Annotated in this window: 52 protein-coding genes and 1 pseudogene (1 of these 53 running past the window's edge); 29 read left to right on the top strand and 24 right to left on the bottom strand. The window is 36.8% G+C overall.

Features of this window, described 5'->3' with window-relative positions; all coding sequences use genetic code 11:
- Positions 1 to 956: the 3' portion of a hypothetical protein gene (locus HEQ36_RS21000; protein ID WP_168636058.1), read on the top strand. It extends 10 nt beyond the left edge of the window; only the last 956 of its 966 coding nucleotides appear in the window; its start codon lies off the left edge, out of view; the stop codon is at positions 954 to 956.
- 3 nt (positions 957 to 959) lie between these two features.
- Here the strand turns inward: HEQ36_RS21000 and HEQ36_RS20995 are convergent, their stop codons facing one another.
- Both HEQ36_RS20995 and HEQ36_RS20990 read right to left on the bottom strand, forming a co-directional pair.
- On the bottom strand, positions 960 to 1,229 hold the full coding sequence (locus HEQ36_RS20995; RefSeq protein WP_168636059.1) for a BrnA antitoxin family protein: 270 nt from the start codon (positions 1,227 to 1,229) through the stop codon (positions 960 to 962).
- A 188-nt stretch (positions 1,230 to 1,417) separates the two neighbouring features.
- Positions 1,418 to 2,062 (bottom strand): DUF3386 domain-containing protein, encoded by a 645-nt coding sequence (locus HEQ36_RS20990; protein WP_053538971.1) that lies wholly within the window; start codon positions 2,060 to 2,062, stop codon positions 1,418 to 1,420.
- 103 nt (positions 2,063 to 2,165) lie between these two features.
- Here HEQ36_RS20990 and HEQ36_RS20985 point away from each other — a divergent pair, with 103 nt between their 5' ends.
- The 3 genes from HEQ36_RS20985 to rlmN all read left to right on the top strand — a co-directional run bounded on the left by HEQ36_RS20985 (position 2,166) and on the right by rlmN (position 5,260).
- Positions 2,166 to 2,831, top strand: coding sequence for a LuxR C-terminal-related transcriptional regulator (locus tag HEQ36_RS20985; protein WP_168636060.1), 666 nt, complete (start codon positions 2,166 to 2,168; stop codon positions 2,829 to 2,831).
- A 228-nt stretch (positions 2,832 to 3,059) separates the two neighbouring features.
- The gene (locus HEQ36_RS20980; RefSeq protein WP_168636061.1) at positions 3,060 to 3,893 is read left to right on the top strand and encodes a metallophosphoesterase; all 834 of its coding nucleotides are present in this window, start codon (positions 3,060 to 3,062) and stop codon (positions 3,891 to 3,893) included.
- Positions 3,894 to 4,189: 296 nt separating this feature from the next.
- Entirely contained in the window at positions 4,190 to 5,260 is a 1,071-nt protein-coding gene (gene rlmN / locus HEQ36_RS20975; protein WP_168636062.1) for a 23S rRNA (adenine(2503)-C(2))-methyltransferase RlmN, read from the top strand.
- A gap of 20 nt (positions 5,261 to 5,280) precedes the next feature.
- On the opposite strand, the gene HEQ36_RS20970 is transcribed toward rlmN, so the two are convergent.
- From HEQ36_RS20970 to HEQ36_RS20925, 10 genes and pseudogenes are all read right to left on the bottom strand, one after another.
- The gene (locus HEQ36_RS20970; RefSeq protein WP_053541249.1) at positions 5,281 to 5,460 is read right to left on the bottom strand and encodes a hypothetical protein; all 180 of its coding nucleotides are present in this window, start codon (positions 5,458 to 5,460) and stop codon (positions 5,281 to 5,283) included.
- Positions 5,461 to 5,990: 530 nt separating this feature from the next.
- Positions 5,991 to 6,200 (bottom strand): hypothetical protein, encoded by a 210-nt coding sequence (locus HEQ36_RS20965; protein ID WP_199924421.1) that lies wholly within the window; start codon positions 6,198 to 6,200, stop codon positions 5,991 to 5,993.
- A gap of 288 nt (positions 6,201 to 6,488) precedes the next feature.
- Complete coding sequence (locus HEQ36_RS20960; RefSeq protein ID WP_168636063.1) at positions 6,489 to 7,265, bottom strand: sulfite exporter TauE/SafE family protein; 777 nt, start codon at positions 7,263 to 7,265, stop codon at positions 6,489 to 6,491.
- A gap of 223 nt (positions 7,266 to 7,488) precedes the next feature.
- Positions 7,489 to 8,061, bottom strand: a pseudogene (locus HEQ36_RS20955) (DUF4351 domain-containing protein); the annotation flags it as partial.
- 279 nt (positions 8,062 to 8,340) lie between these two features.
- Entirely contained in the window at positions 8,341 to 9,249 is a 909-nt protein-coding gene (locus HEQ36_RS20950; RefSeq protein ID WP_168636064.1) for a MoxR family ATPase, read from the bottom strand.
- 209 nt (positions 9,250 to 9,458) lie between these two features.
- Positions 9,459 to 10,064 carry a hypothetical protein gene (locus tag HEQ36_RS20945; RefSeq protein ID WP_168636065.1) on the bottom strand — a complete coding sequence of 202 codons (606 nt, stop codon included), beginning with the start codon at positions 10,062 to 10,064 and terminating at the stop codon, positions 9,459 to 9,461.
- Positions 10,061 to 11,476, bottom strand: coding sequence for an AAA family ATPase (locus HEQ36_RS20940; RefSeq protein ID WP_168636066.1), 1,416 nt, complete (start codon positions 11,474 to 11,476; stop codon positions 10,061 to 10,063). Before HEQ36_RS20940 ends, HEQ36_RS20945 begins: the two co-directional genes overlap by 4 nt.
- A 286-nt stretch (positions 11,477 to 11,762) precedes the next feature.
- Positions 11,763 to 12,758 (bottom strand): bifunctional riboflavin kinase/FAD synthetase, encoded by a 996-nt coding sequence (locus HEQ36_RS20935; RefSeq protein ID WP_168636067.1) that lies wholly within the window; start codon positions 12,756 to 12,758, stop codon positions 11,763 to 11,765.
- Between the two features lie 146 nt (positions 12,759 to 12,904).
- Positions 12,905 to 13,639 (bottom strand): 16S rRNA (guanine(527)-N(7))-methyltransferase RsmG, encoded by a 735-nt coding sequence (gene rsmG, locus HEQ36_RS20930; protein WP_053541247.1) that lies wholly within the window; start codon positions 13,637 to 13,639, stop codon positions 12,905 to 12,907.
- A 143-nt stretch (positions 13,640 to 13,782) separates the two neighbouring features.
- A complete protein-coding gene (locus HEQ36_RS20925; RefSeq protein ID WP_053538965.1) occupies positions 13,783 to 14,442 on the bottom strand; it encodes an ABC transporter ATP-binding protein in 660 nt (219 codons plus the stop codon).
- 216 nt (positions 14,443 to 14,658) lie between these two features.
- Here HEQ36_RS20925 and HEQ36_RS20920 point away from each other — a divergent pair, with 216 nt between their 5' ends.
- From HEQ36_RS20920 to HEQ36_RS20910, 3 genes are read left to right on the top strand one after another with little or no spacing between them, the layout of a single operon-like run.
- A complete protein-coding gene (locus HEQ36_RS20920) occupies positions 14,659 to 15,582 on the top strand; it encodes a Sll0314/Alr1548 family TPR repeat-containing protein (RefSeq protein ID WP_053538964.1) in 924 nt (307 codons plus the stop codon).
- Positions 15,583 to 15,641: 59 nt separating this feature from the next.
- Complete coding sequence (locus tag HEQ36_RS20915) at positions 15,642 to 16,094, top strand: DUF3531 family protein (protein WP_027400912.1); 453 nt, start codon at positions 15,642 to 15,644, stop codon at positions 16,092 to 16,094.
- Between the two features lie 8 nt (positions 16,095 to 16,102).
- Complete coding sequence (locus HEQ36_RS20910; protein WP_053538962.1) at positions 16,103 to 16,534, top strand: NUDIX domain-containing protein; 432 nt, start codon at positions 16,103 to 16,105, stop codon at positions 16,532 to 16,534.
- 164 nt (positions 16,535 to 16,698) lie between these two features.
- Here the strand turns inward: HEQ36_RS20910 and HEQ36_RS20905 are convergent, their stop codons facing one another.
- The 3 genes from HEQ36_RS20905 to HEQ36_RS20895 all read right to left on the bottom strand — a co-directional run bounded on the left by HEQ36_RS20905 (position 16,699) and on the right by HEQ36_RS20895 (position 18,639).
- On the bottom strand, positions 16,699 to 16,977 hold the full coding sequence (locus HEQ36_RS20905; protein WP_168636068.1) for a cupin domain-containing protein: 279 nt from the start codon (positions 16,975 to 16,977) through the stop codon (positions 16,699 to 16,701).
- Positions 16,978 to 16,986: 9 nt separating this feature from the next.
- Complete coding sequence (locus HEQ36_RS20900) at positions 16,987 to 17,325, bottom strand: Mo-dependent nitrogenase C-terminal domain-containing protein (RefSeq protein WP_053538960.1); 339 nt, start codon at positions 17,323 to 17,325, stop codon at positions 16,987 to 16,989.
- A 501-nt stretch (positions 17,326 to 17,826) separates the two neighbouring features.
- A complete protein-coding gene (locus HEQ36_RS20895; protein ID WP_168636069.1) occupies positions 17,827 to 18,639 on the bottom strand; it encodes an HAD family hydrolase in 813 nt (270 codons plus the stop codon).
- A gap of 105 nt (positions 18,640 to 18,744) precedes the next feature.
- Between HEQ36_RS20895 and HEQ36_RS20890 the strand changes: the two genes are divergently transcribed.
- Positions 18,745 to 19,533, top strand: a complete 789-nt coding sequence (locus HEQ36_RS20890; RefSeq protein ID WP_168636070.1) for a hypothetical protein — start codon at positions 18,745 to 18,747, stop codon at positions 19,531 to 19,533.
- A 130-nt stretch (positions 19,534 to 19,663) separates the two neighbouring features.
- On the opposite strand, the gene HEQ36_RS20885 is transcribed toward HEQ36_RS20890, so the two are convergent.
- The 3 genes from HEQ36_RS20885 to HEQ36_RS20875 all read right to left on the bottom strand — a co-directional run bounded on the left by HEQ36_RS20885 (position 19,664) and on the right by HEQ36_RS20875 (position 23,237).
- Entirely contained in the window at positions 19,664 to 20,380 is a 717-nt protein-coding gene (locus tag HEQ36_RS20885; protein ID WP_027400919.1) for a DevA family ABC transporter ATP-binding protein, read from the bottom strand.
- Positions 20,381 to 20,594: 214 nt separating this feature from the next.
- On the bottom strand, positions 20,595 to 21,749 hold the full coding sequence (gene devC, locus HEQ36_RS20880; protein ID WP_039203688.1) for an ABC transporter permease DevC: 1,155 nt from the start codon (positions 21,747 to 21,749) through the stop codon (positions 20,595 to 20,597).
- A gap of 69 nt (positions 21,750 to 21,818) precedes the next feature.
- A complete protein-coding gene (locus HEQ36_RS20875; RefSeq protein ID WP_053538958.1) occupies positions 21,819 to 23,237 on the bottom strand; it encodes an HlyD family efflux transporter periplasmic adaptor subunit in 1,419 nt (472 codons plus the stop codon).
- Positions 23,238 to 24,102: 865 nt separating this feature from the next.
- Here HEQ36_RS20875 and HEQ36_RS20870 point away from each other — a divergent pair.
- From HEQ36_RS20870 to HEQ36_RS20855, 4 genes are all read left to right on the top strand, one after another.
- Positions 24,103 to 24,792, top strand: a complete 690-nt coding sequence (locus tag HEQ36_RS20870; protein ID WP_039202028.1) for an ATP-dependent Clp protease proteolytic subunit — start codon at positions 24,103 to 24,105, stop codon at positions 24,790 to 24,792.
- Between the two features lie 39 nt (positions 24,793 to 24,831).
- Entirely contained in the window at positions 24,832 to 25,485 is a 654-nt protein-coding gene (locus HEQ36_RS20865) for an ATP-dependent Clp protease proteolytic subunit (RefSeq protein ID WP_168636071.1), read from the top strand.
- A gap of 86 nt (positions 25,486 to 25,571) precedes the next feature.
- Entirely contained in the window at positions 25,572 to 26,165 is a 594-nt protein-coding gene (locus HEQ36_RS20860) for an ATP-dependent Clp protease proteolytic subunit (protein WP_027400925.1), read from the top strand.
- Between the two features lie 104 nt (positions 26,166 to 26,269).
- A complete protein-coding gene (locus tag HEQ36_RS20855) occupies positions 26,270 to 26,875 on the top strand; it encodes a J domain-containing protein (RefSeq protein WP_168636072.1) in 606 nt (201 codons plus the stop codon).
- A gap of 75 nt (positions 26,876 to 26,950) precedes the next feature.
- On the opposite strand, the gene HEQ36_RS20850 is transcribed toward HEQ36_RS20855, so the two are convergent.
- Positions 26,951 to 28,282 carry a Rieske 2Fe-2S domain-containing protein gene (locus HEQ36_RS20850; RefSeq protein ID WP_168636073.1) on the bottom strand — a complete coding sequence of 444 codons (1,332 nt, stop codon included), beginning with the start codon at positions 28,280 to 28,282 and terminating at the stop codon, positions 26,951 to 26,953.
- Between the two features lie 84 nt (positions 28,283 to 28,366).
- Between HEQ36_RS20850 and HEQ36_RS20845 the strand changes: the two genes are divergently transcribed.
- From HEQ36_RS20845 to HEQ36_RS20780, 14 genes are all read left to right on the top strand, one after another.
- A complete protein-coding gene (locus tag HEQ36_RS20845) occupies positions 28,367 to 29,629 on the top strand; it encodes an ATP-binding protein (protein WP_168636074.1) in 1,263 nt (420 codons plus the stop codon).
- 86 nt (positions 29,630 to 29,715) lie between these two features.
- Positions 29,716 to 32,859 (top strand): ABC transporter substrate-binding protein, encoded by a 3,144-nt coding sequence (locus tag HEQ36_RS20840; RefSeq protein WP_290708384.1) that lies wholly within the window; start codon positions 29,716 to 29,718, stop codon positions 32,857 to 32,859.
- Between the two features lie 42 nt (positions 32,860 to 32,901).
- Positions 32,902 to 35,589, top strand: a complete 2,688-nt coding sequence (locus tag HEQ36_RS20835; protein WP_168636076.1) for an ABC transporter substrate-binding protein — start codon at positions 32,902 to 32,904, stop codon at positions 35,587 to 35,589.
- A gap of 23 nt (positions 35,590 to 35,612) precedes the next feature.
- Positions 35,613 to 35,870, top strand: coding sequence for a MoaD/ThiS family protein (locus HEQ36_RS20830; RefSeq protein WP_168636077.1), 258 nt, complete (start codon positions 35,613 to 35,615; stop codon positions 35,868 to 35,870).
- Positions 35,871 to 35,907: 37 nt separating this feature from the next.
- A complete protein-coding gene (locus HEQ36_RS20825) occupies positions 35,908 to 36,315 on the top strand; it encodes a hypothetical protein (protein WP_168636078.1) in 408 nt (135 codons plus the stop codon).
- 997 nt (positions 36,316 to 37,312) lie between these two features.
- The gene (locus tag HEQ36_RS20820) at positions 37,313 to 37,618 is read left to right on the top strand and encodes a hypothetical protein (RefSeq protein ID WP_027400932.1); all 306 of its coding nucleotides are present in this window, start codon (positions 37,313 to 37,315) and stop codon (positions 37,616 to 37,618) included.
- A gap of 182 nt (positions 37,619 to 37,800) precedes the next feature.
- A complete protein-coding gene (locus tag HEQ36_RS20815; RefSeq protein ID WP_168636079.1) occupies positions 37,801 to 38,292 on the top strand; it encodes a hypothetical protein in 492 nt (163 codons plus the stop codon).
- A gap of 614 nt (positions 38,293 to 38,906) precedes the next feature.
- Positions 38,907 to 39,470, top strand: a complete 564-nt coding sequence (locus HEQ36_RS20810; protein WP_168636080.1) for a hypothetical protein — start codon at positions 38,907 to 38,909, stop codon at positions 39,468 to 39,470.
- 15 nt (positions 39,471 to 39,485) lie between these two features.
- A complete protein-coding gene (locus HEQ36_RS20805) occupies positions 39,486 to 40,325 on the top strand; it encodes a hypothetical protein (protein ID WP_168636081.1) in 840 nt (279 codons plus the stop codon).
- Positions 40,326 to 40,355: 30 nt separating this feature from the next.
- Positions 40,356 to 41,390 carry a hypothetical protein gene (locus HEQ36_RS20800; RefSeq protein WP_168636082.1) on the top strand — a complete coding sequence of 345 codons (1,035 nt, stop codon included), beginning with the start codon at positions 40,356 to 40,358 and terminating at the stop codon, positions 41,388 to 41,390.
- 9 nt (positions 41,391 to 41,399) lie between these two features.
- Positions 41,400 to 42,428 carry a MoxR family ATPase gene (locus HEQ36_RS20795; protein WP_168636083.1) on the top strand — a complete coding sequence of 343 codons (1,029 nt, stop codon included), beginning with the start codon at positions 41,400 to 41,402 and terminating at the stop codon, positions 42,426 to 42,428.
- A gap of 11 nt (positions 42,429 to 42,439) precedes the next feature.
- Positions 42,440 to 43,588 carry a hypothetical protein gene (locus HEQ36_RS20790; RefSeq protein WP_168636084.1) on the top strand — a complete coding sequence of 383 codons (1,149 nt, stop codon included), beginning with the start codon at positions 42,440 to 42,442 and terminating at the stop codon, positions 43,586 to 43,588.
- A complete protein-coding gene (locus HEQ36_RS20785; RefSeq protein ID WP_233455473.1) occupies positions 43,564 to 45,384 on the top strand; it encodes a formylglycine-generating enzyme family protein in 1,821 nt (606 codons plus the stop codon). The genes HEQ36_RS20790 and HEQ36_RS20785 overlap by 25 nt, the downstream gene beginning before the upstream one ends.
- Positions 45,385 to 45,606: 222 nt before the next feature.
- Positions 45,607 to 46,422 carry a formylglycine-generating enzyme family protein gene (locus HEQ36_RS20780; RefSeq protein WP_168636085.1) on the top strand — a complete coding sequence of 272 codons (816 nt, stop codon included), beginning with the start codon at positions 45,607 to 45,609 and terminating at the stop codon, positions 46,420 to 46,422.
- A gap of 973 nt (positions 46,423 to 47,395) precedes the next feature.
- On the opposite strand, the gene aroC is transcribed toward HEQ36_RS20780, so the two are convergent.
- A complete protein-coding gene (aroC, locus tag HEQ36_RS20775; RefSeq protein WP_027400936.1) occupies positions 47,396 to 48,484 on the bottom strand; it encodes a chorismate synthase in 1,089 nt (362 codons plus the stop codon).
- Between the two features lie 242 nt (positions 48,485 to 48,726).
- On the opposite strand from aroC, the gene ftsH reads away from it, so the two are divergent.
- Positions 48,727 to 50,634: an ATP-dependent zinc metalloprotease FtsH gene (gene ftsH, locus HEQ36_RS20770; RefSeq protein ID WP_168636086.1), complete on the top strand. Its 1,908-nt coding sequence runs from the start codon at positions 48,727 to 48,729 to the stop codon at positions 50,632 to 50,634.
- Between the two features lie 290 nt (positions 50,635 to 50,924).
- Here the strand turns inward: ftsH and HEQ36_RS20765 are convergent, their stop codons facing one another.
- Both HEQ36_RS20765 and HEQ36_RS20760 read right to left on the bottom strand, forming a co-directional pair.
- The gene (locus HEQ36_RS20765; RefSeq protein WP_168636087.1) at positions 50,925 to 51,512 is read right to left on the bottom strand and encodes a hypothetical protein; all 588 of its coding nucleotides are present in this window, start codon (positions 51,510 to 51,512) and stop codon (positions 50,925 to 50,927) included.
- Positions 51,509 to 51,886, bottom strand: a complete 378-nt coding sequence (locus tag HEQ36_RS20760) for a hypothetical protein (protein WP_233455474.1) — start codon at positions 51,884 to 51,886, stop codon at positions 51,509 to 51,511. The genes HEQ36_RS20765 and HEQ36_RS20760 overlap by 4 nt, the downstream gene beginning before the upstream one ends.
- Before the next feature lie 168 nt (positions 51,887 to 52,054).
- Between HEQ36_RS20760 and HEQ36_RS20755 the strand changes: the two genes are divergently transcribed.
- Positions 52,055 to 52,432 carry a hypothetical protein gene (locus tag HEQ36_RS20755; protein ID WP_168636088.1) on the top strand — a complete coding sequence of 126 codons (378 nt, stop codon included), beginning with the start codon at positions 52,055 to 52,057 and terminating at the stop codon, positions 52,430 to 52,432.
- Between the two features lie 2 nt (positions 52,433 to 52,434).
- Here HEQ36_RS20755 and HEQ36_RS20750 read toward each other — a convergent pair whose 3' ends face one another.
- Together HEQ36_RS20750 and HEQ36_RS20745 are read right to left on the bottom strand one after the other, a co-directional pair.
- The gene (locus tag HEQ36_RS20750; protein ID WP_290708376.1) at positions 52,435 to 55,479 is read right to left on the bottom strand and encodes an N-6 DNA methylase; all 3,045 of its coding nucleotides are present in this window, start codon (positions 55,477 to 55,479) and stop codon (positions 52,435 to 52,437) included.
- A gap of 125 nt (positions 55,480 to 55,604) precedes the next feature.
- Entirely contained in the window at positions 55,605 to 56,861 is a 1,257-nt protein-coding gene (locus HEQ36_RS20745; RefSeq protein WP_168636089.1) for a lipid-A-disaccharide synthase, read from the bottom strand.
- 406 nt (positions 56,862 to 57,267) lie between these two features.
- Between HEQ36_RS20745 and HEQ36_RS20740 the strand changes: the two genes are divergently transcribed.
- Positions 57,268 to 57,414 (top strand): hypothetical protein, encoded by a 147-nt coding sequence (locus HEQ36_RS20740; protein WP_157749952.1) that lies wholly within the window; start codon positions 57,268 to 57,270, stop codon positions 57,412 to 57,414.
- Positions 57,415 to 57,671 lie beyond the last annotated feature (257 nt).

Here is a 57,671-nt window from a genome sequence, read left to right as displayed (position 1 = left end):
TGGATGATACTTTATACATATTAATTGAAGGTGAACCTACAAGTCCCGAAGTTCCATTTATTAATAGAGTGATTGGCAACCTAATAAATCAAGGGTTATTATCAACAATCAAGTATAAAGTACAGGAAATAGGTGGTAGTGGGAACTTTAATTCTATAGGTAAATTAATCTACTCAAATAGTAAATTACATCAAAATATACCAATAATTGGGATTTCCGATAGAGATTTTCGTACACAAGAAAAAATTGATGAAATGGTTTTAAGGCCAGATAGTTATTTTCTACAAAAGAACTCTAAATCTGTAAAAATAATTTATTGGTCAAGACAAGAATGGGAAAATTTTTTACTTGAAGAGACAGAAACTATAGCTAATCTGTTAAATCTAATACCTACAAAAGAATCACAGTCTAAGACATATAGAAGCAACACTACAAATAGTGTAACTAAAGCAGAACTAGATCAATGGCTAATACAATATTTTCAGAATGCAATTATGGAAGAGTTATTAGAATGTTTAAGGTTTAGATTTAGACAAAGAGCCAATCTCAGGTTAAGTTTAGATAAACTAAAGGCCTTATCTTTACTAAATATGGAAAGTTGGTTTAAAAATCAGATAGTTAGTAAAGCTAGAGAATCTAGAAGAAATATATTTAGTTTAAAATCGCTGTTTCAAGATATGGTGCGAGAAAACTTCTGGCAATCTTGTATTAATGATCCTAGTCAATTGGATTTTCAACAAGCAAAAATATTTTTTAGAGGCAAGGAAGCACTAGATCATTTACTGACAACTGACGCTAAAGAATATCTGTCCATCCAAAATTTAGGTAAAGAAATTTTTAAAGAAGCAATTTTAAAAGAATTAGATCAAAATACAAATTCTCTGATTGTTCAAGAACTGGGTGAAATGCTACAACCTTATTTTCAACAAGCTGCCAATTTGACAGGAATAGAATAAATTTTATATCGCTCTTTTCATTTCAATATGACGGCGTAAAATCTCATTAATAGCTGTTTGATAGTCTTTGTTTTCAGCTTTAAACCAAGCTATTACATCAGGTTCTAGTTGAATAACATTCTTTGCTTGTGCTGCGGGAATTCGCAAAGTTGCTTTTTTAAAAAACTCATCAGTCAATGGGGGAATATCAGAATAGTCAATATCCTCATCTGACATTGAATCTAAAGCTTGCCAATTAGTCCGTGATATATTATTCAAATCTTTTGCGTTCATAACGATTTGCCTTTCGTTATCACATATTTTACAGTATTTTTCATCCTGTAAATCCTTAAATCCTGGAAATCCTGATTCAGACAAAATAAATCAAAAAGTCCCTATCAACTAGAACCCGTGTATGTAATCATTGTGGGTTCATTGAAGATAGAGACTTAAAACTGAGATTGTCAAAAACTACTCAAAATCTAACCTAACAACTCAATGTTAGAAAAGATGAAATCTTGAATAGAAATACGTTCTGCGATTTCCGTGCGAATTTCCCGACGGTTGAGAATGTAGTAATTACCTACCTTTTCATATTCATCAGTAAAATCGCTTTTACCGCCCTTTTGAGCGCCAGTTTCGGGGTCATGATAAACAGAATTGTAGGTGTGAGAAAGATATCCTTCTCCAGTATCGTGACTGCTGAAAGTGTCAATAGTCACAAAAGTACCGTGAATTAAACGGTGAACGTGGCAAACTTCATTGTTACGCACTTTGTACTTATCTCCTTCCGACTTTCCACCAACAAAAAGTTCTACTGCACCGGTTGCGTCAGTGCTACCATATCTAAAAGTATTTGCGCCGTGAGTTTGTTCAAACGCCCGACGGACGCGGTGAACGGCGATTTCCCAAGCTTGTCCGTGAATGGCTTTTTTAGCAGCTTCGTCTTCCACATTCAGAACTTCTGCCTTCATATTGGCATCAATCCGCACTTGACCTTTGATCACTTGGTCATCATACTTATAAGTAATATCTGCGGTATAGCCAGGGAAATTTTCATCCCAAGTATAACGGTTTTGATAGGCAGCCTGAAAAAGTTCTTGGGCTGAGATTTGAGTAACTGTCATCGTGCTTGTCCTCTGGTTACAAGTTAAAATAGCTTTTTATCGTTGCTGGTATTAGCATAGAGGTAATTATCGAGGTTCGCATAGACCCCAAATGGGTACACTTATGGCTAAAACTCTCCACGCCATTTTCCAAGCGATCGCCAATGTCCAAAATGAGCAAGAATTAAAACTAGCTCTCATGGATACCATTGGCGACCATTTTGCAGTACAACATTGGGGTATTGATCTCCTAGATGACCAATTAGATACTCAAATTGAAATTCCCGAAATTCCCGCTGTCTGCTTAGAAGCTAACCCTATTGGGCGCTATGTTGTTGAACGTCACGCCCCCACCCATGAGCAATTAATTTTATCCCCGGAAGACTGGAAAAACTATTGCACTCGTCACGAACACGTAATGACTGGTCCCATAGTTTGTAATGGTCAATTAGTGGGGACTTTAAATTTTGCTCGTGACCCCGGAAGTCAGCCCTTTGATAGTAATGATTTAGCTGATTTAAGTGCAGTTTGTTTACATTTATCAGCGAAAATGGCGACACTCCAAGCAAAACCAAAAACCTTCGCATCTGCTGGTAATTGTCCCCTGACAGCGCGGGAATTAGAAATTGCCAGATTAGTAGCTCAAGGTTTAACTAATGGAGAAATTGCCGTTAAATTATGGATTACTCAAAATTCTGTCAAGCAAGCTTTGAAAAGGATGTTCCGTAAATTAGACGTTTCTACTCGTGCAGAAATGGTATCCAAACTACAAGAGCGATTAGTTTCCTAATAGCTATAAAAGAATGATAGAGCATAGATCCCCGACTTCTTGAAGAAGTCGGGGATCTGAGTATTCAAATATATTACTCTTTGGATACAGTTAATATCAAAATCTTTTGTTAATGTATAAACAAATACGATTATATTCTGATAATTGTCGGTTGGTTTCAGCGACAGCAACCCAACCAAGGTTTAAAATGTTGGGTTTCCCGGCATTAACCCAAACTACGGAATTATTATGCACAAATTATTAACTGGAGCTTTGAGTACAGAAAAATTGACAGTAAAAATCCCCAACTTACCTCTATCATTAGCAGGATTAAAGCTGGTACAAATGTCAGATTTTCACTATGATAATGGTCTATTATCAGAAAAAATGTTAACAGAAGCAATTGCCGTTAGTAATGCCGCAAAACCAGATTTAGTTATTTTAACTGGCGACTACGTTAACACAATCGCTAAACCAATTCACCAACTAGCACCACGACTAAAAAATCTAGAAAGTCGCTATGGTGTCTACGCTATCCTTGGCAATCATGATATTTATTATCCCAGTTCAAAATTAGAAATTACAAATGCTTTAACAAATGTGGGAATTAATGTACTTTGGAATCAAATTGCTTACCCCTTGGGAGAAAAATTACCTTTAGTGGGATTAGCGGATTTTTATTCACGAGAATTTAATCCAGAAGCAATTATGAATCAACTCGATTCGACTACACCTCGGATTGTCTTATCTCATCACCCAGATACAGCCGAAATCCTCAAAAAATGGCGAGTAGATTTACAATTATCCGGTCATAGTCACGGTGGACAAATTGTAATTCCTGGTCGGGGACCCGCTATGATTTACTATGCAAAAATAATCAAAAAAATCCCCAAAAAAATTCTTCGTAAATTACCATTTTTACGGAAAACCCATTCTATATTACGCCACTGGCAATGGTCACAGGGTTTACATCAAGTGGGAAATAATCAATTATATGTAAATCGAGGCTTAGGAACTTATTTCCCCGGACGGTTATTTTGTCCACCAGAGGTTACTATTATTACCTTGGAAGTCTCCCCGTAAATATAGAATATTTAACCGCAGATAAACGCAGATAAACGCAGATAAACGCAGATGAAGACGGATGAATAATTTCTTCCTTTGCTTCTTTGCCCCTACCCTGTGGGATCTCTCAGCGAGATTGCGCGAAACAAAAACAGGCGTTGGTGAATGAAAGTATGAGTTAGTCTCACGCAAAGGCGCAAAGGCGCAAAGATTAAGAGTTTCAGAAAGGGAATTTTTGATTTTCATACCTCAATTCAGCAATACCCAAAAACAATATAGTAGAATAGAAAATTAGCATCAAATTGTGATTTCTTATGTCTGCTACGCCGTTTGTATCTCAGCTAGATTCTCCTAACTCCACTAAATCTGAACTTCTTCCCCCTCTCCTTGGTGCTTCCGTGACGGAGTTAACTGCTTGGGTACAGCAGCAGGGACAACCCGGTTATCGGGGTAAGCAATTGCATGATTGGATCTATAATAAGAGTGTGCGATCGCTCGCTGATATTTCTGTATTTCCGAAAAATTGGCGTTTGGAAGTTGCAGATATTCCCATAGGTCGTTCTTCTCTACATTACCGTTCTGTTGCCCCCGATGATACCGTCAAATATCTCCTCAAATTAGCTGACGGGGAAATTGTGGAAACAGTGGGTATTCCCAGCGATAAACGGTTAACAGTCTGCGTTTCTACTCAAGTCGGCTGTCCAATGGCTTGTGATTTCTGTGCGACTGGGAAAGGTGGCTATAAGCGTAATCTTACCCGTGCGGAAATTGTTGATCAAGTCCTGACTGTCCAAGAAGATTTTCAAGAACGGGTGAGTAATGTGGTATTCATGGGCATGGGTGAACCATTGTTGAATACGGAAAATGTGCTTTTAGCGATTAAATCCATTAATCAAGATATGGGAATTGGTGCGCGATCGCTTACACTATCTACTGTAGGCATCCGCGATCGCATTTTGCAAGTCGCTGCACACCAACTGCAAATTACCCTCGCTGTCAGCCTCCACGCACCCAACCAAGGATTACGGGAACAACTCATTCCCAGTGCTAAACCCTACCCCATAGAAGACTTACTTGCAGAATGTCGAGAATACGTAGAAATAACTGGACGCAGAGTTACCTTTGAATACATACTTCTCGCTGGAGTCAACGACTTACCCGAACACGCCTTAGAACTATCAAAACGTCTGCGAGGATTTCAAAGTCACGTTAACTTAATCCCCTACAATCCCATAGAAGAAGTAGATTACAAAAGACCAACCCGCGACCGAATCGAAGCCTTTGTCAACGTTCTTCAACAACAAAATACCGCCGTCAGTGTCCGTTATTCTCGCGGTTTAGAAGCCGATGCTGCTTGTGGACAATTAAGAACAACAAAAAGGTAATTTGTCAATAAAATTGTCAATTATTTCCTAGCATAAATTCCTGGTGCATAAGCCTCAATCACCTTACCCGTGCGAGTGCAAGTGATCATCAAATAATCGCAACTAGGACATTGTGTTCTGGTAACTTGACTATCAGCAATATAGTGACGTTCAGCCGCACTACCGCAATTTGGGCAATGAATCTTTTGTGATGCTTGCATTTTAAAACCCCTGAAATTAATAACTTTTGAGAAAAAGCGAAAAAACCTGTTTAATTATTGTGAATGTAAAAAAGTTGATATCTTTGGTCATTATCTTAAACTTGATAGTTTTTATCATCATGCCTCAGATATATAAATTTACTTTAGATCTAACTTTTCTTAGATTAGCCGTGATCCCTATGGTGTAATCCTTGAGACAGTCCTGTTTATTTTTTGGGAAAAAATAGGTTATTTTTCCATTCAAGCGTTACTAGATAGGAAAAACTGTAATCAAAGTCACAAAATCAATAGTTTTATATTTAATTAATATTTGCATAAACAAGACACCCCTCCCACAGTCATACAATTATTGTGAGCTAAGTTTCTAGCCCGTCCATTTAGTATTTATAGTGACATACTAGGAAAATAGGCGTTGCTGAACTCAGGTATGAAATTCCCAAATTAAACCTTTAAAACTCTGAACTTTGCGTCTTTGCGCCTTTGCGTGAGACTAAAATTCATACCCTTAATCAGCAACACCGGAAAATATATTAAGTAGGTGGGCGGAGGAAAATCAAAATATATAAATCGCTCAATTTTCCAGACTTGATATTACTTCTAACTTCTTCTAAATCCTCCTGATAGCGCAGCGTGGCGTTAGCCATACTCCTGAATGGGCGCAGGCCCTGCGCCCCTACCTCCTGATAGCGTTTACGTAGTGTGCCGAAGGCATAGCCGTTAGCCATACTTCTAGCCCTCACAGATAACTTTTATGGCTTACGCTACGCTATCAGCAAACCTTAACGGAACACCAAAAAACAAATTACCCAATTTTGTGGGATGGGCAGGATGCCCATCCTTGATGATTAGCGGGCAATTCGTCCCGCACCACAAGAAATTTTTGGGTATTTTTTTAATTGGAAGTCCCTTGTTGTGTTCACCTACTTAGTCCGTTTCAACGGACTTGAGCTATGAGACAGGGAATTTATTCCCTGGCGGTTGTGGAAGGCAAAAGATAAGCCGTTTTGAGTATAATTGTATCCACCTGCTTAACCATGAATAAAAAAGTAAGTAGTCATCCCAAAAGCCACCACTATCACAAATTTCCTCACCAAATTAGGTTCTAGTCTGCGGGCAAAATGAGCGCATAAATAACCACCCAGAGAACCACCAACCGCCATTATAATAACTTGATGCCAAGCAATCAAATTAGCGAACATAAAGGGAATAATAGCCACACCATTAATGCAACTACCTAATAAAGTTTTAAAAGCATTAATAGAGTGAATATTTTTAATCCCTAAAAAGGTTAAAGTTGCCAACATTAAAATGCCTACACCCGCACCAAAAAAACCACCATATATAGAGATTGCTAATTGAGAAATTAGGAGAATCAATAAAGGTGGCGGTGCAGAAATATCATTTTTACTCTGAAGTTGCAGCCAGTTTTTTAGAGATTCACTGAATGTAAATATTAATGTTGCTGATAGTAATAAATAGGGCAGCATCTTTTTAAACACATCCGGTGATGTATATAACAAAGCCACTGAACCAATCACACCACCAACTAAACTTGTGCCGGCTAGTAATAATAATTGTCTTTTTTCAATATTCAAGTCTTGACGATATGCCCTTGCACTAGCGATCGCTGCTATCCACAAAGCAGTATTATTTGTAGCATTAGCGGTAATTGGTGCGACACCCGTAAATATTAGGGTAGGAAATGTAATGAAACTACCACCACCCGCGACAGCATTAAGTCCACCCGCAATGAACGCGGTACTAAAGAGAAGCAAACTATGAATCAAAGTTAAATCTTGCGGCATTTTTTGTAATTAATAAACCTAATTATACTGTTATACGGTAAATACTGTAAGTTTATCGAATTATCGTTGATTTAACTAACACTAAAACCAAATGCAATATTAAAAATAATAAGATAATATTGTTTTTTTGCCTCAACCCAAGGGACAAAAATAAGTTGTACTGGATTTAATTCGGATTATTTTGTATATTTTTTCGCGGGCAAGATGCCCGCACCACATATTTTTACTGATGAGATTCTAACCAGTTGAATAAATCCTCAATAGCTGTAAAATCTAGTAACGCCTCACCGAGTGATTCCAACTGATTTAAAGAAAGAGTTTGAATTTTTTTCCTAACTTCTTCCGGTAAATTTCCTACCCGTTTTTGTAGTAGTCGAACCACAAGATTTTGCTCACCTTCTTGTTTACCTTCTTGTTTACCTTCTGCTATTCCTCGCTCATAGCCAATGCGCTCACCTGTAGTAATATAGGTCATAGTTCGCTCCTGTTCAAATTGTTTAAAATCTTGCCAAAACTCTGCTTCTAATGCCTTTGGTAACATCATAACCCAGTCTATAAAGCGGTAAAGGTTACGAATATCCTTTTCTTGCAATCCTTGTTCATACAATCGGCGAATTAAACTAAATTTCCAGGCTTTGCGTTCTTGTGGTTTTTTACTGGTTTGTTGTGTTTTTAAATGTGCCATTACCACCGTTGCAAAAGGATTATCGCTGGCTTCTAATTCTGTCCAACGGTTTTGGTAATCTAGCAATTTGACTGTACCAAATTCAAAGTTTAACTTGGTATCAGGATAATGGTTCTACCGCTTTTCTTGTGATCAAACATCCTGATTAGGCATCCATAACCATTGCTGTATATGGGTTTGATGCAAATTAATCTGCGATCGCAAAACACTCCGCCTATTTTGCAAAAATTAAAACCTCAAATCCAATCATAGCAATAGTTTCAGCCATATTTTACCGAAAATATTGGGAGCAATAGAAGCAATTTTTTAATCTAAAATCTAAAATCCAAAATCTAAAATTCCCAGTCAAAATAGGTTTTTGGGAGGTTGTACCCCCCGTAATATTTTATATTAAGGAATAGGCACAGATCGTAATAATCGTTCAACTATAGTTTTTGTATTGCGTCCCCCTCTAGGAATCAGACGATGACAAAGAACGTGCGGTGCGAGAAACTTAACATCATCAGGAAGAGCATATTCCCTACCTAAAATAAAAGCCAAGGCTTGAGCGGCTTTTTGTAAAGCTACAGTACCACGAGGACTAACACCAAGAGTGATTTCTTCATCCTGTCTAGTAGTCCGCACCAATTCTAAAATGTATTGTTGCAAAGATGCTTCTACCTTGACTTGGGAACAAGCTTGGCGTAATGCTTGGACTTCTTCTAAAGTAATACAAGGCTGTAAATCAGCAACCTTTAAACCAGCTTGCAGATTTTGCAGCATTTGCATTTCTTCAGATTCCGAAGGATAACCCAAACTTAAAGACAGCATAAATCGGTCCATTTGCGCTTCTGGGAGGGGAAACGTCCCTTGGTACTCAATGGGGTTTTGGGTAGCAATTACAAAGAATGGCTGAGGAACTAGACGAGAAACACCATCAACTGTGACTTGATGTTCTTCCATTACTTCCAGTAAAGCTGACTGGGTACGGGGTGTAGCGCGGTTAATTTCATCCGCTAATAGGACGTTAGCAAATACAGGACCTTGTAGAAATGTAAATTCTCCAGTTTTAGGATTCCAAATATTTGTACCAGTGATATCTGTAGGGAGTAAGTCAGGGGTACATTGTAACCGTTGAAATTTACCATCTACAGAACGAGCCAGAGATTTGGCTAAAAGGGTTTTACCGACACCGGGGACATCTTCTAATAAAGCATGACCACCACCCAGTACAGCTACTATCACTAAGCGTATAGCTTTATGTTTACCAACGATGGTACGAGCCAAATTTTGTGTTAAAGCGTCAATTTTTTCTCTCATGCAGTACCTGGGGGGAAATGGAGAAGGCTTACTTCTGAGTTTTGACTAAAAACTTGTTTAATAGTTTAGCCTTTTCTACAGTATTCCCACGTAATAATCCTAATCCAGTATAAGAATTAAAAATTTCTGGAGTTGCTAAACCACCGACGCAAGGAGAAAAAAATCAAAAAACAGTTTTTTGGAACTGGTTTTACTTTTAAATATATTATTTATTTACAAATTTTATTCTTTATTTGAAAAAGATCAGTTTGATAGTCTTCTAAAAATTCGGTCATCAATCCTCCCCAAGTTGCGCTAAATTTTGGATAAAATTCAGGAGTACAAACATAAGCTTCTTTATTTAAACCTGCGTAGTTTTTTGATAATTTATAATTAAACCAACTAATAGTAGCTTTTAATTGGTCAGTAGCACCTTTAGTGTTACTTCTTATAGCTCTTTCTTGTTCACTTATTGCATCCAATTTAAACTCTACAAAACAAAAATCATTTTCATCAAACAACACAAAATCGCAACGTTGAGCAACCTTTCTTAAAAGTCCTTTTTTTCCATCAATAGGGATAAAGCCAACCATTTTCGCATTACTTATATTAAATAATTTAGTGCTATCAAAATCGGTTATAACAGTCTCATTACCATTGAAATTAATAGTAAATGTATTATCATCAAACTGAATATTGATAATAATAAAAGATTGTCGTCCGTAGTCTTTCAAATCTATCACTGAGAACTCTGATCTCATTTCAATTTCCAGAACATCGGAAAATTTATCAAAAGCATTTGCTAGAAGTTCTTTAATATCCTCAAATTTACTCATTTTCTTTTGAAAGTTTTAGCGTGAATACTGTACAAAGCTTGAAAATCACCACCCAAAATTTCGGAAACCGTATCTAAATAATTTTGTTGAATAGTACCTTTTTCTTGATTAAAAATAGGTTCGCAGTAATTAGTATCTTCACCAACAGATTGATTTCCCAAAGAATAAGCAGAAAAATCTTTAGCACTTAACCAGGAATCTTGGGGAATTATTTGTGCTACTTCTGATTCTGTTGACGGATTTTTTTCAACTACTCTATTTGCGAAGAGTAAATTATTAAAAACTGTGAGAACATAGGGACTATGGGTTGTTATAATTAGTTGGTTATCATCATTTTGATTTATCATTAAAGCTAATAACTCAATCAATTGCTTTTGAGCAATAGGGAATAAATGAGCTTCTGGCTCTTCCAAGATTCTTAATACTTTTGTATTATCAAGAATATTTAGAAAGATATCTTGTAAAATTCTTATAGATTCTTGTTGTCCTGATGAAGTATTAGAAAGCTTAACATATTCTTCTGTTTCCCTGTTAAATACTATTTTCTCTCCCCAATTATCAATTCTGTATTCACCTTTGAGTATTTCATCTATTCGTTTTTTAATATCATATAATTTTTGTTTGAGATTTTCATCATCTTCATAACTTTCAATTACCCCTTCAAAATTACCATTGCCAATTTTTTTAAATTTACCTTTAATTATATCAACTTTTTCCATAAATTTTAGCATTAATGTTTCATCTATTGTTTGTTGCTTACCTGCAAATTTCTTCTTGCTATTTTTCTCTAAAAGACTGCTAACATCTGCAAACAATAATTTTTCAAATAAGTCAGAATAACTTACTGTTGCATTCCTACCAGCGATTACAAATAATGAATCTTCATGATACATTTGAAATGATTCATTCAATAGTTTAGAAAGCCTTTGAGCGTATTTAATTTTATTTTGCTCATAAGTCAATTGTTCATAAATATCATTTGTATTTAAACTCTGCTGAAAAAGTTTTTTAATTGCAGTTGCGGAAGTTCTAAAATTCTCATTTAATAAATTATCACTAAATCGAGAATCTAGTCTTTTCTTATCATTAAGACTTAATTTTAGATATTTGTCATTCTCTACACTATAATAAAATTTTATTTCAAAATTAGGTAAGTGCAATGTAGAACCAAAAAAATCATAAAACTTTTCTCTTATTGGAAATATAAGATCAGAAGTAATATCAAAATAATCCTTCTGCGTATCCTGATATATTTGGCTAAATAAATCATCCCTTAGTGATTTAAAAAAATAAATCAATTTAGCAATAGTGCTTTTACCACTAGCTTGTTCACCAATCAAAACTAATATTTTCTTGACTTCAATTTCTGCATATTGAATCGGACCGAAATTTTCGATGATTATTTTTTGCATAGGTAAATGTGATTTTTTTATGATTAGACAATAATAGAAATACTTTTTGGGAAGTTATACCTCCCATGATATTTCATATTACAGAAGTAGTGTTTCCTGTGTAGATGCGCTTCTTACCTTTCTCATTACAGCAATTTTAATTTACTTGTACCACACTCTTGTTTTTATATTACTTTCTTCCTTTGCAACTTTGCGCCTTTGCGCCTTTGCGTGAGACTTTAAAATGTGGTTTATTTACCTAAAAATCGCTGTAATGTTGAGATTACCATTGAAAATTCCCCCAATATTAACAACTAAAAATTTCTTTAGCTGTTGTACAATCAAGTTGAATTTGGTTTTTCAGCGCTTCTAAGGAAGGAAATTTCTGTTCGGGACGCAAAAATTTGACTAGTTGTACTAGCAAATTTTTTCCATACAAATCACCAGACCAATTTAATAAATGTACTTCTACACAGGTATCTATACCATTAACTGTGGGACGGTTGCCAATATTCATAACTCCAAAATGCTGAGTGGGAGATTTGTCTGGAGTTTCGTGGATAATCGCCTCAATAGCGTAAACACCATGACGGGGTAAAAATTTGTCTTTTGGTAGTTGAATGTTGGCGGTAGGAAAACCGATAGTTCTCCCTAATTTTTGACCTGTTACTACTTCACCTATGAGAGTGTAAGGTCTTCCCAAAAGCCGATTTGCTTTGGGAATATCACCTACTTCCAAACTTTCTCGGATTAATGAGGTACTGATGCGAGCATCATCTGTTGCTGGCAAAATATCTGTATCAGTTTTTATAGGAACTATTGTTACGGGTATGTTGTATTTCGCCGCGATCGCTTGCAAGTCTTGAGCAGTACCCATCCGTTTTTTGCCGAAACAAAAGTCTTGTCCCACGCTAATTTGTTGACATTGCAGTTGTTGAACTAGGATTTTATCAACAAATTCTTCGGGAGAAAGGGCAGATAGTTCTCTATCAAAGGGTAATAATACCAATTGTTCTACTCCAAGCGATCGCAATTGTGCAACTTTTTCATCTAGTGGTGTTAACAAATCACGGGGAAGTCCAGTAAAAAACTCTTGGGGATGGGGATCAAATGTAACAACTGTTGAGTAGGGGCGGACTGGATTCTCCTCACCCCATGCTGACTGCAATACTGGCTGAATCACTCTTTGATGACCAAGATGAACACCATCAAATTTGCCAAGAGCAACAGCAGTTGGTGTCAGCAGTTCTTCTGTCGAAGAAGCAACCCGTACAGAACACCCATTTTGAGACAAATTTAACACTTGGATTTTGGGATTTTAGGTTTATTTTCGCTATCAGCGTTTAGCTACTGTTGAACCTTTGGTTCAGCCATTTATAACGATGTTGACGCTCTCGCGCTGTTAGATATCTAATCACCAATCTAATCTAAAATCGAGAAGTCCGTTGATTAAATTGGTTTTTGGTTAGGTATACCAACCCCACGGGGAAAACTAATTGGTGTGCTGGATACTTTTCGCAAATAAAGACAATGACGAATACTATTACTCAAGGGAGTGGAAAATTCCTCAATTAATTCAATGACTCCACCTAATTGCTCAACAGCAGCCTCTAAACTTTCATTTTCTGCTTGAGTCCAAGTACCGCGATAAATTACCGCCAAACCGCCTTTTCTCACCAAAGGTAAGGAATATTCCGCACAAGCAGAAACATTACTCACAGCCCGGATTACAGCCAGATCATACTGTTGTCGGTGTTGAATTTGTTGACCAATTTCTTCCACTCTACTCAGTAAAGTTTTGGTATTACTTAGAGTAAGTGCTGATAAAACTGTCTCGATAAAGGTAATTTTCTTACCCGTAGAATCTAAAAGTGTAACTTGAGAATTAGGAAAAATCAGGGAAATGGGGATACCAGGAAAACCCGCACCCGTACCAATATCAATTATCCGCTTACCCTTTTCAATCCCAGGAATAAATACTTGTTTAGGTGCAATTCCCCGTAAAGAATCCCAAAGATGTTTTTCCCAAAATTCATCAGGTTCAGTAATGCGAGTTAAATTCAGTTGACGATTTCCAGCAATAATTAATTGATAAAGTTGTTGAAATTGATTTTTTTGCAAAACTGTTGGTTGCCAGTTCAGAGTTTTTTGCCATATTTCCGCCATTTCTGGCAAATTAGCTATTGGTAAGGATTCTAAATTCATTGGTTAAAATTAATTTTTTTAAGTTATTTTGGCGTTACTGATTAAGGGTATGAATTCATCCCTCCTTATCTGTGTTCATCTGCGTTCATCTGCGTTCAATTACTCTTAAAATTAATTTAGTCTCAAGCAGATTTTACCTCTTCTCCCTGACTCCTGACTCCTGATTTTAAAACCCCATGATCTAATGTCCAACAATAATCAGCTATTGGTAACATATCACCTGCATCATGTGTTACAACTAACAGTGTCCAATCTTTTTTCAGTTTGGCTAGTAGATTTATCAGTTGGCGACGCATTGACCAATCTAAACCCGCTGTAGGCTCATCTAATAATAATAAATTTGGTTGGCGAATCAATTGTACCGCTAAAGCCAAACGTCGCTGTTGTCCACCGCTTAAAGCATGAGGTGATGCAGATAAGGATAAATGATCTAATCCGACTTCTGTTAATGCTTGTTTAACCTGTTCTGTTCCCAGTTCAGGATGTCCTAAGCGTAATTCTTCTAAAATTGTCCCCCCGCAGAAATGGCGTTCTGGAAATTGAAATACTAAACCTGCTAATTGTTGTAATTGTTCAGCTATGAGTCCCTGTTCTCGCCAAAAAACCCCACCAGCAGTAGGGTCAGCCAATCCAGATAAAATTTCTAATAAGGTGCTTTTACCCGAACCGCTAGGACCAATAATTAAACCTAGTTTCTGGGGTGGTAATTCTAAATTTATAGCTTGGAGAATGGCTTTTGGGCAGGCTGTGGGATGATAAGTTAGATTTCTAAGATAGAGCATTTGTGTAAATTACCAAGTTATACTCAAAACGGCTTGATTGTTTGATTCTAAACCCCTACACATCTGGGTTCTTTGTCATTTGGCAAAAATTTAAATCTCACCCGTGTTTAGTATATGAAAATTTTTGGCGGAAATAGACTAATTTATAATTCACTATTTTGGCATTTTAGGTAATAGATACAACAATTTCAACCGTAATTATTCAGAAAGGCTATTATGTTTAAACAGGTTTTAATTCCTCAATTAAGGATATTTTGGCGATCGCCTACTTTATTAAGTGTGACTGTGACTACTTCCATCCTTTTGAATATGTTGGTAAATCCCTCCTTTGCGGGTGATCCCTTTCGGGGTCGAGAATCGCGTAAAATTGGCGATCGCACAGAAGCCGCTTTTCATGCTATTTTTCAACAAGGAAATTATCCCACAGCCAAAGATGCTTTACAAAAAGCCGCCTCTAGCGAACCCAATGAACCTCTAATTTACGCCATTCAGGCTTCTTTAGCATATCAAAATCAAGATAGTGCTAGTTTAGAAAAATACAGCAGCAAAACTCTAGAAACTGGACAAAATCTGATCGCCAGTGATCCATTGCGTGGTAACTTATATACTGCGGTTGGTCATTTTTTGACAGGGGCGGTAATTTTGAATCGAGAAGGAACTGTAAATGGTGTCCCCCAAGCTTTAAGTCGGTTGCGGAAAGTCTATACCTATCTTGACAGAGCCGAAGAGATTTCTGCCAATGATCCAGAGTTAAACTTGATTCGCGGCTATATGGATTTAATGTTAGCTGTGAATTTACCTTTTACTAGTCCAGATCAAGTAATTGAAAGATTGGAAAAAAATGCTGCTCCTAATTATTTAGTAAATAGAGGTATTGCTTTAGCTTATCGAGATTTGAAACAATACTCCCAAGCTTTAGATTATGTCAACCGCGCCTTAAAAACAACTGCTGACAACCCAGAAATTTACTATCTTAAAGCCCAAATTCTCCATGAAAAGGGGAAAGCGGAAAAAAGCCAGAATTTAATTAAGGAAGCAATAACTTATTTTGACAAAGCATTAGCCAAAAAATCCCAACTTCCTGCTAATTTAGTCAAACAAATTGAACATGAACGCAATCAGGCTTTTAGTAGTCAGTAGTCAGTAGTCAGTTGTTATAAAATTCTGATTCTACCAATTACCCATTACCCATTACAAAAATGCAAATTCAATTCCGCGAGTTTAATCCTTTTGATGTTTGGATTTGGTTTAAGTTCAGCAATGTTCCCTCCCAAAGGGAAAAACAATATGTAGAAGAAGTATTCAATTCCTGGTTTTATCTAGGTAAATTAGGGGGATTTAATGCTGAAAATTTGCAAATCCAAGACACAGGACTTGATATCAGCTATATGGACTATGATACCAAAGGCTATGATAAAAGTTTAATGGCTTTGATGCACAACATGGGTGAATTTGAATACGAAGGAGAATGGGGTCGTTGTTGGTTTGATTTAGGTACAAGTGATGCGATCGCCTTAGATATTCTCATCAACGCCCTCACTCAACTAACTGAAGAATACGTCACTATTGAAGAACTATACATTGGTGGCGAAAATCCAGATTGGTCTACAGAAGATAGTGAAAGTCGTCCCTCTTCCATTTACGATAATTAATTGTATTTATGAATAAAGAAGGTCAAATTCGGGTGATTGTTTTAGCACTCATCCGAGATGGTAATAGAATATTTGTTTCTGAAGGATTTGATTCGACAAAACAATCAACATTCTATCGGGCTTTAGGTGGTGGCGTAGAATTTGGCGAAACTAGCCGCATAGCCTTAGCTAGAGAATTTCAAGAAGAAATTCAAGCCGAATTAACAAATATTCGCTATTTAACTTGTATTGAAAACTTATTTACCTTTGACGGTAGACAAGGACATGAAATCATTCAACTCTATGAATGTGACTTTGCTGATTCCAAGTTTTATCAAATCGAAAGTTTAACTTTTGCAGAAACACCAGAACGTCAACATCGCGCATTGTGGGTAGATATTTCTCGGTTTAAATCTGGTGAATTAAGATTAGTTCCTGAAGTCTTTTTTGATTATTTGTAAACTTAGATCCCCGACTTCTTTTTTATCTTGTCACTAAATAATAAATTAAGTTGAGAAGTCGGGGATCTTAATCACTCAAGATTGCTATATTAAAACTAAAGGTAAATACAGGAAGTTAATTATGACTTTACAATTAGCAAAACCACACCTTAACATTTTTCGTCTCAATGTTTCTCAATACCATAATGTTTTCTTACGTCCCTGGTAACTTCCCATGTACAAGACATCCCAGCGGGAAAAGTTACTAAGTCTCCCTTACCCATTTGTACCGCTTGTCCTCCATCAGGAGTGACAATAGCATTACCTGCTAAAAAGTAGCAAGTTTCTTGATCATCGTAAGTCCAGGAAAATTTAGATATTTCCTTTTCCCAAATTGGCCAGTTGAATACATCTAACTCATTAAGATGTGCAAGATTTGGTTGATGTACGACTTTAATTTCCATGAGTTGTATTTAACAATAAGATTGGATGTCTTCTCCACACTTATCTACTAAATAACATAATGCGCGAAAACGCAAGCCGACAAACTGCTCATACAGTGGGTTGAGTTTGCACATAGGCGGAATGTGAGCAATTTTCCGACCAAAAACCACGATATCACGCGCAAAGGGACATTGGGCAGGAATTAATTTAGCAATTAATCTAGCAACTTGAGGATTATCAATTTCAATTTCGTCGAACCATTGACGAATTTTTTGCAATAAATCAAACTTATTTTTAACTGAATGGGTTTCTTTGATAGGGTTCACAAAACTAGAGAGAATCATTGGTTGACTATTTGTTTTTAGCATGATGGTAAGTCCTATGTAGATGAGATTGATAAAATTTTGCCAATGTGGCAATTTGCACAACAAATTATCTGGGAAATTTTCACTGAACTTAAAGAACGGTAAAGTAGTTGAACTAATTTTTATTTAAACTGGCTTTGTGTTGAAGAACTGTTCAGTTGAATACAAAATAACAAAGAAAATATAAAAATGGTATAGCCTTAGCTTATGGATTTCTGATATTGAATATAGTAATTTTATATATAAAATCCCCATGAATGGTTGAGAAACGGCACAGTAATTCCAGGGAGAATTGCTAGAAACACTGATGTATCTACCTTTCTCCTCTAGCTGGACTGCATAACCATTAGGAGATGATGACATTAATTTTAGGTGATAGCAGATTCAGAAAAAAGTCGTGGAGGTTACTTTCTCGCAGGGAACAGGGAATAAGGAATTTTCTTCTTCTGACTCCTGACTCGGTGACTGGGCGCAGGCCCTGCGCCCCTACATCTGACAGCGCCCCTACCGCTGACAGTTTTCTAGAATATAACTACACAATTCGCAAAAACCATCTCCTTCCGCTGCTGTAGTTATATATGTAGGTTGATGTTGTAACTGATTTTCATAGCCGCGTATATTTGCCACACCTACGGAAATAGGAAAATAACGCTGGTTAAACAAACTTTCATCATTGGGACTGTCACCAACAGTGATCACCTGTTCGGGGAAGTAGGTGGGAAAATATTGACGTAGAACTTTTAATAAACCGACAGCTTTATTTTGTCCTGGGGGTTGAATATGACACTGAACGTTGCTGTAAGTAAATCCCCAACCCATCTGTTGACAAAGATTACCTATTTTTTGTAATTCGTCAGTTGTCAGTGAGGTAAGATCGAAAGTCCAGTCTGTGACTCGAAATAAATTATCAGCGGATTCTTGAATTTGTGGAAAATAAGTTTGTAAGTTAACAAAAGTTTTGGCTAAATCTTGACGATGGTTAACTAGGTCAGGAATATGGGTGAGTGTGACTGGATCAGAATTATCTGATGGATAAAATAAACCACCATTTTCGGCTATCGCACCGGCTATGGGCATTAAACTACTGATAGCGCTTACCCATCCAGCAGACCTTCCAGTAACAATCAAGACCGGAATTTTAGCTGTGGATAGCCTCTCCAAAGTATTTAGTAATTGAGATGTAAATTTGCCATTTTTAGTGAGTGTCCCATCCATATCTGTTGCCAGTAGGTAAATATGATATGAATGCGTAGATATATCAGACAACTGCTGTATATTAATAAGATGCTTATCCAAGTCCCTAATAGGTTTGTACATATGATATTACCAAGAAAATGTAAAAAATATTTATACCACAGCAACCTACTAAGTAAGATTTGGGTATTATAAATATCAGTAGTTAATAATTTCAGGTTGTAAATTATGGTTAGTACGATTTTTCTGGCTCAATCTTCTGGATCTAAGACAACAAAGACAAATAAAGTCTCACCTGTTATCCACGAGTCTCAGAGTTTACCTCTACCATTGCTACTATTTGCGGGTGGAGGAATGGTTTTAGTGCTGGTTGCTGTGATTGCCTATGGCAGAATCCTCCTTCAAAGGGGTGATAAAAAACTTAAATTTGAACAATTCCGCACGCGAGAATTAGAGAAAAAGTTGAAGTTGGCTTTGGAAACTATTCGCAAAATGGAGACTAATCCAGATTTAGTTCACTCACGAGAATTTAACCTAGATTATCTGCGGATGCGAATGTCAGAGGAGATATTCCATTTTGCTCTAGTTAATCAAATTAAAATCAAAGTTAAAGATAAGATTTCTCTATCACTGCGTCCTAGCCAAGCTAACCAAGGATCTGTGGGGATTTCTAGTAGCACAGGTAGGCAGGTAGATGAAACGTTTGATGTCGAGTATGAAACTGGTGTAGCGCCCAACATTGTCAAGCGGGTGCTGTTTCGAGCGCAAATTCGGTTAGTGAAGTTACCAACTCAAGCTACTTCTTCTACCATTACTCAAATCATTAATTGTATAGAGACATACCTTAGCCCCAGGGAAGATGACGATACTTGGCAACCTACTATTCAAGGTCGGATTGTTTATATACACTGGGATCAAAAGGCTAAACCGACTCCGTTGCTGGTACTAGAACAGTCAAATGAGGGGGTAAATGTGACATTTAGAACTAGCCGTCAAACTCCTCCGACGAAACAATAGTAGTTAGTAGATTTATCTGATGCAGTTACGATTCAGAAATAATCACCACTTTAAATTACTAACAAATATCGAAAAATTCAAAACAGAGACAGACTTTTGGTTAGCAAAATATAAGGCGTATTTAACCAAATTACGAGTTATGCTTAGAAGGAATATTTTGAGCATCACGAGTAAGAAGACCATCTTCCATTTCCACAATGCGATCAGCAATATCTAAGATCCGGTTGTCGTGAGTTACTAATAGGATGGCGGTTCCCTGTTCTTTGGCTAGACGCTGCATGATTTCTACTACATCACGTCCTGATTGTTTGTCTAATGCGGCTGTTGGTTCATCGGCTAAGACTAGGGGAGGATGATTGACTAAGGCGCGAGCGATCGCTATTCTTTGTTTTTGTCCACCAGATAAATTATCTGGATAGTAGTTAACCCGTTCTTGCAAACCTACAGATGCCAGCATTTCCTCTGACTGAGAAATAGCCGTTGATTGGGAAATACTATTATTTAATTCCACAGCCATTTGCACATTTTGCCGAGCCGTTAAAAAACCCAATAAATTATGAGCTTGGAAAATATAACCAATCTTACGTCTCATGTGTACCAGTTTGTTTTGACTAGCACCACACAATTCATCACCTAAAAATTTTAAACTTCCCTCTTGTACCGACCTTAACCCACCAATCAAACTTAATAAAGTCGTTTTCCCTGAACCAGATGGTCCAGTCATAATCACAATTTCTCCGGCATATATTTCCAAACTAATATCAAATAGAATCTGTTTTCTCAGCGATCCTTTACCGTAGTAGTGATTGATATTTTTAATAGATATTACAGGTTCTTTGTTGATCATAATAAAAGGATTTAGGAGTTCAGGAGTTCGGGGCGCAGGGACTGCGCCTATTCAGGAGTATGGCTAACACCACGCTGCGATATCAGGAGTATGGCTAACACCACGCTGCGATATCAGGAGGTAGGGGCGCAGGGCCTGCGCCCATTCAGGAGTTCAGGAAAAAGAAGGAAGAATAAATATTGTTTTTCCCAATGACCAATGACCAATAACTAATCTAAAAAATATCGGCTGGATCGGCAGAGCTTAATTTCCGAATAGCAATCATCCCGGAAATAAAACACATTAAAATAGTTAACATGATTACCATAATGGCGCGATTATAACTCATAAATATAGGCAAAAGTGTAGCATCTCTAGCAACATTATAAAGAACAAGAGCGCAGCCAAATCCAGGTAAATAACCAACAACAGCTAATAAAAAAGCCTCTTGAAGAATCACAGTTAGTAAATAATTTTGAGTGTAGCCTATAGCTTTGAGCGTAGCATATTCAGATAAATGATCATTGACTTCTGTATACAAAATCTGATAAACAATTACAGTTCCTACAATAAAACCCATAATTGTTCCCAAGGTAAAAATAAAGCCAATAGCCGTACTACTTGCCCAATAATTTCTTTCAAATTCAATAAATTCTTCCTTAGTTAAAACATTAATATCTGTAGGTAAATAACTTCGCAATTCTTGAGCTACCACGATGGGATCAGCCCCAGGTTTTAACTTAATAATACCAATATCAATTAATCCCCGTTGACGGTTATTAAAAATTCGCAAAAAGTTAACATCACTGGTAATTAAATTTCCATCTGCACCAAAAGATGCCCCTAATGTAAATAATCCACCCACCTGAACTTTTCTTCTGCGTACTTCTGCTGTGACAACTTTTCCGGCATTAAAACTATCAGCGATCGGACCATACTCTACCCTAGAAGAACGGTCATATAAAACCACATCAGGCAGTTTAAGTTTATTTAAGTTTTCCTCAACTCCGGGTAAATCAAAAAGATTAACTTCTGGATTCATGCCAAAAATTAAGATACTGCGAGGACGACCTGTAACAGGATTTCTCCAGCTTGTATAGTCTAAATATATAGGATGTACTGATTGAACTGTGGGCAAATCTAACGCCTTATATAAACGCCGTTGGGAAAAGGTTTTCATAGCCAAAACAGCATTAGATTGACTGTTAATTAAAACCACATCGCCAACTAGACTACTGTGCATTCTGACGTTACTGTAATAGAGTGCATCTCGGAAACCTAGCTGCATGAACATTAAAATATCAGCAAAGGCAATACCTGACAAAGCTACGGCTAGGCGAGTTTTTTCTCTTGTCAGTTGTAGCCAAGATAAAGGTATTTTTACTGCCATTTTCTAAATCTTTTGATCTGGATACTAATTAAGTAGTTGAACATGAATATTTGGCATAGAAATATGATGTTAATTCTCATTAATTTCTACGGTGACTTTAGCGTTAGTTAAACCAGAAACTTGCTTAGTAAATTCTGGAGATAGGGCAATTTTCACTTCTACAACTCTGGCATCAATGTCTGCGGCTGGATCATTATTTAAGACATCTTTTTTGCCAATTTTTCTACCAATTGATGTGATTCTGCCTTTTAATTGACCGTTAAATGCGCCGTTGTCACTAGAGATAGTAGCAGTTTGACCTAAACGGACTTTATTAATACTATCTTCAGGAACTTCTGCAACTACGAACATCTGATCTGTTTGTCCGATTTCCGCAATTCCATTTGCTCCCATGATTTCCCCGGATTTGGTATGAATTTTTAATATTTCACCAGAACTAGGAGCTTTAACATAGCTTTGCTGAAGTTCTACTTGAGCTTTTCTCATTAAAGCAATGGCATTAGTAACTTGTGCTTGGGCTACTTGAACATTTAATGGACTAACTACTAATATTCTGCTCAATCTTTCTCTTTCTTCGTCTATTTGTCTTTGTAAAGTGGAGACAGTTTTGTTGCGGTTGGCTGTGGCTTCAATTAACTGCTGTTGTAAAGTGGCTAGGGTTTTAATTTGATTAGCTCTAGCTTCGGAAACTTGCTGTTGGATGGTATCTATTGCCCGTTTTAAACTAGCTTGACTTTCGATTAACTGTTGATTTGTAGTTAATGCACTTAAGCGGCGGCGATCGCGCTCTTGCTGAGAAATAGCACCTTGTTTGTATAAAAATTCATAGCGCCCATAATCTACTTGAGCATTTCTTTGTTCGGCTCTAATCCGCTCCATATTAGCCTTCAATGAATTTCTTTGTCCCATTAGTTCCGCTTCCAAACGGTTGACTGTAGCTTGTTGGGCAACCTTCTCACCACTTAACTGGGCAGCAATTCGGCTAATTGTTGCCTGTTGAGCCTCTTTTTCCCCCGCTAATTGGGCTTGTAACCGAGAAATAATGAATCTTTGAGCTTGAGCATCTCTGGGTGGACCAGCACTAACTTGGGCTAAATTTGCACGGGATTCTTGCAATTTAGCTTTGGCTTCTTCTACTACTGCCATACTAGTGTCGCGGCTATCTAAAATTGCCACAACCTGTCCTTGCTGTACTCGTTGTCCTTCTCTGACTAAAAGTTGCTGTACTCGTGAACTCCCTGATAAACCCGCTGGAGCAGAAAGTTTAACTACTTCTCCTCTTGGTTCTAAGCGTCCTATGGCAGTAATACTATTAGGAACTGGGGCTACAGATACAGTAGAAGTCAGTTTTTTTAATTGTTCCATTCTCGCTGTAGCTAAGAACCCAGCAGCTATAGCTACTGGCAAAGCTACGGCAATACTCAACCAAATTTTCGGCTGCTCAAGTGCCTTTTCTGGGGATTTTGATTTTTCATTCACCCTTGACATGATATTTAACCTATTTATCTGAATTATGGTGATGAAACTAAAAAAGTAAATTAGCTGTAATTAAAATCCACAGCAAACTTTATGTAAGACTTACACCTTTTGGGGCTTTTGTTTTGGCAAGTTTATAATTATTGTTGGGTATGATTAACCTTGCATAAACTACACTCTGTGATTATTCAGGTGTATTATCTTGACATGAAAATTTCTGTCTCAAAGCAACCTGGGATACAATAATTGGTAGATTTAATAAATCATTAGTAGTTGAGATTTCACATCTTATTTTTTAGAAGATGTGGGAAACTTCAAAAGTTAGAGTTTACAAGAGAAAATAAAACTTTTGAGTAAATAGGTAAGAATTTTAACAATTAATAATTACTAATTATCAGCCGAAACCAGACAACTAGGAATTTTAGTGATTAACGTTATTTTTCCTCCCAGAAGTCTCAGTGGTGATAACTTCATCTAAATTCTACATTTATCAGTTGAGGGAAAACGTAACGCATTTTACAGATAAGGTAATAGCAATTGGGAGCATCTTAGGACATCATGGCGTAAATAGGTTATTTTTTCTCAAAAAGAACAATAAATGGGGATAGATGGGTGTATAAATGGGGATGACTGGGTGTATAAATGGGGATGACTGGGCGTATAAATGGGGATTGATGGGCGTATAAATGGGGATTGATGGGCGCAGGCCCTGCGCCCCTACTTTCTGACTTTTTTGGGATAGACTGTATTTTTTTTTGGCGGGACTCACTAAAATCTAGCTTTTTTAACTATCAGGGAGAAATCCGCACCCTAAATTGGGTGAGCATCGCGCTAGGATGTAATACATTAACGGCATAATCTCAGATCATCAGTTGCTATGGAAAATTCCCCCATCAAGTCAGTTCAGGCTTCTTACTACGGCGATAGTTCCTACCGGACACCGCCACCAGATTTAGCTTCTCTACTTTTAAAAGAACGAATTGTCTATCTGGGAATGCCTTTAGTTTCAGCAGATGAATACAAACGGCAAATGGGCGTTGATGTAACCAAGCTAATTATTGCTCAGTTGCTTTATCTGAAATTTGACAATCCAGACAAGCCAATCTTCTTTTACATCAATTCAACGGGTACATCTTGGTATACAGGAGATGCGATCGGCTACGAAACGGAAGCTTTTGCTATCTGTGATACTATTAACTATATCAAAACACCCGTACATACAATTTGCATTGGTCAGGCATTGGGAACAGCAGCACTGATTCTATCTGCCGGAACTAAGGGTCAGCGAGCTAGTTTACCTCATGCCACTATTGTCCTGAATCAACCTCGCAGTGGTACTAGAGGTCAAGCAACAGATATTCAAATTTACGCCAAGGAAGTCTTAGCAAACAAAACGGCTATCTTGGATATTTTCTCTCAAAACACTGGACAGTCTCCTGAAAAGATTGCCAAGGACACTGAGCGGATGTTTTATTTGACTCCCCAACAAGCCAAGGAATACGGATTGATTGATCGCGTTCTCGAAAGCATGAAGGATCTGCCGAAACCTTTACCAATGATTGCTTAAGTTGGTTCTCATCATCTCTAATTTCTTCTAATTATCCCTATGGCTGTTGATTCATCACTAAAAGTTCCTTATAACATTCCTGGTGGTAACCAGTGGCAGTGGGTCAGTATTGATCAACGGATGGCGCAGGAGCGGATTCTCTTCTTGAATCGTCCACTGGATACGACTCTGGCTAATTCCCTGATATCTGCCATGCTGTATCTGGAGTCCGAGGATCAGAGTAAGCCAATCTATCTTTATATCAATTCTTTGGGTGATCCTGTGCTGGCTGGTATGGATGAAAGTTTGGGAATGATGTCAATTAGGGCTTGTTTGTCAGTTTATGACACAATCCAGTACATCAAGTCAGAAATTATTACTATCTGTTTGGGTCAAGCAGTGGGTATGGCAGCATTGATTCTATCATCTGGGGCGAAGGGAAAAAGATTCAGTCTACCTCATGCCAATATTGCTCTGACTCAGTCTAGTGTCGCTACTCAGGGTCAAGCAACAGATATTCAAGTGAATGCGGAAGAGGTGTTGCAGAAAGAAAAGATAATTTTTGATATTTTTTCCCAAAATACGGGACAGACAGCCGAAAAAATCTCGAAAGATAGTCAACGTATTTTCTATATGACTCCCCAGGAAGCGAAGGAATACGGAATAATTGATCGGGTGCTAGAAAGTACCAAGAATTTGCCAAGCTCTATTTGAGTTTGCTCTCTATTTTGGATTCTGGCTTCTCAACTTTGACGGAAATTCTCCAGTTCTATTTTCATAGTCTTCACTAAAATTGTCCTATGCCTATTGGTATTCCCAAAGTTCCTTATCGTCTCCCAGGTAGCACCTATGAACAATGGATCGATCTCGAAGATCGTCTATTTCGGGAGCGCATTATTTTTTTGACGGAGGAAGTAGATGATGGTATCGCTAATGCGATTGTCGCTTATTTGCTCTATTTAGATTCCGATGATCAAACTAAGCCAATTTATTTGTATATCAATTCTCCCGGTGGTTCGGTGACTGCGGGATTGGCGATTTACGATACTATGCAACACATTAAGTCTGAGGTGGTGACAATTTGTGTCGGTTTAGCTGCTTCTATGGGATCTTTTCTGTTGGCTGCGGGGACAAAGGGGAAGCGGATGGCTTTGCCTCACTCCCGAATTATGATTCATCAACCTTCAGGTGGAACTCGTGGCCAGGCAAGCGATATCGCCATTGAGGCTAGGGAGATTTTACGGCTTCGTCACCAGTTAAATCAAATTTATGTTGATAATACTGGTCAATCTTTAGAGAAAATCGAGAAAGACATGAATCGTGACTTTTTTATGTCTGCTCAGGAAGCTAAGGAATACGGTTTAATTGATCGTGTGATTGAAGAACGTATTTAAATAGGGGAAAATAATTCAAAATTCAAGATGTAAAATTCAAAAGCATGAATTACTCATTTTGAATTTTTAGTTTTGAATTTTGAATTTAAGTCAAATGAAGCAACATGGATCTTGAAGATTATTATCGGATATTGGGTTTAAGGTCGGGAGTTTCTTTTGCTGATGTGAAAGCGTCCTATCGCCGATTGGTTCAGCAATATCATCCTGATATCAACCCAAATGATCTCAAAGCAAAAGATAAGTTTATTGCGGTGACTGAGGCTTATAAGTTTCTGCAAACGGTTTTACCACCGGAGGAAATTAAGCCTCGGACTAGTGAGGTAAAAACTGATGTTTCTAGTGCTAGAGAAGTGCAAACTCAACCAGCAGCACCGAAAGCAACGGTTATATCTCATCCACCCAATTTAGAGGATATAGAACAACGGTTAAAGTGGAAGACTTATGAGCAGTTACAGCGATTTTTACAGGAAAGACGTTTTCCCCAGGCGATCGCTCTAGCAGAGGCTTTAATGGCGCGTTTACCAGCAGATGCGGAGGTGCGTCAATGGTTAGCGATCGCTTATCAAATCTGGGGACGAGTGTTAATTACGGAAAAACAACTCCCAAAAGCCAGAATTTATCTGAAAAAAGCCTTAAAAACTGACCCATACAATAAAGCTTTATGGAATGAAGTTCAGCAGGATTTTCAACGTTTGGAATTGAAACTTTAGTAATGGGTAATGGGTGATTGGTAATTGATAGTTGGCAAGAGTTTATTATTGATTCATACTTTATTTTTGAATTGTTTATTTCTCTGCGTGGATGTAATCTACAAAGTAGAATTTAGGAATGAATGAAAATTTCAACCACGCAGAAATTTCTACTCCTAAAAGTGCGGTAATTATTAATGGTAAACCTAGCTGTAACCGCCAATCATCAGGTAATACAGCCACTCCAGATATAACAATTACAAAATATGCTAAAAGTCCTATTTGCAACCTTTCTAAATTTTTAACTGCGGTTCGACAACTACTACAATGCTGAGTATGTTGTTTATATCTATCGAGAACTTCAGCCCGATTTTCATTAATAGTTGTAGGTTCACTACCATTAATTCCTATTTCTTGCCAAGGTAATTTACTTTGACAATATTTATCAAACCAATTGCGAAATTCAATTACTAATCTATCAGCATTTGTGGGTAATTTATAAGCTGTTTTCCAACTTTGGGTTAATTGTTTTTGTTGTAAATAGTATTCTTGTTGTTGGAGAAAAATCATATCTCCATCTAATACTAGATGTCTCTCATTAATATGATTCCACCAACGGGGGATAATCCGATGTAGGGTTTTAGCAAAGTTGCGGGGAAATTGAGCAACAATTCTCGATTTACCAGGAGATACGGGAATACAATAAACAACTAAACCTAGTTTCTTTCCTGTATTACCAAGACTAATTGCATATTCTAATCTACAAGGTGGTTCAAATGTAATTGTTGTGGGTAAACCTCTCGCAATATCTACTTCAATTAAATCCATGGTTGATTTGACTATATTAAGAGGTATAGGTTGAGCTTTTTCTCTGTTACCTTGGACTCCATGATGAGCAAAAGGGACATGACTAGGATCTGCTACATTTTCTACTAATGTTTGCCAATCATACTCTAAATCACGGAAATAATTAGACCAAACAAATCCTTTCTCTGCGTCTATTTGGGGTGATAATGGTAAAGGTGTATTTTCTGCTATTGCGGCTGTTTTTTCATCTGGCCATACCCAAAGTAGTTCCTGTTGTTGACGGACTGGAAAGGAAACAACACAAAAATTTTCTTTATTTTTGGCAATAATTTCTGGGTTTTCTGCTTGGGGAACGCGCTGACAAATGCCATTTTCATTAAATTCCCAACCGTGATAACTACACATTAAGTTACCTGTTTTATCTTCGATTCTACCTTCGCTTAATGGTGCGAGACGGTGGGGACATTGATCTAAAAATACCCGATAGGTTTTTGATTGAGTAGGTTTCCAAATTACTAATCTTTTCCCTAATAACGTCATGGACTTAGGTTTTTGTGATTCTAAATCTTCTGTGGGGATGAGAGGATACCAGTGTTGAAGAAAATTAAATTCAGTTTGCATATTGCTTTTAAGTGATAAAACAAGTACACTACTGATAGTATACTGTGACAATAATTTTAATTTCTCGAACTATTCAAATTCACCATGGCCAATCCCTTTTTTCCAGGTAAACCAGTTCTCCCAGAAAGTTTTGTGGGCCGGACATCAGAAATTAACTATGCTTTTGACCAAATCCATAACCGCAGCCATTTCGCCATTTGGGGTGGGCCAGGAATGGGTAAGTCTTCATTCTTGCAGAAATTAGCTTCTGAGCAAACATGGCGAGAATATGGATTAGATCCATCTCAAGGTATCGCTGTCATAGTCAATTGTCAAAATATCATTCCCTTCACTCCTGCTGGTTTTTGGCGAGAAGCTTTAAGTTTGCTGCATGATAAATTAGACAGTGAACCACAACTACAAGCTGAAATCAAGCCATTACTTGAAAAACCGGCGACAAATGATAGTCTGCGCCAAGCATTACGGAGATTGGGTAAAAAAGATAAGTTTTTAGTATTGTTGGTAGATGATTTTGATGCAGCTTTAGTGAGCAATGATCAATATCAAGAAGCTGAAATGGAAACATTTTTAGCTCAGTGTCGTAATTTGGCGGTTCATGCGGAAGAAGGTCAATACCTCTCAATGATTGTGGCTTCACTCCAACGCCTCAGTGAATTAGGTCCCAAGCTTAACCCCAATGCTTCTCCTTGGTACAATCACTATCTGTTTCAATCGCTGAAATTGTTTCCTACCAAGGATTTAGTTCAACTATTAAATATTATTAGACCACCCACATTACGGGGTGAAATCATGAATATTACTGGTGGACATCCAAGGTTAGTCCAAACTGCTGGGTTTTTCTTATATCGAGAGCTACAGCCTGGGATTAATCCCGATATTAAATCATTTGCTGAAAATTTTGAAAGAGATACTCAACAGATTTTCAAAACAATTTGGCATAGATGCAATCCTAAAGAACAGGTGTTGTTAATGCTGATAGCCTTGTTAGATATGGAAGGTCATATAGGGGAACTAAACTTTAAATTAAAAGGCATTGGCCGCATTTTTACACAACATGAACGATCTTTAAGAAAGTTGGAAGAACAGGGTGTAATTACTTCCAATTCTCTAGAACCAGAAAAGTTTTACTCTTTCACTTCATCACTTATGAAAAAATGGGTAATTCAGGAGATTTTGCAGACTCCAGAACAATCAATCAGAGATAGAGAAAAAGAATTTATGAATCTGATTAGTCATGGACAAGTAAACCAAGTTAAAGAAGTAGTTACTTGGTTAGGTAACAATCCAAATAAAGTAAAATCTTTCCTAGATTGGATTACAAAGGTAGTACCAGTATTTCCTGGATAGACATTTGAATAGAGAAGTTCTTTTGGACTTCTCTACTAAGTTTATAGACCATGATTGATCTGAAATTAACAAGGAGCAGATAAAATATGCCTTTCCCTCCAAATCCTTACATACCAGGTGGTCGAATTACAGATACAAATAAATTTTTTGGACGCGAAGAATTTTTTAATGACATTAATTATTATCTTAAAACCGACAATGTAAAACTAATTTTATTACATGGTCAAAGACGGATTGGCAAATCATCTGTAATTGCACAAATTCCTGGAAAATTAGGTACAGATGAATTTGTTTTTATCAGTTTCGATTTTCAAGGTACAGTAAACTCGTCTCATCAAGAAATTATACATTCAATTGCAATTGGAATTATAGAGAAACTAGAAACATTAGAAACAAACGAGGAAATTTTAACCCATTTAGCAGAGAATATTCTTACCAATATTGAGATTTTTTCTCGTGAATTTCTACCGACAGTTTATCAACAATTAGGTAATAAGAAATTGGTTTTACTATGGGATGAATTTGATGTTTTGACTGAAAGAGATACTGAATCAGATACAGATAGTAATAATTTTTGTGATTATATTCTACAGCTACAGACAAGAGATCAGAAATTATTTATTATCCCAGTAGTAGGAAGACATATATCAAAGTTACCAAAATTAGTTTCTTCATTACGAGAAGCACTAAATATAGAAATTGGTTTGTTAAAGAAAGAGGATACTCAAAAGTTAATTATTCAACCTGATAAGAATGTTTTAAACTATGAAGAAGAAGCAATAGAAGCAATTTTCCAATTATCCGCAGGACATCCTTATGTTACCCAGTGTATATGTTCTGCCATTTATAATCTAGCACGCGATCGCTATAATCAAACAAATGTGCTTCCCCAGAGTATAAATGGTCATCATGTTGAAAGTATCGTAGATAAAGCAATTGAATTAGCTGAAGGTGGTTTAGATTGGTTCTGGGGGGGATTAACTACTGAGCAGCAAGTTATTTTTGCAGCAGCAGCAGAGGCTCAAAATATAGCTATTCAAGAAAATGAACCTCCCCAGACTCCACTAATGTTATTAAGAAGCCATGGAATAGCAACAGAATATTTGAATACAGCAAACCAACAATTACATGAATATGATTTTTTAGATAATAACAGGGTTAAGGTAGAATTTGTCCGTCGTTGGTTGGTGAAAAGTCATCAGCTAAAAGAGGAAATTAGCCATTTAGAGACAGTTGAACAAGAAAATGTTAATAAGCTCTTGTCAGTAGCAGATGATTTGCGAGAACATGATGATACACGGGCAGTGCAAACTTATGAACTGGCTTTAAAGCTTAATCCTAATAACTTTAAAACTGTAACATCTTTGGCTGAAGAATATTTAAAGATTGAAGAACTTAATAAAGCCTGTGAACTTTACGAACGAGCCTATCAATTCTATTCTTTTATCGGAAATATAAATAAACAAGAGTCTGTTTTACAGCCTTTATTAACTGTAGCTGAAAAATACTCAAAGTCCGAAAATTTTGAGCAAGCCTTGGAAATTTACAGACTAGCTGACGAAATTGATAGAGAAAGTAGCAAAGATGGTTTTTTACAGACAATAGAAAATTATGTCCATAAATTGATACTTGCAAGAGAATGGATTAAAGCAACAGAACAATGTCAATCAGGGTTAGAAATTGATCCAAACAGAATATTATTTAAACAAAGATTAAAAGAAATTGAAGCCCGTGAGTCTAACACTAATCTTAACGTTGCAGCTAAACCTTTAAATAAAAAACCTTCTACAATCATGCTCAAATGGCTCAACCGTAGTTCAATATTAATAGCATCTTTAGGATTAGCTGGAATTGTAGTTATTGGTGTAGGTATTTCTCAAAGTTTGAGAACTTGTCCACCAGGTGAAAGAAAGGAATTAGGTGTTTTTTGTGTGGTAGATAATAGTAGAATTAGTCGAGGTAATAGCACTTTCTTCCCTGAGATTAATAATATCCCTCGTGACAAAGGTATTCAAGCCTTCAAACAAGGTGATTATCAACTAGCAGCTAATCTATTTCAACAAGCTGTCAAAGCTAATCAAAATGACCCAGAAGTGCTTATTTATTATAATAATGCCCTAGCTCGTCAACAAGGTTCTCCCTTTACCTTCGCAGTAGTTGTACCATTAGACAACAACACAACTACTGATACTGCTAAAGAAATATTACGTGGAGTAGCTCAAGCACAAAATCAATTTAATCAAAATAAAGGGTTAAATGGCAGATTAGTAGAAATTGTGATTGCTAATGATAGCAATAAAGAAAAAGCTAAAGAAGTAGCACAAGAACTCATCAAAGATTCTTCAATACTGGGAGTAGTTGGACATAAATCTAGTGATGCTACCCAGGCAGCATTACCAGAATATGCAAAAGCCAAATTAGCGGTTATTTCCCCCACTAGCACCAGTATTTTCCTAAATAATCCAGTTTTCTTCAGAGCAGTTTATTCTGATGAAAGTGCGGGTAAAAAACTTGCTGAATATACTTATAAAGGTCTCAAATTAAAAAAAGCAGTAATCTTTGCCAACCCAACTAATACATATAGTAACAGCCTCAGAGAGATATTTACAAATCAGTTTGAAAAATTAGGAGGTGAGGTGGTTCATAAACCCCTAATTGATTTAACTGCTGCTACATTTGATCCAGAGAAAGAAGTTGCTAAAAGCGTCTACGGTGACAAGGCGGAAGCAGCATTGTTGTTGCCAGACACACAAAGTGTTGAGATTGCTTTCAAGATTGCTAAGGAAATTACCAAAAGAAACGAAACACTCAAAACTCAAAATCCACCAAGACCAGAATTAAAAATGTTAGGTGGAGATACTCTTTATCAGGGTGCAACTTTAATCAGCGACAGGAAAAATGTAGAGGGTTTAATCATTGCAGTACCCTGGTTTAGAGAAACACCACAAGCTCAACTTTTTGCCAAAAAAGCAGATAAGCAATGGGGAGGAGGTATTAGTTGGCGAACTGCAACTAGCTTTGATGCAACTTGGATGTTGATTAAGGCTTTATCTAATAATCCATCTCGTAGTACAGTATTAGGAGGACTAGAAAATGTCAGTCTTTCTGCCAATGAAACATCAGGCTATCCTCTCAAGTTTACACCACAAAGGGAGCGTCAAGGTGAGTCTATTCTTGTCGAGATTAAAGGAGGTAAATTTGAACAAATTGATCCACCAGCAAAACCGTGATCTCACAGATGCAATTAAAACGTTTGGAGGTACTATGAGGATATGATTACTTCTTTTAAGTCTCAAAGAAACCCTTATGTTATTGGTCGTCCTATTGACCAACAGTTGTTTTTTGGGCGAGAAAGCCTATTTTTGACTATTCAAGATCATATTCAACATAATAGCAACATTATCTTGTTATATGGTCAGCGCCGCATTGGTAAGTCATCTGTCATTAGAAACATTCCTCATGGATTGAATGATTTACATGAGTTTGTTTTTGTGACATTTAATTTAGAACATTATAGCCAAAAGTCCCTAAGTGAAATTTTGGCGGATTTAGCTCAAGAGATACTTCATGATCTTTCGTTGGACGATGAAAATATTAAACTACCGGAAATTACAGAGTTAGAATTAGATTCTGGAATTTTTTCTCATCAATTCTTACCGCAAGTATATCAATTATTAGAAAATAAGAATTTGGTATTGGTAGTTGATGAATTTGATGCCTTAATGAATAGTAATAATCCAGAATTATTAGAACAAGTTTATAAATATTTATCTTCTCTTACCAATAGTCATAAAAAATTATTTCTAATTTTATTAATAGAACAAAGATCAGTAAATAACCACAGAATAATTAAGATATTTAAGGATGTACCTGTTCGAGAAATTGGGTTATTAAATGAAGAAAGTACAACAAATTTAATTATTAAGCCAGCAGAAAATATTCTTGAATATGAAGAAGATGCGATAAAAGCAATTTTTGATCTATCCGCAGGACACCCTTATTTTACTCAAGCGATATGTTTTACTATTTTTGGGAGAGCGAGAGAGGAGGATAAATGGACAGTTAGTAGTGAAGATGTAAAACTCATTATTAACAAAGCAATTGAGTTAGCTGAGGCTGGTTTAACATGGTTTTGGGACGGCTTTTCGATTTTAGAAAAAGTTGTGTTTGCAGCAATAGCAGAAGCGCAAGAAGATTCAGATAATTATGTTAGATTAATAAAAAGATTTAGACCTGACACAGAAGATAAATTAATTATAGAAACGAATCAACTTCTGAGAAGTAATGGATTTTTAGATGAAATAGAGGAAAGGGTTAAAATAGAATTTGTCCGGCTCTGGATTATACAACGTCACCCACTAAAAGAAGAAATTCATGAGTTAGATAAAATTGAGCAAAAAAAAAATCCTAGTAGTATAATTTTGTATTCAAAGGACAATGCAAGCACTATTGAGAGTGACGTTATAAATAATAGTAGTATTGATATTAATTTACATCAACTAAGTGAACATCAACCAAGTAAAGTTAATGTTCCAGATATTCGTACAAAATCCAATTTGATTATTTTAACTGCAATAGCATCTGCTGTTTTTATTATTTCTAGTATTATAGTGGCTAGTATTGCTCGCGGATCTAAATGTGAACCAGGTGAAAGAAAGCAATTAGGTGTTTTTTGTGTAGCAGATAATAGTAGAATTAGTCGAGGTAATAGCACTTTCTTCCCTGAGATTAATAATATCCCGCGTGACAAAGGCATTCAAGCCTTCCAACAAGGTAATTATCCAGAAGCAACTAAATTCTTTGAACAAGCTAAAAAAGCTAATCCCTATGACCCAGAAGTGCTAATTTATTATAATAATTCTCTAGCACGTCAAAAAGGTTCTCCTCTAACATTAGCAGTAGTTGTACCAGTAGACAAAAGCACCATTACTACTCAAGAAGTATTACGTGGAGTAGCTCAAGCACAAAACCAATTTAATCAAAACAAGGGTTTAAATAGCAGATTACTCGAAATTGTAATTGCTAATGATAGCAACACAGAAAAAGCCAAAGAAGTAGCTCAAGAACTCATCAAAGATTCTTCAATACTGGGAGTCATTGGACATATTTCTAGTGATGCTACCAATATGGCATTACGAGAATATGAAAAAGCCAAATTAGCAGTTATTTCCCCTACTAGCACTAGCATTTTATTGAACAATCCAGTTTTCTTCAGAGCAGTTTCTTCTGATGAAAGTGCCGGTAAAAAACTTGCTGAATATACTTATAAAAGTCTGAAATTAAAAAAAGCAGTAATTTTTGGAAATCCAACTAACTCATATAGTAATAGTATCAGAGAGATATTTACGAATCAGTTTGAAAAACTAGGAGGTGAGGTAGTTCGTAAACCTTTAATTGATTTAACTTCTCCTACATTTGATGCAGAAAAAGAAGTTGCTAAAAGTGTCTATGGTGATCATGCAGAAGCAGTAATGTTATTTTCTAATACGCAAAAGCTTGATATTACTCTCAAGATTGCTCAAGAAATTACCAAAAGAAACGAAATACTCAAAACTCAAAATCCACCAAGACGAGAATTAAAAATGTTAGCTGGAGATACTCTTTATAATAATGAAACGTTAACCAGCGGTAGGAAGAATGTAGAGGGTTTAATAATTGCAGTACCCTGGTTTAGAGAAACATCACAAGCTCAATCCTTTGCCAAAAAAGCAGATAAGCAGTGGGGAGGAGCTATTAGTTGGCGAACTGCAACTAGCTTTGATGCAACTCAGGCTTTGATTAAAGCTTTATCTAATAATCCATCTCGTAGTACAGTATTAAGAGGGCTGGAAAATGTCAGTCTTTCTGCTAATGAAACATCGGGTTATCCTCTTAAGTTTACACCAGAAAGGGAGCGTGAAGGTCAATCTATTCTTTTACAAATTAAACAAGGTCAGTTTACAATGATTCCCAATAATTAAATTAGGTTGTATACAAAAATTATATGTCCCAATCTATCGCTGTCACCGTTAAGTTATTTGCTGTTTATCAAGAAGCTTTTGATGTGTCCGAACTAGTGTTAGATTTTCCTGATGGTACACCAGTTCAAGCTGTGTGCGATCGCCTAATTTCCGAACACCCAAAATTAAGCAAATGGCGAGAAATAACCCGCTTTGGCGTGAATTTACAATTTGTTGCACCAGATACTATTCTCCAAAATGGTGATGAGGTGGTTTTAATTCCCCCAGTCAATGGTGGTTAATGAGGATATATTCCAATACATTAAAAAGAAATTAAAGATGATTAAGTTAATTTTTACAACAATTTTCATAGTTTTCCTCACAGCTTGTACTAGTATTGCCTTATCACCAACACCGGAATTAGTGCAAAAAGCGATCGCCCTGCAACTAGAACAAACCCAACAGCAACTTAACCAACAGCTAGATTTAAACTTCCAACAATTTAATATTCAGCGTATATATATTACTCAACAACAACCCCTCACCATTGAAAACTTACCAGCTTATCGGGTACAGGGAAATTACGACTTTACCGTGAAACTACCAAAACGCAGTTTTAAACAACTTGAAAAACCCTTTGAAGTTTATCTACAAATTCAAAAAGAAGGTAAAAGTTGGCGGTTATTAATACCAGAAAAAAACCATCAAGATCCTCAATCCAAATGGCAGAGTTACTTAATTCTTTAATGGGATGTTTGACACTCCCCGGTCTAAGAGGGTGTTTGAAAAGTCATGATTGCCGTATCAAATGTTTTACCCCTCCTTAAGAGGGTGTTTGAAAAGTTATGGTTGATGTATCAAATATTTTTTACCCCACCCTAACCCTCCCCTTGTAAAGGGGAGGGAACTGGATTTTTATTGTTTCCCCCCTTTACAAGGGGGGACTAAGGGGGGTAGCAATGTGATGAAAATTACGGAATACCACTTTTCAAACATCCTCTAACCCTCCCCTTGTGAAGGGGAGGAAACCAGATTTTTCTTGTTTCCCCCCTTGACAAGGGGAAAGGGGGGTAAAAATGTGATGAAAATTATGGGATACCGATACCACTTTTAAAACATCCTCTAAAGACACGGGGATTCTTGGTTCAACAAGACCACTCAAAACGGCTGGATTGTTTGATTCTAAACGTAGGGGTAAAGCAAGAGCTTCATTGGTGTCAACTTAAGTTAGAAATGGCTTATCTGTTTGCTGCCACACCCGCCCTGAAATTCATTTCAGGGCTAATAGCCAAAGTTTACTAAAGTAAACTGAGGATTTAGACAATTCTTAGTCATCTTCAGATGACTTTTGCTATTAGACTGGGAATTCATTCCCAGGCGGGCTATGGGTTTTACGTTAAGTTGACACATATCAGCACTGCTAAACCCCTACACATCTGGGTTCTTTGTCATCTAGTAAAAGTTTAAATCTCACCCGTGTTTAGTATAAAAAAGATAAAATAATTTTATAACTTGAGATAACCTCTTTGTACCAAAATAAATGTACATTAGCTGATATAATCAAGATTCTAACCGCACAAAAAAATCTATCAATCTCAGATTCAACCTGTGATATATGCTGGTTTAGGGTTAGACTCTAAATATATAGGAAAAAAATACTTCTTTCCTTAATTATTGTAAAATTCACTTAACAAACAAAGATTCAGTTTGAACAAGTGTCATCTCATACAAAGGAGAAATAAAAATGACAGAAAATAATCAGGATAATATCAGTAATACTGAAGAAAGTTCTCAGGGAACAATCATAGTGGCTGGAATGCGTCCCATTACCACTGGCACTTTACAAGTAGTTGATACCTTCAACTCCATGGGAATTCGTCCCATAGGTGCAAACACATTTCAAGTAGTTGACAGTATTAACTTGTCTGGTATTCGTCCCATTGCTTCTAGCACCTTGGTAGTTGCTGACAACTATTCCGTTTTCGGAAATCGGCCAATAGCACCGAACACCTTCGATGACTCCGAGCTTTTGATGGGTTTTCTAGACTAATTACATTCTCAATATTGTCATCATATCAAATTCAACCTGGTTTTATTAATAAACTAGGTTGTTTTATTAAAAAAATTATCAGAAGATCCCCGACTTCTTTTATTTATTATGTCCGCAAATTATAAATTAATGTCAGAAGTCGGGGATCTTATCACTGATATTAAAAAAGGAGTAGTTTAATTATGGCAAAATCTCCAATTTTATCAACATCTTTAAACTTTCAAGAAAATTACCCATGTCCAGTATGTCGCGTGGGTAAAATTTCGCAAATGTTGATGATGGAAGCTATGTGTTGTGATTTCTGCAATGAGATTTTTACATTTAATTTAGAATTACAACAAATTAAAATGCCTTCTAGAGAACCGCCTTTAGTTTGGAGTTGGAATGGATTGAGGTGGACGCAAGCACGATTAGGAACTGTGGAATTAGGTTGGGGTTATGGTTTATCTGCAATTGCTTTTATTCTTTTACCAACTACCTTAATAGGGGTGACAGCATATTATTTTCCTCCTCATTCTCATGTTCCCCTGTCATGGATTCCATTTGTTTGGACAATGCTAACTTTTTTGTCACACTTAGGAATTATTATTTGGATTTTTATTGAAGTTTATCAGATTCCCATTATCGCATATTTGCGAGCCATTACCCGGTGGCAAAATAGGCTGATTAGATAAATTTTACCAATTTCGAGCATTATACTGAAAACGGTTTATAGTTTAACCAAATATGGGCGTTGCTGATTAAGAGTATGATTTTATTATGCCTACGGCACGCTGCGCGAACACGCAGAGGCGCTCCAGTCGCAGAGAGTAAGTAATTGGACAAAAATATTTACAGTCATTGCGAGCGAAGGGAAGCAATCACAACCCTTGCGATTGCTTCATTTCACTTCGTTCCAAATGGCTAACGCCACGCAATGCTTACGCAATGACATTGTGTAATTAATTCTGTCTCACTACTTAGGAATTATTGCTTGTGTGAAAGACACTGCTTGAGTTAAGAATTGTTTAGAACTAGCAATACTTTGTTGTACAGTTGGTAGTATGCCGTATAGTTACGGAATTTAAGCTGTCAACGAGCAAACCACAAATTGCCATCTGATTATCTCCATCTGTCTCTACTGCAAGAACTCATGTTGAGCTAACTGGCACGTCGAAAACTGATGTGGTTGTGAGTGCAATTAGTCAGTATCTTGGCTGTACTGACAATGTACCATTGAATCAAAGGATGGCTGAGTTGGAAAAAAGGCTCAGGGAATTAGAATCTAAATTTGACGAGAGGTGTTTTTATGGATGATGTTTCTTCTAAGCTCATAGCAATTTCCCAAAATGTGAATGACTGGCTGAAGTTTGCAGAGGCTAAGAATGGTATTCTTTTGGCTTTTTCTGGCGCTGCGATTACTGCTACTATAACCATTTTATCCACAGCACAAAGTCTGCCTAATTCATTAAAAATTGGGTTATTATTAACAACAATTATTCTTTGTATTTGTGCTTTAGCTTGCTCCTTATCTTTTTTACCTAGAACCAATTTAGAGCGTGTTTTAGGGTTGCGACGTAACTTAAATAATACTAATCCAGATAAAGATAATTTATGGTTTTTCGGACATTTGCATAAATATAAGCCAATTGAATTGTTAGAGGCACTGAATAAGCATTATTTTGACAGTAAATTAAATAATATACCTTACAAAAAAGAATATCAAGATATTGCTGCACAAATAACTGTGAATGCTGAAATTACTTTTCTGAAATTTCGGATTTTTACCTATGCACTATATTTTTTGATTGCTTCTATTTTGGTAATTCCCTGTTCTGTTTTGTTTAGTTTGGTTATTTATCGTCATTTATAATCACTGAGGTATTTTATGTCATCTTCAGCTACTAAGATTAAATTAACTGTAGTTCAACTTGATTTAGTTAAATCTTCAACTTTTACCTCTGGTATAGAGAAAAAAGGAGGAGTAGATTTAACAAAATATTTTCTAGAAAATATTAAAGGCTTTGTTCAAAGTGCTTTTAATTCAGTAGTTAAGCACCCTGATGAAGCAGAAGAGATTCAATCCTGTGGTGGAGAGGCTTATCGTATTTCATTGAAAGATGTAAATAATGCGTATCAATTTGTGGAAAAATTTTGTGCGTTGGTTAAAGAAAATGATGATCAAGAACCCAACAAAGATAAATTAATATTTAGGATTGGAGCAGCAACAGGTACTATTAATTTTGATCCTTCTGGTTTAGGTCTTGATAGAATAACAGGACACCATGTATTAGTAACCGTTTCCCGACTTTTTACAGCAAATCCTCCTGGTTATTTTTACGTTGATCAAGAGACTTTTAATAATTTTGATGAAAATATCAAACAGAAATTTGAGAATGAATCAGTTTTAGTTCCAGGTAAAGAACATGAAGATAAGATTATCGCTTATCGTTGTCAGATGTTTATAAATACCTCTTTACCTACCTCTGAACCAATAACAATACAAGAAATTTATGAATTGTTTAAAAAAATAAATCAGCAAGCTCAGATTACAAGAGTCGCGCAATTCATAGGAATGCCGAATGATTTGCGTCCTTCAACTTCCATGCCATTATATGAGGCGAAAACTGCTATTGTAAATTGGGCAGAAGGAGATGAGAAAGGAGAGGAATACAGATCACAAAGATTAAATAAACTCAAAAATATGATAAAAGATATTATCAAATGATTCTTGTTATAGTTATTACTAATAATGGAAATGATATCAGAAATTTATGAATTGTTTAAAAAAATAAACCAGCAAGCTCAGATTACAAGAGTCGCGCAATTCATGGAAATGCCGAATGATTTGCGTCCTTCAACTTCCATGCAATTATATGAGGCGAAAACCGCTATTGTAGATTGGGCTGAAGGATCTGAAAATGGGCAGGAGTACAGATTACAAAGATTAAATAAACTCAAAAATGCAATAGAAAATGTAATCGGGGAAAAAAATTTACCCTCAAATAATTCATTAGAACAATCAGTTGAAGATAAATGTGCAAACCTGTTACTTTCCTTGAATTGTTATGAACAGGTAGACAGTTTTTGTAACGTCCTAAATTCCCAATCAGGAGGAGCATTTCTTATTCAAGCGAATCAGGAGGAAATTCAACGTTGGTTAGTTAAACGGCTAGTTAATTCTCATTCAAAATTTACCACAGCCAAAAAATTCTTTATTAAAACTCAAAAACATAATATGCGATATGATTTTAATAATTTTTGGACAGAATTCAACTCTATATGCGAAAATCCAAATCGTAAATCTGTAATCAATGGATTAACAAATTTATGTCAAACTCAATCTATTATTATTACTATATATGACCTTCGTTTATTAACAGAAACAAACAAGAGGTCTTTTTATGATTTCTGGCGGGAGTTGTGGATAAGTGTTCATTCATTAAAACAGCGATATTTTCTTGTTTTATTGCTGGTAGAAGAACATAACTATAATTGTAGTCTATTAAGTCCATTTCAGTTTGTGAGTCCAAGTAATGAAAGTAAGGATCAGCAAAATATTTTACTACCACCTCTAGAAAAAATTTCACAAGATCATGTTAGAATGTGGTTAAAAAGAGAAGAGGTTCGTTCACAAATAAATTCAATATATGCCGCCAATGAAGAGTATTTAAATTATCTTGATTATCACGTTCAATGGGAACAAAATGAGCCTATAGAAATGCTTGAAGCAATTTGTAAGAAAGCGTTTAATATGAAAAATGGTATTGTAACGATTGAACACTATCTATAATGTAGAAGTATGAATGACAAACTAGAGTATCAAGAAAAAGATAAACAGGACTACCAACCTCCTCAAAGCGGGGCTAAAGACCTAAAGGAACGAGAGTATTTTCCCTATCTACCTAGCCCTGATTTAATAGAAGCAGTTAATTTAGCGATCGCACTGGAGCGGCCATTGTTATTAGAGGGAGAACCCGGTTGCGGTAAAACCCGCCTAGCTGGAGCAGTTGCTTATGAGTTTACTAAGAAGTATCTGCAAAACGATAAAAATGAACAGGGTGAAGAAAAATGGTGGGATTATTATATTTGGAATATTAAATCCACAACCCGCGCCCGTGATGGATTGTATAGTTATGATGCGATCGCTAGATTACGAGATGCTCAATTAATGGGAACTAACCCCCAGCAATTACAAGACTTTTTGGGATTTTCGGAGGCTGGAAAATTAAAAAAAAGATTGTATAATAACAAAAAATATCGAGAATTTGCAGCATTAGGTCAGTCATTGCAAGAACATTCTCATCGTCCTATTTTGTTGATTGATGAAATTGACAAAGCGGATAGTGATTTCGCTAATGATTTATTACTTGAGTTAGAAGAATTACGTTTTGAAATCCCTGAAACTAGAGAATCGTTTCCTACACCCAAGAATAAGCCAATTATTTTTATTACCAGTAATCGAGAGAAACCATTGCCAGAACCTTTTCTCCGTCGGTGTTTGTATTTCTTTGTGGATTTTCCCAAACAAGAGCAATTAAAGAATATTATTAACCAACGATTTGGAGAATTGGCAGAAAATCAAAAATTATTAGTAGCAAGAGCAATAGAACGCTTTTATGATATTCGCAGCAAGATAGAAAATGTTCCGGGAAGTAGACCACCGGGGACAAGTGAATTTATAGAATTTCTTACTGCTCTTTTAAATCGAGAAGATATTGAGAAAGCATTAAAGGATTTAGAAGATTTATCTAACCGATTACCTTTACTGGGAATACTTCTGAAGACAAAACAGGATCAGGAATTGTACTCAGAAAATAAAAGACGTTGAACGTAAATATTATGAGTAGTTCTCAATCTGTTGTCCTGGATTCACTATTATTAGATTTATTCCAAGAATTACGAAAAGCGGGAATGGATCTCACACTAGAACAGTATGAGCTATTGCGAAAAGCAGTTGCTCAGGGATATGGATTAGGTGGGTGGCAAGATATTAAACGGGTTTGTCGGTTATTGTGGGTTAAACCTTGTCCTAAATATGATGGCAAGATTTTTGATCTCACCTTTGAACGTTATATTCAGCAGCATCACGATAAGATGCCGATTCTAAAACCTCAACCAGATTTAGAACCTCCAAAACCTAAAAAACCACCATCAAACCTGCCCCAAATTCCCCCCCGGAAGAAGAGTCCATCAACTGAGAAACAGGGTAAAGGGCAAGTTCCGGCTGCTGTTGAAACTGGAACTACACCAAACCCTAAAAAACCAGTTTCTACACCGTTTGAGGATGCCAAAAAGGGAAAAGAATTTCATTTTAAACCTACAGATTTTCCCATTCAATTGCAGGATGTTCAGGTGAGTTGGCGTTTATTACGACAAGCAAAGCAGGTTGGTTTAGATTATGAATTGGATCTGGAAGCAACTCTGGTTCAAATTGAACAGGAGGGTATTTTTAGTGATGTGGTAATGCGTCCGGTACGAACTCGACGGGCAGAACTTTTACTATTAATAGATGATAGTTCAGCAATGATACCGTTTTTTCCGGCACTTGCTCCCTTCATTCAAGCAATTAAAGAAGCTCGAATTACACCCGCCTGCATCTATCGGTTTACCAGTTATCCCGACGAATATCTTTATCATTGGCATCATCCAACCCAAGCCGAACCCCTGACTAGTCTTTTACCAAAACTACATCGTCACCGTACCGTTGCCTTAATTTTCAGTGATGCTGGATCTGCAACAGCCACCTATAGCCAAGAGCGAATTCAGGGAATATCGAAGTTTTTGACGGCATTATCCCCATGTGTTCGCCAAATCATCTGGCTTAATCCTTTACCGTCTCAACGCTGGGAGCAAACCTCAGCCTGGACAATTGATGCGGTACTCAATGGCAAGATGTTAACCTATGAACCTGCCAGTCTGCAAAGGGCAACAAGAGAAATTCCCCAAGAGAGTAAAATAAAAATATGGCAGATGTATCCCCAAATCTAATGTTGCCGGAGCAAAGAGACGATTTAGCAACACGCCGCCTTCGGGTTTTTGAGAGACGCTACGGAACGAATGCGCTGTATTTGGCCTACCATGCTGCTTTCCCCCTTACCCTTACTTCAGATTTACTCTACTGTTTGCGGGAGAATTTTGTCCCTGATGTTCCTTGGTATGCGATAGCTGATGTATTGCTATCAGGATTATGTCAACCCATAGGTTATGACTTATATGAAATAGAGGGGAAAACAAGAAATCGCTTACTTAGTAATTTATGTAATGAATTTGGCGAACAACGGCTCAAAGAATTGGCTAATTTCATGTCCGATTATATTGCCAGTCGTTTGCTAGTCAATGATAACCATCGCGCTTTAGTTTTTGGAGAGCGCCCTCAGTGGACAGCATTAGCTTACATAAGCCAAGACAAACGTGAAGTAATTAATGCTATTGAACAAGAATTACAACGGTTGACAGCTTCCACAGATGGTAAAGAGCGGATAAAATGGGCAGCATTGGTGGAAAGTTATGCTGACCTGTTATCAGAAAAGGGTTTTCAGCCATTGTTATTAGAATGGGCGCAGCAAACATTCGATAATAAACCCATTCAGGATGAGGGTACAAAACTAGCCGCCGCAATGGGAGTTACACTGTTATCTTTAAATTTCAAAGTAAAAATCATAACCTTAGAAGATGAGACAGAGGAGTTACAACCCTTTGATTTTGAAGTAGTAACTGTTGATGCTCGTGGGCAAGTTGTTAACAGAGAAAAACGACAAGCATTTTATTTTGTAGAGTTATTAGTTGAAGGAAAAGAAAATGATTCAGGTAATGATAACGAAATAAAAGAGCAGCAGCAGTTATTTTACTTATCAAATGAGAGAAATAACTTATTAGAAGATAAAAAGAGCCTAGATAATAATTTGATATATGAAACTTCTGATGCTGAAAAGATTAAGTTAGAGCGAAAGTTATTAAAAGTTAGTGAAGAAATTTCTCAAATAGACAAGGCTTTAGATGAACTACCACTACCACTACAACAAGCACAACTGAAACCAATAGGACTAGAAATGGTGGCAATTCCCGGTGGCACTTTTATGATGGGTTCTCCACGAGAAGAATTGCAACGCAGGGACAATGAAAGTCCCCAACATTCTGTCACAGTCCAACCCTTCTTTATGGGTAAATACCAAGTCACCCAAGCACAATGGCGATTTGTAGCACAGTTACCCCAAGTGAACCGTGAACTAAAATCAGACCCATCTAGATTTAAAGGTGATAATCGTCCTGTAGAGTCTGTTTCTTGGAAAGATGCGGTTGAGTTTTGCTCACGCCTTTCTCAATATACAGGTAGAACCTACCGTCTTCCTAGTGAAGCAGAATGGGAATATGCCTGTCGAGCCGGAACTACCACACCGTTTCACTTTGGACAGACAATTACAACCGATTTAGCTAACTATGATGGTAATTACACTTATGGAGATGGATTAAGGGGAGTTCGTAGAGGAGAAACAACACAAGTAGGCAGTTTTCCAGTAGCCAATAACTTCGGATTATACGATATGCACGGTAACGTTCGGGAATGGTGTCAAGATGTTTGGCATAGTAACTATGAAGGTGCGTTTACAAATGGCATTGCATGGTTAAGCGATGAGAAGAATAATAGCGCAAGACTACTGCGCGGTGGTTCGTGGGACTACAATCCTGCACTTTGCCGTTCTGCTTATCGCCACCACTACAACTTCGATCTCAACTACAACCATATTGGTTTTCGCGTTCTCTGTGTCAGTGCGGCGACGACTTAATAGCACTATACGCTTTTTTCCTCTTGCTCTTTTCTTGTTTTATCCCTCTCACGTAGCGAGAATTTTTTTTGAAAAAATGACTAATGCGACATTCAATCAATACTATTGCCAATTTTCCTAAATAGGTCTGAAACCCAATAAAATCGTGACGATATCAATAGGGTTTCAGGGTTTTGGCAATAGTATTGTCAATAAAAAATATAAACAAACCGGTGATAAAAAATGCCAAAAATTATTATTCATGAATATGAAAGAACAGCACAGTATTTTATTGAAGATTTAGGTAATGGTATTCAATTAGAAATGGTGATGATTCCTAGTGGCAGTTTTATGATGGGTTCACCGGAAACAGAAGAAGATAGCAATGATAATGAACGCCCTCAGCATCAAGTCACGATCAAAGCCTTTTGTCTGGGTAAATATCAAGTTACACAGGCACAGTGGAAGGCTGTAGCTGCATTTCCACAAGTAAACAAAGAACTAAAGTTAGATCCGTCTCATTTTAAAGGTGATAATCGTCCTGTTGAGCAAGTTTCTTGGGAAGATGCGGTTGAGTTTTGCGATCGCCTCTCAAGTCATACCAAAAGACAATATCGTTTACCCAGTGAAGCTGAATGGGAATATGCCTGTCGAGCGGGGACTACTACACCGTTTCACTTTGGAGAGACGATAACAACGGATTTGGCTAATTATAATGGTAAATCCACGTATGGCGATGGAGTTGAAGGAATTGATAGAGGAGAAACAACAGAAGTAGGCAGCTTTGGAGTAGCCAATAATTTTGGATTATACGATATGCACGGCAATGTATGGGAGTGGTGTCAAGATAGTTGGCATAGTAACTATAAAGGTGCGCCAACAGATGGTAGCGCATGGCTAGATAATGAAGAGAGTAGTAATAGAAAGCTGCTGCGCGGTGGTTCGTGGGACAACGATCCTGAGGATTGCCGTTCTGCTTATCGCGACTACTACAACCTCGGTAACGACCACTACGATATTGGTTTTCGGGTTGTATGTAGTGGTGCGGCGAGGACTTGATAGCACTATGCGCTTTTGACCTCTTGCTCTTTTCTTGTCTTATCCCTCTCGCATAGCGAGAAAATTTTTTGTCAGAATCAGGATATCCACCGATTAAAGGATGAACAGGATGAAACCAGAGATTTTATATTGTCAGCTTACGACGTATAACTAACAACCTGAATTATTAGTCGGTTTCAACCGACTTCAGCTATGAGACAGAGAATTCATTCTCTGGCGTTGTTGATACTAAGTAGTGAGATAGAATTAATTACACAATGTCATTACGTAAGCGTTGCGTGGCGTTAGCCATATGGAACGAAGTGAAATGAAGCAATTCCCAGGGTTGTGATTGCTTCCCTTCCCTCGCAATGACTGTAAATATTTTTGTCCAATTACTTATTTTGTGGCTTACTCTAGCTAAACCCAATTTTACAACAAGATTTTTAACGCTCCGCGATCGCTATTGATCAGAAGTTAATCGCCAAAAGCCTGAAACGACGGATTTTCCTTCATGCAGATCATTGTGAATTTGTACAATAGACTTCTCCGGTAAAGATTGTAGAGACGTTCCATGGAACGTCTCTACAAGGGGTTCAAACGACGCACATTTAATTTTCGGAGATGTCTAATGCGTAAGTCCTATACTAAACACGGGTGAGATTTAAACTTTTGCCAAATGACAAAGAACCCAGATGTGCAGTAGGGGGAAAGCAAAAGCTGATATGTGTCAACTTAAGCTCAAATCCCTACCACATCTCGTTCCTAGTCTCTGACTAGGAATGCAGTTGATGAGGCTCTGCCTCTAATATCATTGAAGGCAGAGCCTTCTAGAATTCAGTCAGAGACTGGGAATGAGACGACTTGAGGTTTTTCGTAATTTTGTAAAAGTCCGTGTCTGAACCGTGTTTAGTATATATGTTTCAATCTCTTTTTTTGATGGTTTTGGTTCATATTAATAAGTGTTGATGCAGTTCCACTTGATTAAGTATGATTACAACACCTTACACTGTCCATAATGCCTTAATAGATGATCACATAGAACTAAAGCCACCATCGCATCAACCATTGGTACAGCACGGGGTAAAACACAAGGATCATGTCTTCCTTTTCCTGCTAAAACCGTTTCTTCCCCTTCCTTCGTTACGGTTTTTTGTTCCTTTCTAATCGTAGCTGTTGGTTTAAAAGCCACGCGGATAATAATGTTTTCACCGTTGGAAATTCCCCCTTGAATCCCTCCTGAACGGTTAGTTACTGTGCGAATTTCCCCATGTTCATCAATATAAAATTCGTCGTTATGTTCAAAACCTGTTAATAAAGTTCCATCAAAACCAGAACCGATTTCAAAACCCTTACTTGCGGGTAATGACATTACCGCCTTTGCTAAATCTGCTTCTAATTTATCAAAAACTGGTTCGCCTAAACCCTTGGGAACATTCCGCACCACACATTCAACGACACCACCGATGGAATTACCATCTTTACCAGTTTGTTCGATTAAGGAAATCATGGTGTTGGCAATTTCGCCATCTGGACAGCGGACGATATTGCTTTCGACATCGGCTAAAGTGACAGTATTGGTATCAACAACCCCTTCTAAATCTTTAATTCGCTTGACATAGGCGATTACCTCTACACCTGCAACTTGATGTAAAATCTTTTTAGCGATCGCACCAGCAGCAACTCTACCTATTGTCTCACGGGCTGAGGATCTGCCACCACCTTGCCAATTTCTCAAGCCATACTTAGCATCATAAGTAGCATCTGCATGGGAAGGGCGATATTTCTGCGCCATCTCATCATAATCTTCGGGACGAGTATTTTTATTTCTGACTAAAATGGCAATGGGTGTTCCCAGAGTTTTTCCCTCAAACACCCCAGATAGAATCTCACAGGTGTCAGCTTCTTTGCGAGGAGTGGTAATCTTACTTTGTCCCGGTCGTCTTCTATCTAACTCAAATTGAATTTCCTCGGCGGAAATTTCTAGTTGTGGGGGACAACCATCAATGATAACCCCCACACCGCCGCCGTGAGATTCGCCAAAAGTAGTAATACGGAAAAGATGACCAAAAGTGCTGCCCATGATGTTCAGGAAATACAGACCGGAATATTTATTTTACATGGAGTTGGGCGATCGCAAAGCATGACCGAGGAATCGCTCATGAAAAATCCCAAATTTCCCAGGACATCAGTTATCTTAAAGACTTTCATCTTCTCCCCTTGTCACCTGTTAATAATCGAGTCTGACAGTTAAACTGTTAGAAGAAAACTATAATTTCTAGACTTGACAATTTCCGCCCAAAAAAGCCATAAAGGGTAAATATTATGAAAAATTTGCACAAAAAAGCTTTGATAAAACAGCAGTTGCTAGGTTCATCTCCGCGTCACGTTTTAACAGGAGTCATAGCCGCCGGATTGATGACATTACCCGGCATGATTGGTGGTAATCCCGTCTTAGCGCAACAAAAAACCGAGCGAAATTCCTTAACCTATGGTGAATTAATTCAAAAAGCCAGTAAAGGAGAAGTTAAAAAAGTAGAGTTAGATCAAGCTGAACAAACAGCTAGAGTTTATTTAGTGGGACAAAAACGCGATACTCTGCCTTTACAAGTACGTCTTCTAGATCAAAATGCGGAATTAATTAATAAACTTAGAGAAAAAAAAGTTGATTTTGGCGAAGTTTCCTCCGCTGGAAACCGAGCCGCTGTCGGCTTATTAATTAATCTCATGTGGATTTTGCCCCTAGTGGCTCTCATGTTATTATTCCTGCGGCGTTCTGCAAATGCTTCTAACCAAGCCATGAGTTTTGGTAAATCTCGCGCACGGTTTCAAATGGAAGCGAAAACAGGCGTAAAATTTAATGATGTGGCGGGAGTCAAGGAAGCCAAAGAAGAATTGGAAGAAGTTGTCACTTTTCTGAAACTTCCAGAAAAATTTACAGCGGTAGGGGCAAAAATTCCCAAAGGTGTCCTATTGATTGGACCACCAGGAACAGGAAAAACCTTACTCGCCAAAGCTATTGCGGGAGAAGCAGGTGTCCCATTTTTCAGTATGTCTGGTTCGGAATTTGTGGAAATGTTCGTCGGTGTGGGTGCTTCCCGTGTCAGAGATTTATTCAAAAAAGCCAAAGAAAATGCCCCTTGTTTAATATTCATTGATGAAATTGACGCAGTAGGTAGACAACGGGGTGCAGGTATTGGGGGTGGAAATGATGAACGGGAACAAACCCTTAACCAACTATTAACGGAAATGGATGGGTTTGAAGGGAATACGGGGATTATTATTATTGCGGCTACCAACCGTCCAGATGTCCTTGATTCGGCTCTATTACGCCCAGGACGCTTTGATAGACAGGTAATTGTGGATGTTCCCGATTTGAAGGGAAGACAGGAAATTTTGACAGTCCACGCTCATAATAAGAAGATTGATCCTAGTGTATCTTTAGAAGCGATCGCTCGCCGCACCCCTGGCTTTACCGGTGCAGATTTAGCCAATTTACTCAACGAAGCCGCCATTCTCACCGCCAGAAGACGCAAAGAAGCCGTTACCGACTTAGAAATTGATAATGCCATAGATAGAGTAGTCGCAGGTATGGAAGGAACTGCTTTAGTAGACAGCAAAAACAAACGCCTGATTGCTTACCACGAAGTTGGACACGCTTTAGTAGGAACTTTAGTTAAAGGTCATGATCCTGTACAAAAAGTTACACTCATTCCCAGAGGACAAGCGCTGGGGTTAACTTGGTTTACTCCCAATGAAGAACAGGGTTTAATTTCCCGTTCCCAAATCTTAGCCCGCATTGCCGCAACTTTAGGTGGTCGCGCGGCTGAAGAAATCGTGTTTGGGAAAGCGGAAGTTACCACAGGTGCAGGAAATGACTTGCAACAAGTTACCAGTATGGCACGACAAATGGTAACGAAATTTGGAATGTCCGATTTAGGTCCAGTTTCCTTAGAAAATCAAAACAACGATGTGTTTTTAGGACGGGACTGGATGAATAAATCTGAATATTCTGAAGACATTGCAGCGAAAATTGATCACGCAGTCCGGGAGATTGTTAACCGCTGTTATATTCAAGCTAAAGAGATCATTCAAGAAAACCGATTAATTTTGGAACGGGTAGTTGACTTGTTGATAGAACAAGAAACCGTTGAAGGTGATGTTTTCCGCACCATTGTAGCTGATAATACAGCCATTAAAGTAACTAATGAGCCAGTAGCCGTAACTTATTAGTTGAGGTTCAAAAATCGGCGTTGCTGCATTGAGGTATGAAATTCAATTGAACCTTTGAAACTCCTACCTTTGCGTGAGACTAAAATTCATACCATTAATCAGCAACGCCAAAAAATTCTTGTAAGTAGGTGAACACAATAAAACCAATCTGTGTAAAGAAACGTAAAATCGCCCAAACCCTCTTCACTCTTGCCTCTTGCCTTTTGCCTTGCCATAACGACGATTTTCAATGCTAACCTACTTAGAGAAGTTCCATGAAACATCTCTACTTTTTCTGATTAATAAAAATATCAAAAAGATTGTTCCAGAACTTTTTTAAATGGTGGTTTAACATTATAATTAGTATGAATTTTATCTCGCACCATCACCTCAATAACTGTATATGCAAGATCGTGAAAAAATGATCTAGAAGATCCGATTTCCCCAAATGTACCCCATTTAAAAGAAATTTCACCAGAACCAAATATTGAACTAATTCCCGGTTCTTGCAACTTCAATTTTGCACCATTAAAAACACTATCTGCATATTCTTCTGGTATCCCAACTTTCACCACATCTAATGATAATGCCAGAGAAGAATTAACTTCCCGTTCAACTTCAGTGGAAACCGCCACTTTCAATACTAATTTACCAGAATTATTAGGCTCAAATGTAGCCCCCAAACAGCCATATAAAAACCTAGCTCCTAGAGGTGCTAATATCTCTATCATCACTTCTTTTTTAGAGAATAAACCAATCTTTGCATTTTCCAGGATGACTTCTATCTTTTCATTTACAACAGGATAGAAAACAGGTCTAAAATCTCCAGGAAAATAAAATGATTCGTTATTCCAAATCCGAGCTTTTCCGGTTATACCTAAATCTAATACTTTGATCATGAGTCAATCCCCCAAGCTTTTCGCCAATTTCTGTTAAAATCTTCTGGGTAAGCTTTAATTACTTCAGGATGATATAAACTGTATGGTGATACACTATAATGTGCTATAGCCATAGGATGTGCCGTATACCAATCATAACCTTTTTCCATGAGTTCCGCTTCTTTTAGTTCATGAAAGTAGAAACTAGCATCAGAATTGCATATTTTCTGTCCCAAATCTAAAGCGTTTTGAAGTCTATCAATCATTTTTTGACTTGGTAAGAACTCATCAAACTTACTGATATGTTTTCTAACTAGCTCAACTTTTTCATGTTCAACATCATACTCTTGATTAGTTAATGTTCCAAAAAACATTTCATCAGAATTTACAGACAAAAGAACGACCCACTTTTACCTAACTTAATTGCACTGTCTCAGCATCAGCATAAATAATAACCGTACTTTACACAAGGCATTCTCTAACCTGTCCATAAAAATCTCACCATAGTGGGATTTAGGGGCAGATAAAAGCTAAAATAAGCAATTGGAGAGTTAACCGATGCCATGTTTGATATATTGCCTTTTCGCTTTGAGTTAGATACAGTTGCGATCGCTGGAGCTTGTTTATGGGCTTTAGCGTTATATCTGAGTTTTTCCCAAACCAGAGAATGGGTAACGGCACAACTCAACCGCTGGTTCAATTTTGCCGAACGTTCCCTCTATACCAGTGAATCAGAATTTGAAAAAACTCGCAAAGCCAGAGAATCACAAAATTCCTTTTATGCTTCACTATTTAGCATTTTCCCATTTTTGATATTTGGTAGTTTATCTAACTGGCTTGTAGATATCAGTTTAGGTAATAGCTGGGGAATTAGTATGGGTATACTTACTTGTATTGGTGCTGGTGTGTATGAATTAGGACGCAGACAAGGGGAAGAGTAAATTTACGTACCTTCAATCATAGTTATTTCCGCATCAGTTAATTCATAAAGTTCATAAACCAATTGATTGATTTGTCTATCAGTAGCTTGTATTTGTTGCTGAATCATTTTTTTTGCTGGGGGTGTATTTACCTCATTGATTTTTTCATGCAGAGAAAGCATTTGTTGTACTAAATTAACAATTAAATCATGTTTTTTCTTCTCTGGAATTTGAGAATTATCAATAACTTTAATAGGAAGATTGCGAATAAACCGAGATTCAAAACTGTAGTAACCACCTCTCATAGAGGTAGATAATTTTTTGAGATAAAATTCTAGGACTTTACTATTTAATAACCCTAAAATGTATTCCCATGAATAATTAGATTTTACTAAAATTCCATATCCTCCAGCGACACCACCTGTAAAAAAGATTTCCCCTGTTTTATCCCATGTAAATGATGAACCTGTAGCAATATCAGGAGTAAATATTTTTGGTAAAGCCATGACATTTAAAGCTTGAAATCTACTATATCCATACCAATTTTCTCCTAACATCTTGCTATTTTCTCTACTTTCTAAATAATTTCTATTATCTAGTAAATAATTCCAGGTTGAAGGATATTCTTTTTCAAAGATATTCATAGAAATTAATTCCATTGAACCATTATTTTTAAGCATATAGGGAAAAATAATCAACTTATTGGTTTTAGACAAATAATATCTTTTACTATCACCACCTTTGATTAAAGGATGTAGTAACTTAGATTCTAACCAATATGCTGTTTGTTTCTGTTTAGAAAAAACTTGAATTAAATTATCTTCCCGTGATAATTCTTCTACGATATATATTTTATCAGCACTGGTTTTAATTCCTTGAAAAATCCTCTCTGTTACATCTTCTAGTGTAGATTTAATTTGTTGTAATTTGGTAAATATTTTAGCATCTTCTCCCAGAGTAAAATTCCATTCTGAAGATGAAACTAATAAATGATTAATAATTCCTGTTTGACCATTATTGTGGATTTTCCAATCCATTAAATCAATGACTTTTTCCATTTCTAAATCAGATTGTTGTGATTTTTTCAAAAAAAGCAAACAAGTATAAGTTGAAACCTTGGGGAAAACTTGTTGATCTCCAAAATGCACTATTTTATTCAGATATTTACCCTCAGAAATTAACTTCCTGATAGACTCTCCATATTGAGCATTAAAAAACTTATGAGGTAAAATAAAACCTAAATAGCCATCTTTTCTTAATAACTCCAATCCCTTTTCCACAAAAATAACATAAATATCATAATTTCCCTTACTAGCAGAAACATATTGTTTTTTATAAAATTCAACTTCCAATGCAGCCCATTCTTTTAAAGCTTGAATTCTAATATAGGGAGGATTACCAATAACTACATCAAAACCACCTCGTTTCATAATAGCAGAAAAAGCCAATTCCCAGTCAAAAATATTAACCCTATACGCCGTATCTTCGTCCAAACAATTTAATTGAGTATGTTGATAAAATTCTCCATCTATCAAGGAATTACCACATTGAATATTATGATCTAAATCAGGTAAAGCCCTTTCCTTGAATAACTGTAATTGTCTGGTAATTGTTTCTCCTGATTCTCCCTCCAATACCTTCAATAACAAAGATAACTTAGTCGTTTCTACCGCTTGTTGATCAATATCAACACCATAAATATGAGTTAACAGAATCTGCTTTCTTTCACTTGCACTTAAACGCCATTGATGATCCGAAATTTGATAGAATTTATTTTTGTATTTCTTGGGATTTTGCAGATATTGTTCTAAATACCAATCTAGGATAAATTGATAAGCCACAATTAAAAAAGAACCCGAACCACAAGCAGGATCAAGAATTGTCATATCTTGGATTTTTTCTGGTTTCTTATTTTCTAAAACCTTACCAATAGTTTGTTTAATAATATAATCAACAATGTAACTAGGAGTATAATAAACACCTCCAGCTTTTCTTACTTCCGGTTTATCTTCAATAACTGCTTGACGACTTGCAGATATTTGAATGACTTTCCCTAAAAATTGTTCATACACTTGTCCCAAAATTTCCACAGGAATCACAGAAAACTCATAAGGACTTTCTGGAGGATAAAGTTTTCTAATAATTAAGGTTAAAATAGAATCATCTATAGTTAAATTCAAAGTAAAATCATCAGGATTTTCTCGTCCTTTTTCATCTTGAAAATGGAATAAACCAGAATTATAGCGATAATCTGCATTAATAAATAACCGCCCTAACTCTTGATAAAAATTTTCAAACTTTAATAAATTATATAACTGTTGATAAGGTTCAATTCCCCTATCTTCACAAATGCGTAAAAAGACAATTCTATTAATTGTCATTTGCACAGCAAAATTCAACTCTCTTTGTTGAATTTGCGGATTTCGCCAAACAATATTAGCAGCTAAATTTTCTCGCCAAACTTCAATTTCTTGGAGAAATTTTTGATCAACAGTAATCCCAGACTTAACTTTAGTTTCTGCAAACCTTTCTAAAGAACCATTTAACACAGCTTCCTTAGAAAAAAGATTATAAATCTCTGCCCATTTATCAATATATTCTGTATAATTAAAATGTTTGATTCTAGCCACTGATGCTGAATCATTTTTATTGGGCATAATTCGACAGTCATAAACTGCAAATTCTTCAAAATCTGTTAAAATACTTAAAGCTAACTTTGCAGACCAGCCATAACGTCTCACTTGAAAAGCAGCACTCATATTTTGACCCACATTAACAGCGGGTTTTTTCGCTTCCACAAAAAACTTTCTGACTCCACCAACCCGAAAACTATAATCAGGTGCTTTGGCTTTATTTGCATCACTAATTTTTAAAGAATCTTCATGAACAACATCTTTATAAATATCAGAAATTTGTCGTTCATTGCCAATATCCCATCCTAAAGCAGCAAACAAAGGATTAATAAATTCGATTCTAGTTTGTGTTTCATTAATTCCCCCCGCCCGATACAATTCTATCGAAGAGTGAAAATGTTCAACCAGTTGAACAATACTATCAGGTGCTTTCATATTTTCAAAATTCCAATTTTATCTAAATCTATAAGAGACTTCCAAATAAAAAAATGTCCCAAAACTGATGCAGAAATTCTCTCTCTGTGTACTCTGTGCCTCTGTGGTTCGTTTCTTAGGATAATTTATTTCTTGGAAGTCTCTAATAACTCTTCTTTCACCAAAATAGCCAACTTCTGTGCAGCCCCACCTTCACCTCTGACACTGCGTAATTTATCCCGTATAGCCTCTAATTTCTCTGGATTTGCTAACAAATCTAAAATCATTTCTCCCACTTCTTCAGGTTGCAATTTACCTACTAATTCCGGGACAATTTCTGCTTGCGCCCAAATATTTGGCCAAGCAAATAAACCCTTACGTCTCAACACCCACCAATTAATTAATTTAGCAAAACCAGAACCTACTCCCGGTAAATTTGCCAATACTCCTGGTAAACCATCCCAAGAACGCATTGCATCTAATTGTTGAGTTGGTAATAGGACAATCATCGGTACAGCTAAAGCACCTAATTCTGCGGTATTTGCACCAACTGTAGTTAAACAAATAGAACATTGAGATAATAAATCATAAACTGGATTTTCTTGTTTTAATTCCACGATTAATCCAGTAGCAGTTACAAGAAAATTACCAGATAAAGATGCACCTTGAAAACCAAACGCTTTTGTAAATGAATTAGTTTCAGGATTAGCAAAATTAGCTAAAGTTGGTAAATCTAAAGTTGGTGCGACGGGAATAAAAAACTTCGTTTTCGGGTTTTGACGATAAATATATTCAGCAATTGCTAACATTAAAGGTACACCTTGGGTTAATTTTGCAGATTTTGACCCCGGTAAAATTCCAATTAGTTCGACTTTAGATTGAAGATTTGCAATTTTAGGTGTGATTTCATTCTTTGCTGCTTCTAACATCAAATCACCAACAACAGTGAATTTATCAGCATATTTAGCAGAGACATTTTTCGCAACTTGAGCTTTCATAATGGCAAATTTATCTATAAAATTGTGCCAACGCGCTTCCCATTCCGCATAAACTACAGTTTTATATCCTAATTTTTTACCAATAATCACCGGAAAAATTTGATCACCACCTAAAAATATGACTACACCTTGATTTCTCCATTCCCAATTTTGCGCGGTTTTTCCCCACAGTAAAAATTGCCAAAAATATTCAGGTGCTTGAACTCTATCAACCTCTGGATAACCCAACGCTATATCAGTTTCTTTACCACTAGCATGGGGACAAGGTGACAATATTACAGAAATTCTCAGTTGAGAAACATCATGTCCTAATTCTTCCCTCAATGCTTTAACAACAGGACGTACCCAGGTTGTCACCTCCCCAGGTCCATTGGAAAGAATGAGAATATCTACGGGTGTAGTCATTTAATTATTACCTAATGAGTTATAAAATATGATTATACTTATATAGGACTCCTATTTGATTTTTGATAGCTTGCGTGGCGTAGCCATACAAGACTCAGTAGGTATCAATTCTGTCTTTCCTGTTCCCTGTTCCCTGTTCCCTGTTCCCTGACCACACAAGTAAATTCACAGAATCAAACCGGATTCCTATATAATGAATTAAGGCAACAAAACTGAATCTCGAAATTAAAATCTCAATTAGATATAGTGACAAAGTATCTAAAGTTTTGTATCGTGGTTAATCAAATTCATAACAAAATCAAATAACAATGTATCATAGTAATTAGTAGCGTAAATGTGCAATGCTTCCCTTCCTGTTTTCAAAGGAGATCAGGTAAGCTACGCCCTGATTTACTAATAGCAGAATGTGGCAGCTTTGACGGGTAAACCTAGTTGGGTGATACTGATGTCTAAGGAAAAAAAAGGTAATAAAGAAGTTAAAAAGCCTAAGAAAGATCCCAAGGACAAAAAAGAGAAAAAAGACCCAAACAGATATGATGGTTTAGGTAAGTAATGAAGAGCAAATTCATAAAAGTTTCTGGTAGGGTATAATAAGGGTTTTAGAGATTTAATGGGGTTATCTGTATACATGGATAATCCCATTTGATTTCCATACTTATCGGTTAAGCTAAAAAAAATTGATTCAGCAGAATATGATTTTACCTCACGCAGAGGCGCAGAGACGCAGAGAGTAAAAAGGCAAGAGTGAAGAGGGTTTGGGCGATTTTACTTTTCTTTACACAGATTGGTTTTATTGTGTTCACCTACTTA

The organism is Anabaena sp. 54 (assembly GCF_017355725.1).
Lineage (GTDB): Bacteria > Cyanobacteriota > Cyanobacteriia > Cyanobacteriales > Nostocaceae > Dolichospermum > Dolichospermum heterosporum.
The sequence above is the reverse complement of the archived record's forward strand: the minus strand, read 5'-3'. Positions and strand labels throughout refer to the sequence as shown.

Excerpts from the sequence above, each read along its gene's own strand:
- HEQ36_RS20750 (WP_290708376.1), bottom strand. The coding sequence starts at position 55,479 with ATGAAAGCACCTGATAGTATTGTTCAACTGGTTGAACATTTTCACTCT.
- HEQ36_RS20905 (WP_168636068.1), bottom strand. The coding sequence starts at position 16,977 with ATGGAAATTAAAGTCGTACATCAACCAAATCTTGCACATCTTAATGAG.
- HEQ36_RS20900 (WP_053538960.1), bottom strand. The coding sequence starts at position 17,325 with ATGCTAAAAACAAATAGTCAACCAATGATTCTCTCTAGTTTTGTGAAC.
- HEQ36_RS20925 (WP_053538965.1), bottom strand. The coding sequence starts at position 14,442 with ATGCTCTATCTTAGAAATCTAACTTATCATCCCACAGCCTGCCCAAAA.
- HEQ36_RS20875 (WP_053538958.1), bottom strand. The coding sequence starts at position 23,237 with ATGTCAAGGGTGAATGAAAAATCAAAATCCCCAGAAAAGGCACTTGAG.
- HEQ36_RS20995 (WP_168636059.1), bottom strand. The coding sequence starts at position 1,229 with ATGAACGCAAAAGATTTGAATAATATATCACGGACTAATTGGCAAGCT.
- rlmN (WP_168636062.1), top strand. The coding sequence starts at position 4,190 with ATGTCTGCTACGCCGTTTGTATCTCAGCTAGATTCTCCTAACTCCACT.
- HEQ36_RS20800 (WP_168636082.1), top strand. The coding sequence starts at position 40,356 with ATGATATCAGAAATTTATGAATTGTTTAAAAAAATAAACCAGCAAGCT.
- HEQ36_RS20840 (WP_290708384.1), top strand. The coding sequence starts at position 29,716 with ATGCCTTTCCCTCCAAATCCTTACATACCAGGTGGTCGAATTACAGAT.
- HEQ36_RS20960 (WP_168636063.1), bottom strand. The coding sequence starts at position 7,265 with ATGCCGCAAGATTTAACTTTGATTCATAGTTTGCTTCTCTTTAGTACC.
- HEQ36_RS20825 (WP_168636078.1), top strand. The coding sequence starts at position 35,908 with ATGATTAAGTTAATTTTTACAACAATTTTCATAGTTTTCCTCACAGCT.
- HEQ36_RS20945 (WP_168636065.1), bottom strand. The coding sequence starts at position 10,064 with ATGAGTAAATTTGAGGATATTAAAGAACTTCTAGCAAATGCTTTTGAT.
- HEQ36_RS20915 (WP_027400912.1), top strand. The coding sequence starts at position 15,642 with ATGCAAATTCAATTCCGCGAGTTTAATCCTTTTGATGTTTGGATTTGG.
- HEQ36_RS20780 (WP_168636085.1), top strand. The coding sequence starts at position 45,607 with ATGCCAAAAATTATTATTCATGAATATGAAAGAACAGCACAGTATTTT.
- ftsH (WP_168636086.1), top strand. The coding sequence starts at position 48,727 with ATGAAAAATTTGCACAAAAAAGCTTTGATAAAACAGCAGTTGCTAGGT.
- HEQ36_RS20990 (WP_053538971.1), bottom strand. The coding sequence starts at position 2,062 with ATGACAGTTACTCAAATCTCAGCCCAAGAACTTTTTCAGGCTGCCTAT.
- HEQ36_RS20805 (WP_168636081.1), top strand. The coding sequence starts at position 39,486 with ATGTCATCTTCAGCTACTAAGATTAAATTAACTGTAGTTCAACTTGAT.
- HEQ36_RS20790 (WP_168636084.1), top strand. The coding sequence starts at position 42,440 with ATGAGTAGTTCTCAATCTGTTGTCCTGGATTCACTATTATTAGATTTA.
- HEQ36_RS20745 (WP_168636089.1), bottom strand. The coding sequence starts at position 56,861 with ATGACTACACCCGTAGATATTCTCATTCTTTCCAATGGACCTGGGGAG.
- HEQ36_RS20845 (WP_168636074.1), top strand. The coding sequence starts at position 28,367 with ATGGCCAATCCCTTTTTTCCAGGTAAACCAGTTCTCCCAGAAAGTTTT.
- HEQ36_RS20870 (WP_039202028.1), top strand. The coding sequence starts at position 24,103 with ATGGAAAATTCCCCCATCAAGTCAGTTCAGGCTTCTTACTACGGCGAT.
- HEQ36_RS20890 (WP_168636070.1), top strand. The coding sequence starts at position 18,745 with ATGGTTAGTACGATTTTTCTGGCTCAATCTTCTGGATCTAAGACAACA.
- aroC (WP_027400936.1), bottom strand. The coding sequence starts at position 48,484 with ATGGGCAGCACTTTTGGTCATCTTTTCCGTATTACTACTTTTGGCGAA.
- HEQ36_RS20910 (WP_053538962.1), top strand. The coding sequence starts at position 16,103 with ATGAATAAAGAAGGTCAAATTCGGGTGATTGTTTTAGCACTCATCCGA.
- HEQ36_RS20795 (WP_168636083.1), top strand. The coding sequence starts at position 41,400 with ATGAATGACAAACTAGAGTATCAAGAAAAAGATAAACAGGACTACCAA.
- HEQ36_RS20940 (WP_168636066.1), bottom strand. The coding sequence starts at position 11,476 with ATGCAAAAAATAATCATCGAAAATTTCGGTCCGATTCAATATGCAGAA.
- HEQ36_RS20970 (WP_053541249.1), bottom strand. The coding sequence starts at position 5,460 with ATGCAAGCATCACAAAAGATTCATTGCCCAAATTGCGGTAGTGCGGCT.
- HEQ36_RS20860 (WP_027400925.1), top strand. The coding sequence starts at position 25,572 with ATGCCTATTGGTATTCCCAAAGTTCCTTATCGTCTCCCAGGTAGCACC.
- HEQ36_RS20850 (WP_168636073.1), bottom strand. The coding sequence starts at position 28,282 with ATGCAAACTGAATTTAATTTTCTTCAACACTGGTATCCTCTCATCCCC.
- HEQ36_RS20985 (WP_168636060.1), top strand. The coding sequence starts at position 2,166 with ATGGCTAAAACTCTCCACGCCATTTTCCAAGCGATCGCCAATGTCCAA.
- HEQ36_RS20765 (WP_168636087.1), bottom strand. The coding sequence starts at position 51,512 with ATGATCAAAGTATTAGATTTAGGTATAACCGGAAAAGCTCGGATTTGG.
- HEQ36_RS20835 (WP_168636076.1), top strand. The coding sequence starts at position 32,902 with ATGATTACTTCTTTTAAGTCTCAAAGAAACCCTTATGTTATTGGTCGT.
- HEQ36_RS20830 (WP_168636077.1), top strand. The coding sequence starts at position 35,613 with ATGTCCCAATCTATCGCTGTCACCGTTAAGTTATTTGCTGTTTATCAA.
- HEQ36_RS20920 (WP_053538964.1), top strand. The coding sequence starts at position 14,659 with ATGTTTAAACAGGTTTTAATTCCTCAATTAAGGATATTTTGGCGATCG.
- devC (WP_039203688.1), bottom strand. The coding sequence starts at position 21,749 with ATGGCAGTAAAAATACCTTTATCTTGGCTACAACTGACAAGAGAAAAA.
- HEQ36_RS20815 (WP_168636079.1), top strand. The coding sequence starts at position 37,801 with ATGGCAAAATCTCCAATTTTATCAACATCTTTAAACTTTCAAGAAAAT.
- HEQ36_RS20950 (WP_168636064.1), bottom strand. The coding sequence starts at position 9,249 with ATGAGAGAAAAAATTGACGCTTTAACACAAAATTTGGCTCGTACCATC.
- HEQ36_RS20785 (WP_233455473.1), top strand. The coding sequence starts at position 43,564 with ATGGCAGATGTATCCCCAAATCTAATGTTGCCGGAGCAAAGAGACGAT.
- HEQ36_RS20865 (WP_168636071.1), top strand. The coding sequence starts at position 24,832 with ATGGCTGTTGATTCATCACTAAAAGTTCCTTATAACATTCCTGGTGGT.
- HEQ36_RS20810 (WP_168636080.1), top strand. The coding sequence starts at position 38,907 with ATGGATGATGTTTCTTCTAAGCTCATAGCAATTTCCCAAAATGTGAAT.
- HEQ36_RS20895 (WP_168636069.1), bottom strand. The coding sequence starts at position 18,639 with ATGTACAAACCTATTAGGGACTTGGATAAGCATCTTATTAATATACAG.
- HEQ36_RS20855 (WP_168636072.1), top strand. The coding sequence starts at position 26,270 with ATGGATCTTGAAGATTATTATCGGATATTGGGTTTAAGGTCGGGAGTT.
- HEQ36_RS20980 (WP_168636061.1), top strand. The coding sequence starts at position 3,060 with ATGCACAAATTATTAACTGGAGCTTTGAGTACAGAAAAATTGACAGTA.
- HEQ36_RS20755 (WP_168636088.1), top strand. The coding sequence starts at position 52,055 with ATGTTTGATATATTGCCTTTTCGCTTTGAGTTAGATACAGTTGCGATC.
- HEQ36_RS20820 (WP_027400932.1), top strand. The coding sequence starts at position 37,313 with ATGACAGAAAATAATCAGGATAATATCAGTAATACTGAAGAAAGTTCT.
- HEQ36_RS20885 (WP_027400919.1), bottom strand. The coding sequence starts at position 20,380 with ATGATCAACAAAGAACCTGTAATATCTATTAAAAATATCAATCACTAC.